Origin of the sequence: Halomicrobium urmianum (assembly GCF_020217425.1) — an archaeon.
Lineage (GTDB): Archaea > Halobacteriota > Halobacteria > Halobacteriales > Haloarculaceae > Halomicrobium > Halomicrobium urmianum.
The window spans coordinates 57,672-115,342 of sequence record NZ_CP084091.1 but is presented as its reverse complement, the minus strand read 5'-3'; the positions used below and the strand labels follow the sequence as shown (position 1 = coordinate 115,342).

The window sequence follows — 57,671 nt, the reverse complement described above, 5'->3', positions numbered from 1 at the left end:
GCCACTATTGACAGGACGATCAACGCCACTAGTCCGACCGCCCCGACGATTCGTTCCTGATCGGTCGCTGTCCGATTCGTCACTCCTGAGTGCAAGTTTCCCCTGACCACTATTGTACACTAATAACTATACTATGAGTCTTAATAAATATTCCGTGCGTACCTCGAATCGGGAACGAATCGGCAGTGCCAACTCACCAAAAACTGCCGTACTACAACAGATTTAGTCAGTATAGCTGGTACCACTCGCTCACACCGAAATCAACTTCCTTCGGGAAGGCAAGGCCGAGATATGCACGAAACGGACAAATCTACGGACGGGTTCCGGAAAAAGACATTTACGGTGTCGTCGTTTTATGAAAGCGCAATGCGACTCGGCCGTTCGCTCCCGCAACTCGCCCACGCTCGCCGGGGCGACAGGGTCGACGACGCCTTCGCTGAGAAGATTATGCTCTCGACCACGGCGGTCAACGAGTGTCAGTATTGTACACGATTCCACACGTCGTTGGCACGTGAGGCGGGAATAGACCAAGCGACGATCGACCAGATCCTCGAGTCGGACGTCGAGGCGGCCGTCGACGACGCCGAACGGCCTGCGCTCCTGTTCGCCCAGCGCTACGCCGAAGCCGATGGTAATCCCGGCCCCGACGCACGGGCGGCGTTACGGGAAGCCTACGACCCGGAGACGGCCGCGGACATCCGTGCCTTCGTCCACGCGATCTACTTTGGGAACTTACTTGGTAACACCTACGACGCAGCGCGGCTCACGATTTCCAAACGAACACGAGCAACCCGTCGCCGTCTCGACTGGGTGGTTGACGCCGTTGACGGGGTTCTAACACACCTGCGCGAGAAGTGTCCGGTCTAACGGGGTTCGGAACTGGAAGTATATGTGGGCGTACTGAGTATTTTGGGTGAAGAACCAGATCGCTGTTCGGTGCTTCCGATAACTGGGATGAATTTGTGTCGGGTAAATCATCCAGATACAGATAATGTCTTCAGGTCACATATCTCGCCGAACTATCTTTCGCCGGATTGCCCGACACCCGCACATCGAGTGGCCAGCGTACGATTCAACGCCGTTGTACGATCGAACGTCAACGGCAGGGCTGGAAGCAGACGTTCGCACGGTTTCCGAGCAGTGGTTCAGACACGACGCCCACGAGTCGGTTGATGGGTTCGTCTGTTCGGTTCCGTTAACGTATTTCAGATTCGAAGCGCACGACTGCTACGCAGGCTCTACGTCCTACCATATGCAGACGCTGTTTCGCGTATTCCTCCTGAAAGAATGCCACGGCTGGGACCACGAGACCGCGCTCGTCGAGTACCTCAGCCAACACTCCGATCTCTGCGACCGACTCGGCCTGGAGTGGGTGCCAGATCAGTCGACGCTGTGGCGTAGCTGGCATCAGCGTTTCACCGCCGATCTCCGCGACACCGTCGAGACGGCGGCTCGAACAATTCTCGTCAAAGCGCAGAACGCTGAGGTCGCCGTTCCACGTGAACCAGAACGAAGCCTCCCGCTTCGGGGCGACGATACAAATGAATCGGACCCAGATAATCGAGCTATTCTCGGCAAAGCCGAGGCGATTACCGAGCACGCCAGTCGTGTCGCCTTCCCTGCGTTCTCGTTGAATCGTGGAGACAGCTGTGAGATCCACGAGAACGCCTACTGGGACTTACAGACGTATCTGGGGCTTCGTGAGAGGTTGGCCGCTAACGAGGGTGCTCGCAGTTTCGTATATGAATCAACACGGGAGAGAACACCGCTCGGACACACTCATCGCGACCACATCCGTGATCTCTCTATCGTGCAGATCCGCGAGATGTATCGACAGGCGATCCGGAACCTCATCGACGAGGTCGCAGAAACGGAGGAGTTCTTCCGGGCCGGAATCGCCGCCATAGACATCACCGAGGCAGACCCCTTCACGGGCGACCGCACCGGCCACGAGGACGAGATCATCGGGACGAAAGAGAACACCGACGAATACGCCTATCAGTGGGCCACAGTCCAGTTGGTCGGGAACGCTGTTCCACTCGTGCTTGATGCTCGTCCCGTGCGGAAAGGCGAATCACGCAAGGAAATCGTCGAAGATTTGCTCAACTCTGCTGAGGGCCTCGTTCACGTCGACAACGTCTTGATGGATCGGGAGTTCGATAGCCAGCACGTCTTGGAGATGATCAGCCAGCGTGGGCTCTCCTACGTCGTTCCGAAGCGGATGCAGACCAGCGAGAAAGCCCAGGCCAAGCGGTTGCTCCAGCGAGACCAAGATCGCTATGAAACCCATCGGAAGCTCCATCTCGGAAAGAACGAATGGCACGAGACGACGCTCATCTACCGTCGGAAAGAGGACTCCGAGCACGACGACCATCGGCAGTATTCGGTGTTCATGACGAATAGAGGGAGAGGACACCTCACTGAGTATGGCTACAGGTGGGAAATCGAGAGCGGTTACAGATCGATAAAGCGGTTCATGGCTGCAACGACATCGAAGAATTTCGGGCTTCGATTCTTCTACTTCGCGTTCGCGTGTCTCCTGTACTCGATCTGGCGAGCGGTCGATCTGCTCGTCCAAGTCGAGTTGACTGGTGAGTATGAGCACGCACCGATTGTGACGGCGGATAATACGCTGACGCTGCTGAAGAAGGAGACAGGAATCGGATAGTAGGATCCTCGGTCTGGGTCAGCGCAGATTTCTGAGTGGTAACGCTATCGAGAGTCTCGGGAAAACCACGGTCTGGTCGTTAGTGCGACAGGAAGAAGCACACGAGAGAGGATTTGAAGCAGTTCCCGGTCCCTGATTCGTCGGAAACCACGCATCACAGCCCTGCTAAACCCGCTGTAGTTTCAACTTCCAATCTTCACGGAAAGTTGAGACTACAGCGGGTATAGCGGGCCTGTAATGCGTGGTTTCGACCGAATCGACAACCGGAATCTGCTGCAGATCGCTTTCTGAACGACCGTTCCTATCTCGTAGACAACTAATTCATGAGAATTCTGAGACTCCGGATAGTGTCGCCACTCAGACGCCTTCCTACCGTGGGCTGAGTCTTGTTACTATCCAATTCCGGTCTCCTTCTTCACCAGCGTCAGCGTGTTGTCGGCAGTCACAATCGGAGAGTGTTCGTATTCACCGGTCAATTCGACCTGCACGAGCAAATCGACCGCTCGCCAGATCGAGTACAATAGACAGGCGAACGCGAAATAGAAGAATCGTAGTCCAAAATCCTTCGAGGTCGTCGCGCCCATGAATCGTTTGATCGATTTGTAGCCACTCTCAATCTCCCATCTGTATCCGTATTCCGAGAGAAGGCCACTCTTCCGATTCGTCATAAACACCGAGTACTGCCGGTGATCAGAGTATTCCGAGTTTTCCTTCCGCCGATAGATCAGCGTTGTCGAGTACCATTCGTTATCGCCCAAATGCAGTTTTCGATCAGTCTCGTAGCGGTCCTTCCCCCGCTTGAGAAGACGCTTGGCCTGGGCTTTCTCGCTGGTTTGCATCCGCTTCGGCACGACGTAGGAGAGCCCGCGTTGACTCAGCATCTCTAGGATGTGCTGGCTGTCGAACTCGCGGTCCATCAACACATTATCAACGTGAACAGCCGCCTCTGCCGAATCCAAGAGGTCCTCAACGATTTCCTTGCGCGTATCGCCTTTCCGAACTGGGCGCGCATCGAGAACTATCGGAACAGCGTTCCCGACCAACTGGACCGTCGCCCACTGGTAGGCGTACTCGTCCGTGTTCTCCTTTGTTCCGATAATCTCGTCTTCGTGCCCCTCTCGATCTCCGGTGAACGGGTCGTCCTCGGTAATATCGACGGCGACGATACCAGCTCGGAAGAACTCCTCCGTCTTTGCGACTCGATCCAAGAGGCGACCCACGGCTTGGCGGTACATCTCCCGAATCTGTTCGATGGAAAGGTCGCGTACATGCTCGCGATGGGCGTGGCCGAGTGGTGTCCGCTCTCGATTGGACTCGTGAATGAAGCTCCGAGCGCCCTCATTGACGGCGAGGTTCTCTCGAAGTCCGAGATAGGTCTGGATATCCCAGTAGGCGTTCTCGTGGATTTCACAGCCCTCGCCACGGTCCAGCGAGAACGCTGGGAACGCAACACGGCTAACATTCTCAGTGACGGTCTCGGCCTGCTCTAATACGGTCTGGTCATCGGGGTTCGATTCCGTACTCTTGTCACCGTGTCTGCGGCTCTGTCGTTCTGGCTTACGCGGAACAGAGACACCCGCGTTTTGGGCTTTGATGAGGATCGTTCGCGCTGCTGTCTCGACGGTGTCTTGGAGATCGGCCGTGAACCGATGGTGCCAGCTGCGCCACAGCGTGGACTGTTTCGGGACCGATTCCAGGCCGAGTTGATCACAGAGATCGGGGTGTTGGGTGAGGTATTCGACGAGGGCAGTCTCGTGGTCCCAGCCATGGCATTCTTTCAGCAGGAACAGGCGAAACAGTGTCTCCATCTCGTAGCTCGTTGAGCTTGCGTATCGGTCGTGGGGATCGAACTGGACGTATGCGAGGGGCACTGCGTGGACGAATGGATCAACGCCCTCGTGATCGTCATGCTGGAACCATGTTTCCGCAACAAGACGAACATCCGATTCTACTCCGAGGAGTGATGTGCGATCGAACAGTGGGCTCGACTCGTAGGTGGGCCAGCCGACAAAGGATAGCTGGGCGATCTGCTGGAAGACAGTACGGCGAGACTCACGGGTTGGGGGCACGGAGGGACGGTGGCAACGACACGCTCAAGTATTCATCTAACTGCTCGATACAGAGTGGGGAGGTAACGAGTATCCTATGTCATAGATGGCAAACTATTTCCTAACTGGCTGTTCAAGCCGCGGCTGTGCCCTCCACCACGATCGTTACTCCGGTTCGACGAGACGCATTGCTTGCACTCTTCGCGCTCGTACTTCTTTTGTCCCCTGTGTGGGTTGCCGTGGCGAACATCTCGGGGACTACATACACGTACGAACGCGCAGAAGTAGTCAGTAACGAGGACAGCGGCATCACATATGAGGGAGACCCACCGCTGGAGGACAAGTACATCAGTGCGGATATCGGCTGTTCGGTGCCGCAGGACACGCGAGTGTGTGCCTTCGAGCGATACCTCCTCTCGAATGAGACGATTCCGACTGAGACGTACACGAACAATCCAGCTGCTCCATTCGACGTGGGAATCAATCGGTATCAGTACGTCCAAATCAACGGTTCCGTCTACGATCCCGGATATGTCGGAAACCGCTCGGCACAGCGAGACGACGGCCTCTATCGGCTCGACCTCGCGCTTGAACCGGCATCGGCCACTGACGCGCTTCAGCAGGTCTCGATCGATGTCTCGACCGAGAGTGATGACGTGCCACCAGTCGCAATCCAAGCCGCAAGACAGGGGTCCGCAACATCGGACCAGGAGGTCAAGATCCCACAGACACCGCTCCTCGTCGATGGCGACACGTATTATCGCGTCTATCTTGCCAGCCAAAACGAGCCAGGCCAAATGGAGTCAGTACTTGGGAGTGGCCTCTCGATCGCCGGGCCACTCGTCGGGCTCTACGTCGGCTTCCGGCTCTTCCGCCGTATCGAGATCAGATACGTCGGTGAGTAGAGATCGTCGGTGTGACTCAGGTATGTACCAACCCGATTCGGTGGCTTCACCATGCGTCTAACTCACTGAAAAGGACTGCTCAATACGCACGCACACTGAGCAGGTGTTCCCCCCGCAAAACCAGCGAAGAAAAAATATGTGTCTCCAAGCCTGTCCCAGAGATCCTGCGTAGTTGTAACAGCGCAATCAGCCAGACTGTTATTTTGATTTAGTACCGAAAATACCAATAGTGGCGGGCGTATTCGTAGGGATACCACTAATGGAGCGAGATGACTTCGACGAGGCAGCGCCCGGTGAAATCGTTCCCACGACGACACCGAAGGGGACGTATTCGGCGTTCCGGCCTGACCCGCTTCCCCCCTCAATCACTACTGAACAACTCATTACCCCGCTGGCGGAGGCAACACAGGCACTTGGTCGGCTCCATGGCATTGGTCCACGTGTCGGCTCGAGAGAGATCCTGATCGAGCCGTTCATCCGAAAAGAAGCGCTGGAATCATCACAGATTGAGGGGACACATGCCACTCTCTCGGATATCTACGCGTACGAAGCCGGACAAGAAGCCCTGATCGACGAAGACAGGCAACAGGGGACCCAAGAAGTCGTGAACTATCTGCACGCGTTGACGCACGGATTGGATGCGATCACAGCTGGCGATCCTATTACCGTCGAATTGCTTTGCGAAATGCACGACCGGTTGCTTTCGGGGGTCCGTGGGAATGAGGCTGACCCGGCTCTGTTGAAACCCTATTAGTTCGACACCTTTCCGCTGAAACAGCCGTTAGGTAGGATTGCGTGCTGACCGCTCAGAGTGATCGATCATTGTTGTAGATGAGGCAGGAAATAGTGGCTCTGTTGAAGCTATCCGACCATCATTATACTGCTGTCTGATTGAACTTTGCTCGTTCGATCAGTTCATTAGAGAGAGACGGTCATTTCGGCGTCTGAACACCGCTATGATCTGTTTCCACAGTGTACCAAGGATGGCCGCCAGCGTACCGAGTGTGAGGGCCGACCCAGCTCCAATAAGAAGCCCGTAGCCGAACTTTTCTAACTGCGACGGGGGCTGACCTGTATAGGCAATCCCAATAACGGACACAGCCCCGAATAGCAGACCGAATGGAATCGCATATGAATATAATACACTATACCCCCAAGCAGTCGGTAATGCTGCCACGACGATAATTATAGCACTGAGGCTCCACAGACCGTATACGGCCAATATATCGAGTACTGGGCCACTCCCATCTATGAGTTGCGCGTATCGAACGAATCCGGCCCCAAACATCGTACTTCCGAGGATAACACCCAGAAGTTTCCGATGGGGAGAGTTTCGTGACGGGTGAGCCGATCAGGGAGCATAGTGTATTGTTGTGCCCGGTCATAAAAGAAGTTTGCCTGTACTGAATGATAGGTGAGTCCTCTCTATTGAACGTTCAGAGTGCCTTTTCGAGGTTGTGAGTGAGACAGCCGACAACGAGTTCACGGAACTGCTTCCACCAGCGTCGTGATCGGATGAATGCGCCATATTTCCGTTTCAGGCGAGAGTTCACAGTCTCATTCTGACTCCGTTGGCCGTAGAGGTCGTCGTCCAACCGAGCGTTCCATGCCTTGTGGAGTGACGAAAATTCTCGGTGCTTGATCAGGGGACGAATGCCATCTTCACGAGCTAACGCGCGAATCTGCTGGTCGTCGTATCCCTTATAGCCGAGGAGCACCGCTACTTCACCAGCATTTCGTTTAATGAGTGATGGCGCGATCTTCGAGTCGTGTTTTCTGGTCGTCGTCACGTGGAGATCAAGGATGGCATTCGCTCTGGTATCCACGAGAAGTGTAACTTTCAACTGTTGAATCGTCAACTTCGTTCGCTTCGTGTAGTGTTTCGAGGCGTGGCTCCGGTCAAATCCGGAGGCATCGATCCCGACGACACCGTTAGTCGGGAGCAGTGAAACAGAGAGGTTGAGCAAGACACGCCAAACGGCCATGTCAAGTCTGTCGAACGCTTTGCACAGCGTTGACGGCGCAGGGAGTTCGGTGAGGTTGATCGCTTTTCGAATGCGGGGCATCTCGATGAGTTCGTCGAGGAGAGTCCGATAGGTCGTGTCCTTCCGCACTTTGAGACACAGGAGAACGATGTGCTGATGAAGTGTGTACCGTCGTTTCGAGAACTTCGAGGAATATCGAGCCACAGCACGTTGCGCTAACTGAAATGCTTCCTCAACAAATCGGAGCAACCGAGACTTTGGGAAGGCCTGCATCTACTCAAACTACTGACTGAGCCTGCAATTCACTAAGGATTTCAACAGAGCCGGAGAATTCAATTCCTCTTGGTTCTAGCTGTGAGCTTCCTTGGCGGGCTAGTTTTCGGACGAGACTATGGCGGTGAGGCCTTCTTTGCGGTTGTCATCTTCGTCGGACTTGGACTACTGTTGCTCGTGATCGGCAAACTACAGTCTCACTTCTCGGAATAGTCTCCAGTCAGAAAACCTATGGGCTGCCGTTCATCAGCCGATTATATGGCGAACACGGATATCATTCTGTTCGGTATTGCAGTAATTCTGTTCGGAGGATTCTTCGCCGTCACTGAAGCGCTCAATTACGCGACGTGGGTGAACTGGATCACGGGCTTCGGCCTCCTCATTAGCCTCATCGGACTGGCCCTTGGGAATCCCGATGTTGATACATAGGCACACCTACCGAACGGATGCTTCACACCAAATCAGGTGGTGAGAACCCTCCTCGATCGGGAGAGTCGCTTCGATCAGTACAAGAGAGTCACCAAACAAACCACGACCCAGCATCCGCAGGTCGCCGATTTACTCGCTACGGTCGGATTCAGTAGTAGCCGTCGATTCGACCGGGAAGATCTGCGTGTCAGGTGCATTGAATGGGCTATCCGAACCTGTGAGCCACGCGGTGAGGTAGACGACGCAGGCTGCGATGACAGCAATAGGGAGCTGGAGAGTGAAAACGCCGTAGATGAGCGTAACGATGATCGTTGCACGAGTGACCGTCTGCCGGGTGGCGTCGCCATGGTACGCGAACGCTGCGACGACGGAGGATGCGAACGCGACGCCCGTGCCGAGGAGGGGCTCATAGGCGATAACCATCGAGTACAGGAGGGCAGCAATACCAAACAGGACGAACACTGCTGCTATGTGGATGCGTTTCAGGGAGGGCATACAACCGATGTGTCTTTGCTGAGTACTTAAATAACGTGTTTTCCCAATTTGGTATATAGACTAAGTACAGGAGAAGCACACGACATTTCCGATTAGATGTTGATAGTCCAATCTGTGTCTTCACGCTCACAGGAACCTGATGATCTCCTCATAATTGATGATCATCCCGGCGAGATTCGGCTTATAGAGGAGATCGTTGAGACCGCCGATATAGAAACTACACTCTATATAGCGTCTGATAAGGAGGAGGCTCGCGATATAATTCATCAGCCCGGTGAATACGATGCTGATCTCCGTCCTGATGCAATCTTACTTGATTGGAACCTTGAAAAGGGAACAGCAAGGGAGGTTCTGACGGAAATTAAAGATACGCTGCCTCATACCTCTGTAGCCATAATGACCAGCGCGAAGCACCAGAAAGAGAAAATCCAATCGGAAGGCCCTCAAGCAGATATGTATTTCACTAAGCCAGATAGTCCTCAAGGTTATATTGATGCAATTTACGAAATTCCTGCCGAGGAATAAATTGCCACGTTTTTGCTCAGTTTGCACGTGTAGTGTTCAGTAGATTCACGTGAACAATTCTCTAAAGAAGAGGATTTCAACAGAGCCAAGCGAATCGAGTAAAACCTACAATTCACTCTTCGCCGGTCCCGAACGCGAGCTTCTCAGACTAATCAAAAATGAACCTTAAGGAATACTGACCGTTGTCTTGGACTAGCCGATCCGGCGATTTTTCGGCGTCTATGAGGGTACTACCATAGTTTCTATATTTCTATCGGAGAGGTGGTCCGGGGAGTTAAGAACCTCGTCACGCGCTTTTCAGAGCCTATCTCCCCTATATTCGGCCGATATGGGGTGTATTCGACACGAGTCGCAGCTAACCTTCGTTAGCTGCTGAAATTCGTCGTCGGCGAGTGCGGCCAATATGTAATACTGATTCCTTCGAATTCGAGGCCCTCACCACCTCGTCAAGCACAATTACCCCGGGAAGCCGAGTTTGAATTTCGTCGAAGACATTTCCACCGCCTAAAAAAAGCCCGACGGACCTATTGTTGAATCTAAGCCCGTTTTGATATCCTTTGCACCTCCAGAATTATCCAAAGGAAGGCTAGGGTACACCGGTGCAAACGCCGCGGGCTCTCTCCGGCCGAGGGGCTATCAAACGACAAGTGTCTACAGCAAACATATCAGAAGCCGCTCATTGGATAGTGACGCGATTCGCGGTGGATTTTCTCACCCCCCAAGAGGGGAGAGGGGCGCAGTGAGCCCCCACCGAACTACTATGTCTTCAGAACACGAGCGACAGCAATCGGGACTACGTGGCGAACAGATAGAACAATCAAGCGAAGCGCCGTGGGCGGATCTCGAACTGACGGTTCCCAACGAGAGAAGTCAGCTCTCCATCGTTTCATTCGTCGAGTGTGTCCTCGTGGAACTCACTCACGAAGAGGTTGGTGCGGAGTACGTCTCTACGAACGTGTGGGGAGCAAAGCGAACGCAGTTCATCCCATCGACGACAACGGGGAGATGTTTCGGAAACGGCACTACGATGAACGACTTGGGTGGCACGAGTCGACAGTCAGTCGGCGGGCTGTTCGTGAGGATCTCATCACCCGGCTCACCCGGGCGTCGTCACAAGCAACTGATCGCAGTCACGACGTGCCGGTCGACAACCCAGATACATTCAGCGTCAAACCTGCTCGAGTGCTCCGGATGCGCTGACCTGCGTGAGTTAACCAACAGTTTCCTGAGCCACGACCTGTTGTTGGTTAATATCGTGCTCCTTTCGAAGCCAACCAGGCGGCCCCCTGTACGCTACTCTAATCAGGAAACTATTCCTCGAAGTAAGAACTATATCCTTCGCCTTGTAATCCCGAGTATGTCTGAGACAGACGCCGCCGATGGGCCACCCCCTTTCGAGGACGCGTTCAGTAGCGACGATGTCGAACAACGCATCTACGGCACCATCCTGCAGACCCGGAAGCCGACGACGGCGAGCGCGATCGCCGACAGCGCCGACTGTGACCCCAAGACCGCTCGGAAGTACCTTGGCTGGTTCGACGATTTGGGAATCGTCACTCGACACGATGGCCATCCGGCCACCTACGAACGGAATGACGCGTATTTTGAGTGGCGACGCATCAACCAGCTCGCGGCCGACCATTCCATCGAGGACCTGCAGGATCGCGTTCGTGAGCTAACGACGCGCATCACCGAGTACGAGACGACGTACGACGCCGCTTCACCGGCCGCAGTCGACGCCGTCGCCGCCGCGGAGGACAGCGACGAGCGGACCATCGACGACGTGTACAGCGACCTGGCCGACTGGGCGACCGCCCGCGAAGAGCGTGACCGCTACGAACGTGCGCGCCAGCAACGCACGGGTGGCGAGCGCGAACAGGCGTCCGGGTAGCCCGCTCGATGGTACCACCGACAGGGGATGGCGGGAGCCCTGCCTCCATCGATCGTCCCATCCTCGAGTTCCTCCAGTCGCGGCTCCAAGTGACGAGGCAGGTCTCCCGAGCGACCGTCACGGACGCCAGCGGCCATCTGGAACTCCACGTCGTCTTTGCCCCGTCGTACTACCCGGCAGCCGTCGACGAGGCGCAGTTGACGGTCCGTTGGTACACGAATGACGACTTCAAACTGCACTATCGAGAGCAGCACTCGGACCACGCCTGGGAGTGCCGGTGGGACCGACACCCGAATCCGCACAATACACGAGACCATTTCCACCCCCCGCCCACCGCCTTGGCGCCCGGCGAGGACGCATCGTGGCCAGACGACCATCGTGACGTCGTTGCGCTCGTCCTCGAGGAGATCGAAGACCGAATCACAGCCCTCTGGAGCGAATAAGGGGTCACATCTCGTGTGGAGTGTTCGTCGGCGTCCCCAGGAACGCTTCGCGTTCTGGTGTGCGAACGAGATGCGATGTGTCTCGTTAACGCCGAAAGTCGTGCAGCGCGCGATAGCGTGCACGGCGTGACTCATAATGGCTACTCCCGATCCTCTCGACGATACGAGTCCCGACTACGAACAGGTCGAGAGAGTGTTGCTCGCGAAGGACCGCGACAACGCCGGCGTCGACACGCAGGATATCGATAGCATGATCGCCTGCAGTCTGGTCGACGACCTCGTCAACGCGGACGTCGTCACTCCAATTCCCGAGGAGTGCGTCCTAGTCCACGAACCGAGCGGGACCGCGTTCGACTCGACGACTCAGCTAGCCGTCTACCATCATGGCTGGACGGCCGCTTGCAACGCCAACGTGGAGGCCGAGTAATGCAAGCAACCGTTCGTTGGCTGTGCCGCCCCATTCGGCGCAGAGACCGGTGAAGCCATACCTGAGGGAAAGAAGAGCGAGTCACTCACCAGATCTGTGTCGACTGCGCGGTCCAGTCGAGTCCCTATCCCGACGACCGTGACCACTAGGCCTGCGATAGCTGTGGCCCGGAGCAACAGGTCGACACGGAAAAGGATCGCTTTCAAGCCGTGTTCGAACAAGCGTCCGACGCGATGCTCATTGCGGATGACGACGGCGTTCTACAGAACGTTAACGCCGCGGCGTGTCTGCTCTTCGGCCGCCGGGAAGACGAACTCCTGGGGACAGTGGCCGAGGAGTACACGGTTGACGATTTCGACTTCGAGGCGGCGTGGGATACTTTCCAAGATAAGGGAGACATGCGCGGTCTATCCCGTTGAACGCCCAGACAGCTCGGTATGCGTCGCCAAATACGCCGCAAGTACGAACATCACGCCGGGGCTACACCTCTCCATCTTGCGTGATATCACCGATAGACGCAAATCCGAGCGCGAGATGTACTTCGAGAAGGAACGGCTCTCTGAGTTCGCAGGCGTTCTTTCCCACGACTTACAAAATTCCGTTCAGGTTGCCCATGGGCGTCTGGAACTTCTCAAAAACAGTGCCACACCTGATGAACGAGCCGAACACCTTGAGGCCGCCAAGGCCGCCGTCACTCGAATCGAACATGTCATCGATGACGTGCTTGCCATCTCCCAACCGGGAGAGGGCGGTATCTCAAAGACGACCGTGGATGTATCGGCTCTGGCCGGACGGGTCTGGTCGAGGGTCAATCCCGGCCATGGCGGCGCCGCGATTGAGAATGGGATCGTCATTACGGCGGACCGACGCCATTTGGAGCACCTGCTGACCAACCTCTTCCGGAATGCGGTCGAACATGCCGGCGAATCAGTACATGTCTGGCTTGGCCGCCTCAATGAGGGGAATGGATTTTTCTTTGAGGACGACGGGCCAGGGATTGCACCGGAAGCGCGGGAGAAGGTATTCGATTGGCAACACTCAACGAAAGCCGGTGGGACGGGAATCGGCCTCAAGAGCGTGAAACAGATTACCAGGCCGAAGGCTGGGAGATCGCGATCACGGACGGTGACACCGGCGGGACGCGGTTCGAACTGTGCGGCATCGAGATGAAGAGCTGACCGAGTATCGGGTCAAAGGGAGCAGGATACGATAAGGGAACCAGCAGAAGACACGGTGGTGGACTAGTATCCGTATTCAGAGATCAAGTATAGGGGGAACACAGTCACCCTCTTATCCGCTGCGACAGATTCATCGAAAGAGCAAGTCGTGTAAAGGCGGGATGAGTATAGTCTCTGTATTCAGCATGTTCGTCCTGGCAGTAGTCGAGTAGAAGACTCGGCCACTGCTGAGTTAAGGGCGCGTCTCTCGCACGGAAGCTTTTCCAGAAAGAGGTGGCTTGAATCGGTCAGTACAGAAGGTGGATCACTAGAATTGTATCGGAGATACGCGGTTCAGGAATTTGTACGAACAAAGGAGTCGAAGTGGACATCTTACTGAACACTTGGATCCCCGTTGCTGGATCGGACGGATCCAAGTAATCGGGAGATGATTAGTTTCTTATCTCTATGGTTAGCTAAGCGGAAATACCATGCCCTCCATCGAGACGCGCGGCCTGATGAAACGCTTTGGTGACGATGTCGTCGCTGTCAACAATCTTGATCTCACGGTTGTTCCCGGGGAAGTATTCGGCTTTCTCGGACCCAACGGTGCCGGCAAGTCAACGACGATCAACATGCTACTCGATTTCGTCCGGCCGACGAGCGGATCGATCTCGGTGCTGGGCTGCGATCCCCAGACCGAACAGCGTGCCGTCCGCGACCGCATCGGGATCCTCCCAGAAGGATATAGCCTCTACGACCGCCTCTCAGCCCGCAAGCACGTGCAGTTCGCCGCCGATCTGGAGGACTGCGCGACCGACCCCGACGCGGTGCTCGAACGGGTCGGTCTCGGGGACGCCGCAGATCGCATCGCGGGCGACTTCTCGAAGGGGATGGCCCAGCGCCTCGCCTTGGCGATGGCGCTCGTCGATGAACCAGATTTGCTAATTCTCGACGAGCCGTCATCTGGGCTCGATCCAAACGGCGCCCGCAAGATGCGCGAGATTGTCCGCGCCGAGGCCGACCGGGGTGCCACCGTGTTCTTCTCCAGCCACATTATGGAGCAGGTCGAAGCGGTCTGTGACCGGGTTGCAATTATGGACGACGGCGAACTGGTAACCGTCGATACTGTCGACGACCTGCGCAGCGCCGCGAACACGACCACGACGTTGGTCCTCACCGTCGACGATATCGCAGTCGACCCCGTGTTCAACGACATCGACGCCGTCGCCGGAGTGCGTCGGGACGGTGAAACCCTCCGCGTCGACTGCACGGATCCGGCCGCCAAGGCGCAGGTAATCGCCGCCGTCGAGTCCACCGGGGCGACCGTCACGGACATCGACGTCGAGGAGACCAGCCTCCAAGAAGTCTTCGCCAGCTACACCGCAGGCGACGCTGAGGAGGCCCGGTCATGAGCCGAGCGGCGCTTACAATCGCCCGCAGAGATTTCGCGGACGCTGCCCGTTCGAAGCTCCTCTGGGGCGTGACCGCGGTCCTGATCGTCGCAACGCTTCCTGCGTTCAACGGCCTGCTTGGTTCTCAGATTATCGATGACGCGGCCGATGCCGCCGCGTTTGTCCCGATGTCGTTCCAGTTCTACGTCACCCCGCTGGCGATAATCGTGGCGTACCGGTCAATCGTCGGCGAACGCTCTTCGGGGAGCCTGCGGCTCCTCTTCGGCCACCCCGTAACGCGGCGTGACTTCGTCCTCGGCAAGACGTTCTCGCGCATCGCGCTCGTGGTCGCAGTCCTCCTGACCGCCACGGCCGCCTTGACAGTCGCCATCGTCGCTACGTACGGCGAACTCCCGCTGCTCCTCCTAGTCGTCGTCGCCGCCTACGTCGCGGCCTACGGTGCGGTGATGACGACCCTGACTGTCGGGGTGTCAGCGGCCGCTGAGACACGGCTCCAATCACTGACCGGGATGCTCGGTCTCTTCCTCGTGTTCGGGCCGTTCCGCCTCTGGCACGACCTTGCCATCCCGGCCGCCGCTCTACTGTTCACCGGCTCCACGTCGCCCGGAATCAGCCAGCTTGATCCCGGAACGTGGCCGACCTGGTACCTCTACGTTCAGCGCCTCAATCCGATGGAGACTTTCACGATGACCCACGGATTCGTCGCCGGCCTCGTCAACTCCACATCCGGGTCCGTGGGTGACACCACCGTCCAGTTATTCGGTCTCTGCGTCCTGTTGGCCTGGGCCGTGGTCCCCCTGATGCTCGGATTCCGCCGATTCGACCGCGCGGATTTGAACTAACCTCTAGGCAGATTCTAGCCATGAAGCTCTGAAATGACTATCTATGGTGGTCGTGCGTCCATCCAGATACGGTAGACCACGACCCGCCCGTGACGAGGCGCGCTGCTCGCAGGCACCGGCACTGCGACCGCAGCCCCGGCCAGCTACGTCGGCTCTGATGACACTTGTTCGATGACCGAGCACGAAACCCACCAAATCCATGACGGTTGACGCGTCCCGCGATGACGGGAGGGCCCATCTTCCATCAATGACCTGGTCGACGACAAGGTGGTCACTCCCATCCCCGACGAACGGGTCCTCGTCCACGAACCAAGCGACGAGGCATTCGACCTGATTCTTCAACTCGCAGTCTTCCCTCAAGGCTGGACCGCCGCTCGCGACACCCACGGGGGAGGACAGTGATGCAACAGATGCTCCCTGGCTGTGTCTTCTGCAATCCGGTTCTCGGTACAGACGTGGGGGAGGCTCATACCTGGAGAAAAGACGAAAGTAGTTATGTACCCAATCTGCATCGACTGCGCGATCCAGTCGAGTCGCGATCCCGACTACCCTGACCAGCATGCATGCGATAGCTGTGGTATCATCGTCGATGCGCTTGCAGCCATCACACGGTTCCGTGTCGAACTCGGTCACTTGGAAGGCCCACTACAGCTGTGTGCGAGATGGAGTCCCGGTGGGACCGATACGCACTGGACGCGTGACCTCGAAGAGCATCTCGTGGACAGGTGACGCTTGGCCGAGTGAGGCTCACATCGTACACACGAAAACGGCTAAGTGCGTTGGCTCACAATGTACACATCATGAGCGCCGATAAGAAGCGCGTGCAGTTTCGGGCCCCCAATCGGCTCATCGACCGCGCCGACGCACTGGCCGCAGTCCTCGGGGAAGACCGAACAGACGTCCTCGTGACCGCGCTTCGGGAGTACCTCCAAGACGCCGCTCACGACGACGCACTCACCCAGGAGATCGCCGCCGCCTATTACGACGATGAGATCAGCTTCGAGCAGCTCAAAGCGCTCGTCGGCGCCGAGGAGGCGGCAAACCTCCGAGTGTTGAAACAGCAGTTGGACGAGGACTTCATCGACGAGGTCGCCGACGCATAGATGTCGCGGCTTATCGCAGACGCCTCCGCTCTCGTGAGTCTCGGGATCGTTACTGACGACGACCCCGATCCACTCGCACTCTGTCTCTCCCGGTACGAGGTCGTCGTCCCAACAGCGGTCATCGATGAACTCCAAGAGATCGCCTCCTACGATGACGTCCATGGACACGCCGCGTCTGCCGTACTCGACCAAGCAGAGTCATTCACGACACAGTCGGTCGACCTCGATGCCGAGTTCCCCCTCGATGACGGTGAGAACGCGGCGGTCACGCTCGCGAACGATCTCGATGCTGCGCTCTTCCTCTGTGACGAGTTCAACCAACTTGGCTTGATCCACGCCTCACTCGCTGATACCCGACTCGTCACGACACCGACGCTGCTCTCGGTTCTCGTTCGAACTGAACACCTATCAGCTGCCGATGCGCGGCTGCTCCTCGATGAGATTAGCAACGCCCGTAGCTGGGGCGCGAACAGTTACGTACAGCGGGCTCGCTCGTTGCTCGAGGTGACCTGACACTGTGGAGAATACTTCGAAGTGAACAGGAATGCCCGATAACGACGCTCTCTACGACGTTCGTGAACGAACCAAGAATCCCGAGCACGCATCAGTTGACGATGTAGTCGAACTCGTGCTCGAACGCGCACAGAATCCCCGGACGGAGCACCGGGACGTGCATCTCGACGAGATGATGGCTACTGTCGTCGACAGGTACGGGACTGACCCCGTCCGAACCGTTATCCATCGCATCCTCGTCGACCACTACCCCTTTCGGACTGCCACGCACGACCTCGAGATGCGTAACGTAGATGGCATTCGTATCGGGACGGCGGCCGGCCAGGTCCTTACAGAATTGAACGCACAGGACGACGGTTGAGACCGGTGTGAGTTATTCGTGTCTCCAAGAGCGACACCGCGCCTGCCCGGTTTACGGCCATTTGAGGTCGTCTGCACGACCGATGACTGCCTCCAGACCCGTACACTGGGACGCTAGAACAGCTATGGCGTCAAAAACTACTCGGCTTAGTTAATACGGAACCGGAGGAGCGCTCCAAGGCCCCCGAATGCAGTATCGAACTGAGCACCTCGATCTGTGTCAGTCGACACAACGAGACACTCACCGCCTTGGTCGGTCGTCGCTTCCTCCAGTTCACGAATCTCCGCTGGTGGCCGTGCGTCGGAAACGAGAAGGACGTCGACCGCTCCATAGTCGAGGGCGGTTCGCGTTTCATCAGCTCCGTAGGCGACATCTCCACCCTGTCCCAGCGCCGTGAAGAACCGATCGAGGGATTCCCGCTCCCGTCGGCGCTCAGCATCAGACAGTACGTCCTCGGCACGCTCTACGAGCTGCGAGAGACCCTGCTTGGTCGCGTACTCAATCGGATAGACGCCTAGTATGTGGTCCCGCAACTCGTGGTGGAGATAGTCACCCTGCTGGAACTCGTCGACGGTGATTGTCGTCCCGCCGAGGATGACGCCATCGACAGTGGGCTCATCGAGGAACGTCTGCTCGGCAGCGTCGGCGACCTGCTCGAAGAACTCGTGTTTCTGGCGGTCGCGCTCGCGTTCGAATCGCTGCGCACTCTGACCGCCAGCACGGGATTTTCCCATCACTTGGCTCTCGAAGGTCCGGCTGGAAACGATGCGTTCGCCGGCGAGGCGACCGAGGGCAGCACGGCCCCGTTCGAGGACGACCAGACCGTACACCTCTGACGGGGTGAGCGCCTGCTCGACGGGGGCTGTCTCGAATTCGGCTGCACAGCGGTACAGTGAGACGTCGACGGGGACGTCGAGATCGTCGAAGACGGCGTCCTGCAGCTCACCATCAACGACACCAGCGTAGATGACAAGGCCGCTTGGTGGTGGCTCTTCGTACGCTTGGAGGAGGCGTCGGATACGTCCGAGCGCGTCCTGGACGTGAGTTCGTGTCTGATCGGATTTGATGTTCGCAGCCTGTGCATATTCGCGGTCAATGCGCTCACGAACCGCATGGAGCGATTTGTCTGGCGGGACGGCCACGGTGATGAGCTCGGTGCCCTCGCCACGGTAGTTTATGAGCTGGTCGATTCGATCGCGGAGTTCGTACTCGGTGGTCTGCATTTGTCTCGGTGAAAGCGGCGTCGCTGCTCGATGAGAAGGCGATACACCCGCCGGCGCCGCTACCAACTACGAAAGAACAGAGCAAGCGCTCATCGTCCGCACGTTCACCCGTTGCACCGGCGGTGTGTGGTGCATACTATATCGTCCGTGGCGGTGCAGGATAATGCTTCCGTCGAGACGGCAGGGGGTGGCTGAGAACGAATAGAAAGCCCTCGGCCGCTCGGCATCCCGCGACCCACACTGCGCTCCTCGTGCCTGTGGTGCTTGCGGGGTCGGGGGGCGACCGAGACGACCTCGCCCTTTCTGAGTCCACCAGGATATCGGCTGTGTGACAGAGCGTCGAGCCCGGTTGAACAGGTTCTTTGTTACGGCACGCCCCGCTCGCCGCTTCTGCCCTCCGCGTCGCTCGCGACCGACCATTCCGGGCGTGCGGGCGCTCGCGGTGCGGGGAGCGCCCGTTCCGGGCTAAAGTAAATCTGGTCTCGACGCCAGCATTAAGTGCGTTTTCGGTTGCGCCCCTCGCGGGCTTTCGCGTTCCAGCGCTTTGAGCCGTTCCGCGCGGCGAGCCACACCACGGCTCGCCGTGCTCACGACCGTCGCCCTGGACACGGACCCGCAGTCCGGGCCGGACGCGAGAAACGGCTTAAAGCTGGCCGCTCGCTCCGGGCGGGTCGGCGCGCGGTTCTGGTTGGGTGGTCTCCCTGAGGCGCGCTCTCGCTCGCGCCCCAAGGGGCGCTCACGAAGGCGCGAGCGAGAGCGCGTAGATGGTTCTGTCGGGCGTTGTCGTCGGAAAACCGCGATGTTGCAGCATCGCGGTGTCGGGCGCTGGGCGCCTTCGGATCAGTGAGATCCAATGTCAAGTAAGAACGTTACCAGTGAAGTAGTTTCGGTCGATGAACAAGCATTCGAAAAAGCGGACGAAGCGGCGGTCGATGAAGAGGGCTTCGAGGTCGTCGATGAGACCCCTGAGTTCCAGGCGACGGTGCAGATGGAGGTGCAGGCAAAGGTCGATGCGAACCACCCGGATGGGATGGTCGACACCAGCGAAGAGCGGATCTACGGTGCGACCCTCGAACAGGAAGAGCGCATTCGGGCGCGGGAGGCTGAACTGGAGCGCATCAGTGCCAAGGCAGAGATGGGGACGCAAGAAGGTCGGGAAAAGCGGACGCGAGATATCGTAGCGAAGCGAAGCGCTGAGCGGCGTGCAGAGTTCCAAAAGCGGGCGGCAAGCGTGGACCCGTGGGCAGACCCGGAGAGAAACGATCCTCGTGCAGAACTCAGGCAGGAGCAGTTGGCGGCGGTGAACAAGCAGTCGATGCGGCTGGCGGAGAAACTGGATGGCTGGTCGCGAGCAGCGATTGGTCGGCGGCTGGGTGAAGCCGTAGTCGGTGGGAAAGACATGATGAGCGCAGTCGTTGGGGTGTTCGAGGAGTTGCAGACGGCTCCTGGGACGGTGGTTCCCATCGGGATGCTCGAGAACGTCAATCGCAAAGAGGTGAGCATCGAAGGTCGTGTTACGGTACTCTGGGAGAGCAACTCTCCGGCCATTCAACAAGTCGGTCTCATCGAAGACGACAGTGGGCGGACGAAGTTCACCAGCTGGAAAGCGTCAGATGCCCCCTGGATCGAAGAGGGCGAGCGCGTGAGGATTCACGGAGCGGCGAAGAACTGGTACAACGGGCGCGTCTCAGTAGCCATCACTGGCTGGTCGACCCTGCACTTCCCTGAGCGCGGTCGGTGGTGGGAATAGCCAGTCGTCGTACCCTTCTTTTTTGCTACGTGCCGGACCGACCCAGGCCCCTCCTCCCCACCCTCCGCTCCGTGCTCGCTCCGTGAGACTCGCATTCGCTCGTCTCACGTGCCCTCGTTTGCGATGCTCACGAGGACTCCGCTGCGCGCGCAGCCACAACCTCGGGTGTCGGTGTGACATTTATAACAGAAAACGGGAGAAGGTGTGCGCGACCGGGCGTGTTTGTCCGACCCCACGGAGGGTGCGGGCGCACCAGCGCTCAGAGTTACGCATGAAAATTGAAGGAGACTACACGTGCGACATCTGTGGCGAATCGTTCGAGACGAACGTTGGGATCGCAGGCCATATAGCAGGCCACAAGCAGTCAATCTCACCAGACCACATCATCGAGGAGCTCAGACGCGTCGCCGAACAGAAAGGCCGAACGCCGATGCAACCCGAAGTTGAGAAGGAGACGGAGTTTACAGTTGGTGCCGTACAATCAACGTTCGGGAGTTGGAGAGATGGGCTGAGAGAAGCGGGGCTTGAACCACTCGATCACTCGTACTCAGGAGAGGAGCTAACCGACGAGTTGCGGCGCGTGGCCGAGATGCTCGGTCACTCCCCGTCAGTAAGGGAAATGAAGAAATATGGAGAAGTATCTCCAGGTGCGGTAACATGGCAATTCGGATCGTGGAATACCGGACTCGATGCTGCAGGGCTGTCGACGACGAAATCGACCAAAGTCACACGGCAAGAAGTAATCACAGCAATTCAGGCCCTCGCTGACGACCTTGGGCGGCCACCGACCGCCTATGAAATGGATGAACAAGGGGAGTATGCAACGAAAGTCGCCCAGTGGCGCTTCGGTAGTTGGAACGCTGCACTTCAGGAAGCGGGTTTTAACCCACATACGCGGCGAAATATCTCAGAAGAGGAGTTACTTCAGGAGCTGACTCAGCTCCGCGATGAGCTGGGTCATGTGCCCTCATCTGTTGAAGTGCGAAAACACGAAGAGATCACGATCTACCCATACATCCATCGGTATGGGTCATGGAAGCAGGCCGTGGAGGCAGCCGGGCTCGAGTACCGGGGGCAACCGAGCGGACCAGATCATCCGCACTGGAAGGGCGGCTACGGGGACATTTCGTACGGACCGAACTGGTACAAGCAGCGCAAACGCGCGTTGGGGCGTGACGACTTCGAGTGCCAGATGCCGGGCTGTACAATTGACCGAGAGGCACACCACGAACGCTGGGATCGTGACCTGAACGTCCACCACATTACGCCACTTGGCACATTCATCGATGCCGATGGCGTCCTCGACTACGAACGGTCGAACCGGCTTGAGAACTTGGTCACGCTCTGTCAGCGACACCATATGATGTGGGAACAGTTCGCTCCGCTCCAGCCCGATATTCGCTAACCGCTCACGGTGGTGTTTCTCGCCCCCGCCAATGGGCGGCGGGGACACTAGCTTCCCGTACCAGCATGACCGAAGATACAACGCTCATAGCCCGTGAACGGCTTCGCATTCACCTCCGCGAAGCCCGCCGGACAACCGACTCACCAATCGTCGAAGCACAGTTAACGGCTGCTCTAGAGGCTTGGAACGACCTACCGCCGACACCCCTTCGGGAGTGTCCCGTCTGCGGGAAGGTCGGACTCCCAGAGCGGATTCGCAATCACGACTGTACGCAGTCGTTGCGGCAGGAATACCGCTAACCGAGCAGGGTGCCCGGTGAAAGTTGATTCTCCAATTGGCGAAACACAGTTAGAAACCACTCTGGATGTCTGGGATGAGCTGCCTCCGATGTCTTCGGTAGAACAAATAAATAATGGGCCCGAAAAATCCCCAGAGAAGCCCCAGATAGTGGGATAGAATGTTCACAGTGCCGTCGCCTTGGGCGATATCTTGAGGAAAGAGCAGTACAGGAGACAGCAAGAATAGGAGGCCCGCGATCATTACCAGTTCAAAATAGCCTTCCATCGAGGTTAGCCCGGCAGCGGCTTCCTTTACCTCGTCAAGGCCCACCTGGTAGGTGTCGTAGACGGTGATCAATACAGCGAACAACAGAATGCCAGCTGCTGCAGTAACGCCGGAGTAGGTTCCTGCGATGATTGCGGCGGCTATGAGAAACAGTACGACCCCGTGAGCGGGTTCTATCTCCTCTGAGACCTTGTTGTGGATGAATAGAAATAGCGAGACGGGGAGGAGCCCGAAGAATGCGGAGCCGATTCCAGAGAAGCCTGCTCCGGTTCCAGAGCCAAGAGCGGCTATGTTGCTTAGAGCTATGACGAACGGGAGGATGAAGAGGAATGCCAGGAACGTGTATCGGAACAGCTGCCGTTCATCAGCCAGCACGAAAAGCAAATATATTGGACCGATCAGAACGCAGTAAGCCGCCAAATTATTGCTGAAGTGATTGAATCCTCGATGCACAAAGGCCGAGCTCCAGAGATTGACGATAGAGTAATTACCGTAGTCCAAGATCAAAGAGTTCTGAATTGACTCAGGAAGCAGGAAGATCAACGAAAGAAAGATCGGCACCGAGAAAATCAAAGCCAAATCCGATACCCGCGCATTCTCTCTTACTTCGCTCCGGAAATTACCAAGCCACGCCATAGAACGAAAAACCTCTCCAGGACCTAAATAATCACACTTTACGCGGGTATTCGAAGCCTGATATTACTGTTCTGGGTTCGAAAGCCTGAGAAGCACTTCGATAGAGGAGACTAAGAAAAGCTCGGGCAGGTTCTAGAAAACGTCGAGCAGACCGTACCGGACAGTGAGTTAGCAGGCCGGTAGATGATAGACTCATCCGTCTGAGAGGGTAACAAAGATAACAGTAGATACACCATTGCTCGACAGAAAGTTGATTTTGGTATGAGGGTTCGTTACTGGATTAGATATCTGCTTTATATAGCATGGAGGCGCATAAAAGCGATTTTCAGCGTCTCTCTTTATAGGTACGGAGAGCTTCTGTGCCTAGCTTCCGCTTTGACCCTCGTTCTCCTGACAATAACGGTTGTCTGGAGACCTTTCGGAATAGGCTCGATTATTCAAGAGGTTTCTAATCCGGCTATCTTCGATCAGTCGCTCAGCTTGATTCTAAATTTTATGAGTGTGATATTTCTCTTGGTGATATTCTTAATTCAGAATGCGAATCAAGAGTACTCGCCGCGCCTTTCGATGCTCATTTTCAAAGACAAGTACCTCATAGGGATCCTTGTCTTTATCCTCGGATTCTCAGCCTTCAACTTGACAGGCCTGTATCTGGATTGGGCGTCGCCGTATGATTTGGTTAGCTACGTTCTGTCAATTATTGCAGTTCTCTTGATTGGTGCTATTATCCTCTTCACGGGCTACTTCCTGAATATCTCGAATATTGTGGACTACGTCACGGATCGGATGCTGCGAAAGATTGAGCCGCGTAATATCTATTCGACTTGGAGGCCTCTTGTCCCGGAGCACGACGAGGAGTTTACTGAGGATTTGGTCAAGGATGTTCATCTCTTGTTTTCGACAGGGAGCAGGGCTATTGAAAAAGACCAGAGAGACGTGTTTGAATCGACCCTGAATTCGATCTCTGAGGTCTCAGATCGGTATTTGGAGCAGACTAGCGGTGAGATTACGAATGACGACTTCATTAATGAAGTCGCAGACTACTTCGAGTTCTTGATTAGAACGGCACTGGAAGAGGATTCACGGCAGAAATATCTGGATGATATCGCGGAGGCAATGGGTGATATAGCTCTCTCGATTGTCGAGCATCGGGACATGGGCGGTCAGAGCCAGATGGCGGGTCGCCTTTTGAAGTCGATGAAGGACCTGTTTTTCAAGTCATATGGTCTAGATCTGACCTCGGTCGGGCACGTCTGCATCGACAAGATCGACGAAGTATCCGTCGCAGCCTTGGAAGATGGAGATTACAGCTCTTACAACTATTACAACAGTCACTTAGACGACATCGCAGATATTTGTGCGGAAGCTAAGCAGTACTATTCGGCACTGCTTCTCCAGAGAGCATTGAATAAGTACCAGTGGCAGTACGTGAAACTGGTACAGCTTCTACTCGATGAGAAGCTTGCAGTCGAGGAATGGCAGATCCGAGACTTCTTCGACGACCTGGCCAACAGATTCAACGAAGCAACCAGTGAGACCTCACTTAGCCAAGAACAGCTTCTCTATGCGGCCCTGTACGGAGCGAATTCGTTCAACTGGAAGCTCAAGAGAGCAGATATCCAAGGGATTGAGAATCCACGTATTGAACGGATCACAAAGGAATATCTCGAAGAGTACATCGACTTCCACCATCGGAGTCTTACGACCGATATCGGTAACAAACACTCCTCTTCCTACAGTGTGTTTCCGGAGATGCTCTACCTTGTTTGCTACAAAATCGAACTCAGCGACGAGTTCGAGCCAGAACTGTTGAAGCAGATCAACGATAACTGGCTTGACTACATCGAGCAGTACTATCAACACTGTATCGAGGAAGACGAAGGAGTCTACTCAAAGGTAGAGGAGAGCATGATGGACTACTACGCTCTCCAGATTATCTTCCACCGAGAAGACAAAGAATCACTCCAAGAGTTCACTGGAGACTTTGTGAATCTCTATAGTAACTTGCCGAAGAACCAGGACGGAAGATGGGGAGATGCAGTGAATCGGTCTCTCTACAAGCATTTGAAGCTGTATGGCTGCTGGCTGAGCCTGTCGTTCGATGTTCAAAAAGACTTCCCCAAATTGTTCGATGTATTGGTGTCTGATTTCCAAGACGTGGTACAGAGAGGAAAGGCCCTTCCGGCATCCCCTACACAGAAGTTTGGTTATGCATCGAAGCACGGTGGTGATTGGGTTAGACCTTGGACAATGTCTGGATCCCAGGTTTGGGGGAGCAAGGTTCAGTATGCTATCTCAGCCGAGATGAATCAGAACTTTGGGCAAGACAATCAGCTACACCATGAATTAGCGGAAGGAATAGAAGGGGCAGATAAGCCAAGAGAAAGGCAGTATCGATGGTTCCATTTCGATTTGAAAACCCGGCATGATATCCGATCAGCAGTAGCTCAGGGTGTAGCTCTAAGGGAGTACCTGAGTCACGATAAAAATACTCGGTGAGGGGTTGAAGGACGATGGCACGGAATCACCAGGAACTTTTGACTGATCCAGGCGAGAGATTTGTTGAAGAACTCTGTTCGGTTCTCCATAACGACGAGAAGGTGGAGGCCTTTATCGAACGCTACGGAGTAAAGGAGTTTACTGGGGGCTCTTTGGGCCGGAGGATCTTTTCTCTCCCCGACTCACTGGTTCGCGATGACTTCATTGGAGACACCGATCTTGAAACATTCTACGTAATCAAGGCATCGGGGAAACCTCTGCCGCATAGTTATAGAGAAATCAAGGTATGGCAGAAGGCCTGCGATTTGGGGCGGAAACACGAGTCCCTTTTTGCCCCAATCCATGCATGGGATGCAGAGGACTACAGATGGTTGATTATGAGACGTGTAAGGCCTGTTTCTCCGCATAAAGGAGATATAGCGTATCTGCTTTCCGGTCAAGAGTATATCTACGATCCTGACGCACCCGAATGGATGGAAGAGGAATTGACCGAGCTAGGGTGGACAGTTGAGGATGTAGAGATGAACGTCGGTGTGCTGAATGATGGACTTTGCATGATGGACTATGGCGGTGTGGATAGAAGAGACGATTCAATCGAAGTTCGCCACCTGTAAACGGAGAGCGGGGTGGTTGGTCAGGGAGCAGCTGCCCGTACAAACGAGAAGATAACAGCCGCAAAGACACCAATAACAGCGACACCGGCGGCCAGCTTGACAACCACGGTAATGAGGCCACTCACAACCCCCGCATTCGCTCCTAGAATAATAGCGGCAGCACCAAAACAGACAGCCATAACTATAGCGGCGACCGCTGCTTCGACTACCTGTTCGGTCATATTCATATCTTTGAGGCAACCTTCATATGTTTTCTGTGGCCTTTCAATCAGTTGCGACCTGGCGCGCCTCGAAAAAGTGTTTGAGAGCCGTATTAGCCACAGCACGCCGTTCTTGCTCAGGGACAGACTCATCACAGACATCAAGCAGTTTGGATACGCCCTCACGTCGCAGGCCCAACAATGTCATATACTGATCAAGCGAAAGACCAGCATTAGATAAGCGGTAGGAGACTTCAGTGCGTGGGATTCCCGCAGAGAGCGACTCATGGGCTTGACTCAGTTTGGACTGAGCCGTATCGTATTGGGACTGTTCGTAGGCTCGGATGCCTGATTCGATCGTTATGGCCGTATTAAGATAGGTTTGCTGTGCAGTGAGGTGTCGGTCGAACACATCACGCTGAACGCGAAGGGAATCGATGACTTGGCTCTGATTTGGAACAAGCTTGCGACCGTTTGAGGTGACCGTCTCAGGATCCTTTTTTGACTGGCTAAGTCGCGTGATAGACTCCTCGAATGACCCAAGGTCGAATGCGGTCACAGGTTCATACCCGAGGCTTCGCTTGTGGCGGAGTACCTCCAGTTCAGACTCAGCCACCTGTGACAGGAGGGTTGTCCCCGTGTTGAGCGTCCTCGCGAGCGTGTTGTAGTAGTCTATCGCAGCATTAAGAGCGGAGGCCCGTTGCTCGGTCTTGGGTCCGCCTGAGTCGTGTTGATCGAGAGTATCAGTAACCGGTTTCACCGATTGAGTGATCTCATTGTGGAGGAAAGAGGCTTCCCGTGGATTAGCCAGATCTGCTTCGTTTACCCGTTCAGCGACGTCTACAAGCTGGGTTTCGGCCTGGGCAAGCTCGTCAGTGTCTTCCTTTTGTGTGGAATCCGACTGGGTAATGAGAAGCGATCCACCACCCAGCACGGCCACACCCAACAATAATTTCCGACGGGCAACCTCCTCACGGAGGTCCTCAAGATCGAATCCGTCAGTAGATCGATCCGAATCTCGCACTACACATGCCTACTGTCTATAATTTTTAAATTCTTCCGGGGCGACCACCCGTTAGTGGCAGAACCGAGCCCGGAACGAGTGGCTGATGTGCAGTCCAGACTCCAATCAGGACTGCGAGTACACGCACGGGGAGAGCGTCGCATTCAGTCAGTCAGGCTTGCCGATGAGCTGGCTTTGATCCACGATCAAATCACCGACACTCAGCTTCCGACCGCTGACGAGACCACAGACATCAGAGCGTTCTTCAGTGGTGTCGACAGAGATCTACAACGGACACGGAAGACCGTCGAAGTCTTAGAAGATAGCCTCCAAATCGGCCTGGGCCACAGCAAACTGGCCCGTATTGCGATGACGGGCGCACAGTTGAGTTCCGGAGTAGCACTGGTGATTGCCGGACACAATCTTTTGATAAGCGCAGACAAACTGGATCGTGCGCACACCTCTATCGGGTCGGTTCAGGATATCGCTGCAAAGCGGTTTCACGAATTCTACCGCGCCATCGGTTTGTTCGTTGCGGAAGCGATTCTGTTCACAACTCCCCTCAATTATCGGATGGCCTGGAAGGGAACGCGTTATCTAAACAATAGGTTCCTGTACTCGCTTCGTCATAGTGGGTTCTCTGGCTCAGTAGATGTGGCGTTGAAAGGCCTTCATCGTCTAATGCTCAGCGAGATTCATTACGCGATCCGGGGGATTCTGCCCGCAGCACTCCGAACCCCCGATGAGTTCGTAACATATCTAACCTCGATGGCAACGCAGACGCTCGCGATACTCCGCGAATTCTCGGATCTGGGCCTCGAAGACATTCCGGCCAAGGCAGAAGAAGTCGTCCACGAGTACCGGAGATTCGCCGAGAATACGTACGAGGTGGTGACTGCCGATGTTAATTTTGAATCGGTGATTCAGAATGTGATCTCACAAATCTCTAAAGATATCGATCTCTTCGCAATCTCATCTCCTTACAGGAATCCGGATCTGTAGTCTTTCCGCCGCAGGCAGCTAAGACCTTGATTTATTCCGTCAGCTGGCGGTCTCCATCGCTACTGGCGATCTCGTCCATCAAGTCAGGGAAGTCCATGTCGTAGACTTCGAACTCTTCGATCTCATAGATAGGATTATCGAGATCTTCTTCGTACTCCATACGGACCTCTGCGTAGTGCTGAGCAGCTTCTTCCAGTTCCCTTGTGGAATCCGCATTCGGGGCGAACATCCGGTAGACGTGGGCAGCGAACGAGTACCACGCAGCGACGAAGAATGGATTATCTGCTTGCTCCAGACTGTCACCGCACTCGTGGATGAACTCCAGTAGGCGGTCGGACTCTGAAATCATCGCAGTGAACGCCGAGTTCGCCAGCCCCATCATCTCGCTGTAGAGGTCTGACTGCATTCGAATGAGGGTATTCCGGGTCGCATCGTCTTGGTCAAACTGCCCGAAGAACTCCTCCATCTGGCCCTCGATCATCTCTTCCGCCTGCTCACCTGCTTCATATTCCTCAGCCAATTCTCGGCAGTTGTCAATGAACCCTTCAACAGCAACTCGATTCAGGCCATACCTCTCCAGTACATCGTAGGCTGCAGTCAGGTGTCCACCATCATGTTCACCCTCCTCAAGGTCTCGGTGGGCAGAGACATGTACACATAGGCGGAGCATGTCAGGGATAATCTGAGCCGTGTCTTGCTCCTCTTCATCGAAGAACGCGACGAAGTCGAAGTCCTCGACCCGCTGTAACGTGGACTCATAGATCTCCACAGACGAATCATCGAATTCGACATCGGTATTGGGTCGGACTGTGGCCCGCATCAAATCGAACAGCACTCCGACGAATTCTAATTTTAGCTCTTCCCCGTCATCTTCTGGTTCCAGACCACGGATCCATTCCGTATAGTCATCTAGCTCCAGAGCGAGCAGTGTAGCAGATTGGTCCTCAGGTGTAGGTGCATATGGAGCGTATCCGAACATAAACTGAAGGCGTTCGTGAGGCTCAAACTCCAACCGGTCGACTTCCTCACGAAATTGTTCGACCTCCGGGTCCCCGTTGTAAATCTCTTGCAGGTGGGCATTCCCAAGCAATCCGTACACGAATCCCTCCAGCATGGGTGCTTCACTTCCCTCAACCTCATCATAGAGCTTCTCTGCGTAGTATTGGAACGCTGCTCGGTGGAGCTTTTCTGGGTTCTCGAGTTGCTCGTAGAGGAATTCTTGGAATAGGTCGTGGACTTTGAACACTCTATCTCCGGTGTCTTCTGAGCGACCTAATTCCTGAACGACTGCCTTGGTGCTCAGAGAGTCAAGAGTGCGCCGGGCCTGTGTGCGACTCACGTCATCCAATACTGCCGAGCAGATGTCTTCGTCCAACTCAGCAAGTCCCGCAGTCTTCCGAATGAACTCCTCTTCAGCCTCCGACATCGAGTCAAGGTACGCTCTCTCGATGAAGTCCCGTGTGTCCTCTTTGGGAATCTCGAATGTACCGTCGTCACCTGCAGCCTCCCTGAGTAGACCGAGATAATAGGGATGGCCGTCCAACTTCTCGTAGACGCCGTCTATCGTTTCGTCGTCGACGTCTGGGTGCTCCTCTTGGAAATAGTTCGCAGTTTCCTCGCGTGAGAACGTTTCCAGATGGACGGTGTAGTCAACGTCATCAAATGAAAGGCGTCCTGCCGTGATGAGGTGGACATTCTCTCCGAGAGTGGAAGATAATTCACGGAGGAAGTCCCGCGTGACCTCCGGTTCGTCGAGCTTGTGTACGTCGTCGACGAAGAAAATGAGCCGTTTGTACTCGTTGACAGACTCCGAGAGACTGGCTAACTTTCGAAGATGCCGTGCGCGGTCGTCAGTGGATACCCCAGCACTCGCAGGACTGATTCCTACACTCATTCCAGTCGCTTTGTTAATCAGAGCACTGAGAGTTCCGACCGCGTCACGGGCTTCGATGAGGAGATCTTGCGAGAGTGTTGTAGGAGTGTTGCCTTCACGAACGTAGAGTACTCGGGTTCGGTACCACTCCGAAAGTTCTTCTTCCAATTCCTCCAAGAACGTACTCTTCCCGACGCCCGGTTGCCCCGAGATGTGAACAGACTGGACACCGTCATCCACAGCTTGAAGAACCGCGTAGAACTCGTCTTCGCGTATCCGAGGCATTTCTTAGAATTCTGTATTACTCTGATACGAAAGAACCTTCGGACACACCGACTCTTCTGCTCGTTAGGTTAATGGGTATAAAGGAAACATTCTGATCTAATGAATCGAGAGGAGTTCGTCGGAGATGTGGTCCGTCACACAAAGGGTGGCGTCGTCCACTGTCAAGGACACCCACAGATGGGGAAGGTCGATTACGGTCCCCACAACTGCCAAGAGAGTATGGAGGCCGGAGATGGTGTCATCATCTACTACGTGAAAGACCAGGAACGGGGTGATGAAGAGTGGTACCAGCGGTTCCGATTCTGTGCGAATTGCGATGATGCCCGCCGACTCCCAGAGGAAGGTCGGCAGGTCGGCAAGGAACAGGCAGTAGTCGAGGGGCTTCTGGAGCACTTTGAGGGAACTGTTGAGGGGAAATTCTACGATGACGCGGTTCGTCTCATCGACGCTGAAGTACTGGCATACAGTCCCGAATCAGAGGGTCAGCAGTAGTCCATTATCCCCTATATTTCAAAGGCATTCGATAGTCGTTGAGTCGTTTCTGAGACCCCGAAATCCGCTCTAAAGGGTGGAGCAATTCCCAACGCTAGTTCCGCACTACGTGTACGCTCGAGCTTTTGCCTCAACGGACATCATGGTAGACCCTCATGTGACGAAATGGAGTACGACTACGTGGTGCTGAGTAGTGGACATCATTCAGATGAGGCTACTGGTTCAGAATGTATTTCCGGTTCTCCGTCAGTTTCTCCTTGACGAACTCGTCACCAAGACCGACTGCGCTCAGGAAGATCGCCTCAATTACGACCTGAAGAAGTCGGGCAGTATCTCCCAGTTCGCTAACGTCGTATTCCCGTTCAAGTCCGTGAGCGATAGTGTGCCGACCGTTCTTCGCGTCTTGGATAACATCATCCATCTCGATGAGGTCTTCCAGAATTTCCTCGTACTCGTAAAACACCATTTCAAGTTGGTCACCGAGCGAACCCTTGTTCCCGATGCTCCCGAGCAGATCGTCTACCCGTCTTTTCGCCTCGGCATCGTCGGGAATCGTGTCCAGAATATCGTCGTGGAGTTCGGAATATTCGTCCTCATCCATCAGCCGGTGGTCAGGGAATAGGTAGCTCTGGTAGGACTCCAACGCGATGACGAGTGAGAGAAATTTGTTCTCCTCGAACATCGTCTTGTTGTACTGAGTGCCGAAGTACAGATTGTGAGTCATCTCTGCACCCTCTGCGTCCTCAAACCAATTCTGGATGGCCTCTTCAAAATCGATGTCCCGTAGGTTGAACTGGAGCTTGTGTGGATGTTTCTTGTTGGGAACCCCCGGAAGGTGCGAGACCTGATAGGAAATTTGAATGCGTTCGGTTTCGCCGTCATGCTCGAAGTATCCTTTCACATCGGTAGGATTCACAGGCTCCCCGATTGCGAGGCAGACGAAATGCTGTAGGTGACGAATGTAGTCATCAATGAACTCAGAAACGGTGAGTGGTTCGTCAGGTTCGATGCAGAAATACGCCTGTTGAGTGATGTCCATTCCCTCGTATCGATTCATCATTTGAGAGGGTGTGATATTGAGTCGGATATTCGCGTTCTCCAACTCAGCCTCTACCTCGTCGAATTCACCAATCTCTGCACCACTCATCTGACCTTCTGGGACGCCGATAATGTTAGTCGCGGTCCACATCTCTAAAAGCGGAAACGAAAGACACACCTTGTCTAATTCGAGGTCGCCGTCACTGAATTGGACTCCCGTGAAGACCTTCTGAACGCTCACCGACTGGCTCTGCATCGTTCCTGAAAGTCCACTCTGATTGACGTAGCAGTCCTGTAGGGTGACGATCTTTCCGTCGGTCGTGTGTCCCTTAATCAGGTCGTACTCACCAAATGTGCCGCTCCCGAAGTCTCCGAATGAGCCGATTAGTTCCAAATTTCCTCCTTCATCGGGGTCAAACTCCAGAATGCCTGCAACCCGATTCTCTTCGTCTTCGTCAGCAAGCCACCATTCCCCACGATATTCCAGTTCTTCCATAGAACAATATCCGAAGGCCTGTTGATTAGCGTTGGGTCGTTCCGTTTGATAGCGTTTATTGACCCTTAAAAGGGCGAGGGGCGCGCCGAACTGGCGAGTTCCCGAAACACGGTGAGAACGATGGCAACCAGAGACATCTACGAAACGACTTTCGATGAGGACATCCAGACAGAATCGAACGCAAACCAATGTCCCGAGTGCAGTGGCCTGGTCACTACCAACTCGGTCGAAACCATCTGTGAGGACTGTGGACTCGTTATTGACGAACAACGAATCGACCACGGTCCGGAATGGAGAGCTCACGATCAGGACCAGCGAAAGCGGACGGGCGCTCCACTGACTGCGGCACGGCATGACCGAGGGCTGTCGACGGAAATTGGTCGCGGGAAAGATGCGAACGGGAACGAACTCTCTGGACGAAAGCGCCAGCGGCTATCCCGAATGCGGCGTGAACAGACTCGTGGTCGGTTCCAGTCGAAAGCCGAGCGAAATCTCGCACACGGCCTGGGTGAAGTTCGAAGAATCGCGAGCGCCCTCGAGCTCTCAGGTTCGGTCCGTGATCAGGCGTGTCAACTGTTCCGGAGCGCTCAAACCGAAGATCTGCTTCGAGGCCGATCAATCGAGGCGATAGCGGCAGCAAGCATCTACGGAGCCTGTCGCTGTAACGGTCACTCGCGGTTACTCGACGACGTCGTCGACGCAGCACGCGTCGAGCAATCGAGAGTCGCGAATGCGTACAAGACGCTGAATACAGAACTCGGACTACCGACCCAGCCTGTTCGACCGAGCGAATTCATCCCCCGTCTCGCGTCAGAGCTTAGCATTTCAGACGCCACCCGGCGTCGAGCAGTGGCACTCTCGAAGCACCATCAAGAAACTGCTATTTCAAACGGGTGTCGTCCGAGTGGCGTCGCGGCGGCCTGCATATACAAAGCTGCACAGGAACACGGAAGACCACTCACACAGCAGAGAGTTGCGGATGCTGCAGGGATGTCAGCTGTAACAGTTCGTGCCAGGAGAGACGAACTCAACGCGGCGTGAGCCGGTTTTTAAGGACATCAGCTTCATACGCTGAGAGATGAGTTACTCAACCATGACGCTCACAGAGACGGTCGATTATCTTGCCGAGGAGTTAGATCTGGAGCGGAGTGAACACGTCCGGCAGATCGGAAAGGCAGTCGCAAGACTACGCGATTGACCAAGTCTGGTCCTGCCCTCCCAGTAAACCAGCACAGCACCCTTTTGCACATATTTGGAGAATCCAAAGATATATTGAGAGTGGCCGCCTACAGATAGGTATGACCGAGTTCGACCCGGCCCCCACGCCCGACGATACGCAGCGCCGGTGGCAGACGGGGACAGACACGTTTGGTCGTGTCTACGACGTCGTCCTCGGCGTTACCGCTCCGACTGCCTACACCGAGATCGCTGAGCTTGCGGACTGCTCTCCGAATGCCGCGAAAAAGCACCTCGACCGCTTGACGGAGATGGGCATCGCCCGAGCCGAGAGAGACAGCCGTCCAGCAACATACGAACGTAACGAGGGGTATCTCGAATGGCAGGACGCCAGTCGAATCGCAACCGAGCTCTCTATCGAAGCGATCATCGACCGCGTGGAGGCGCTCGAAGCCCAGCGAACGGAATACGAAGCGCAGTTCGAGACGACAGACCCAACGGCTGTCAACGTGTTTGATCACGATAGTCACGAAACCATCCACGAGCGGATGACCGCAGTCAGCGAGTGGCAGGGCGTGATTCGAGATATCCGGCTATACGAACTTGCTCGCCAGCTCTCCCAGAATGATGGGCATCTGCTTCCGGCCTAAATGAGTCAGCCACCGGAGGATCCGGCCCCACACTCGACGGGCCCGCCGGATCGACAGACGCTGCGCCTGCTGGAGCGACACCTCTCGTCGGATTCACTCGTCGCCGAGACTGCGTTCGATCCGGATTCATACGAACCTCGACTGCTTCGTGGACTGCTCGACGCTGGACGATATCCTGACACAGTAACAGCGGCCCGTCTCGACATCCGATGGTTCACGACTGGCGATTTCTCAGTCCACTACGTCGAAGAGCACGAGGACGGGGACCGCTGGGAGTGTCGCTGGGACCGGCACCCGAACGCGCACAACACCCGGTTGCACTTCCACAAGCCACCGACTGCCGCCGAAATTACCGACCTCGAACTCCCGTCGCTCCATCCACTCGAAGTATACTCCACCGTCCTCACGGCAATAGAGCAACGCATAGAGACACTGTGGTCGTCACAGTGATTTCGTGATGAAGGGGAGCATGAGTTCAAGTACGATAACGAGGGAAGCCATCCACAAGAGATGACGGACCACTACTCTGGTTTTGAGGAACTACGACCACTTGGCGAAGCGAACCACGTTCCCGACGACGGGCTTTCTGGACGGGGGAACACTGAACGAGCAGAACGAAAGCGAAAGGAAGGGCTCAGATCGTATCCTGATCGAGTGAGATCGGCGCGGAGCGAGTGTTCCTCGTGCGGTGCGTCGATTCCTGGGAACCGTACCAAGTGTCGGTTCTGCCTCTCAAATCATCTCGATGGAACCAGCGACAGTAGTCGTCCTCCGGATACTGAGTGGACACTACTCCACGTCGTACATCTGCTCGTCGAGGCGTCGACGTTCTACGCGGCCGTGGCGAAAGGTGCTGCTGCGGCCACGCTCCTCGCGAAGACCGATAGGGATCCAGCGGTCGACGACTGCCAGCTGATCTACGACCTCGATGCAAGGCCCGCCACACAGCTGACCGACAAGTGGCCCTCGCTCCCCGAAGCAGTTCGAGTCACCTCTGAAAGCGGCGAACAGCTACTCACAGCCGCTCGTGAGCGGACTGGACAGGCAGAGTCGACGCAGTCGCGGTATGAAGGGGCACACACGACGTTCCTCTACGACGAGAGAGGGAACGACGTTCGTGACGAAGATCGGGTTACAGAGCTACTTGAGAGCGCCGATGACGACGTCTGGCTGGTGCCGTCGATTGCACTCCAGCGTTCCGTCGACGACAACCAGTCCGAGAATCGCCAACCCAGTGTTCCCTCGAAAACACAGCTTGAATGTCGCAAGTGCGGTCGAATGACTAAACACCAGTTTCAGGAGTTCGAGTCTCTCCCAGATGACGAGTGGTCGGGCCAGCCGATGTGGGAGTGTCAGGTGTGTCAGTCGCCTCGTCACGGACCAACTCCTCAGTAGGGTACTCGGTTGAACAAGGGCTTAACCAACGTGGGCTGTCGGAACGAAATTTGTTGGTTAAGCCTATTGAAGGGCTTCAGCGGGAGACATCAGCGTACCTGCTTCGTTCTTCTGCGCCCGACGTTGACGGAGGCGTACATCATGGACCCACGAGATACACCAGGATACCGGCTGCATCGCGCGTTCAGTAACCTCAACAGCATCGATTCAGCTTCTCTTCCAGTCGGTTTTGTCGCCCCCAAAGGGGTGCGGGGGCAGGAACATGCCCTCGGGTACAAACAATGGCAACGCTCCAAGCAGCGACGACATCGACCGGCGCAGTCGTAACCGATGCACAGTCAGTACGCCAGCTCTGCGAAGCACATTGCTTCGGGGCCCTGAATTGGGAGGTGGACGAAGAAGGAGAGCTCGTCATATGGGGATACGACACCTTCGAGATCTACGAAACTCGTGAGGATGGGCTTCCTGACTACGAAGGTGGTCTCGTCACTCACGAGTTCCTCCGAAAGCTGACCAACTATCTCGAACCCGGTGAGGAATTCGACATCCAGACCGCGGGGTACACGAAGTGTCGGTTCCCGGTTCTGGCGAAGCGATACGTGGTTCGCGACGGCGAGGTCCTCTACGCGGACCTCAGCACCCTCAAAACGAGAGGTGAGTAGCCGAAAATCAATCTTCCCGCGAGATGCGAAGGTCCTGTTTTTCGAGGGCTGAATGACTGAGCCCTCAGGGCTTCGTGATTTAATGTCTGAACAACCATCGAACGATCCGTTTGAGGAGTGTGAGCTGAGCCCAGACGCGATTCTTGGCACTCACACCTTCGAAGACGTACTATTCACAGACGAGACGGAAACACCCGTGAAAGTGTTGACCGGTGAGACGCCAGCACATTCGCAAGCAAGCGTCGACGAAGCTCGAGCTTTCGCCGCCGGAATCGACAGTGACACGCCGCACATCGCACTCCCGGCATCAGTCGAAGCGCAAATCGAAACAGCAAGCAAACCGTACACAGCTGCTGTCTTCTTCCACTTCAAGGCGACCGGGTCGCTCAAGCGACATCATGCGTACCACGCCGCCTACAAGTCGGATACGTTCTCGGTTGAGTTCGAGGCCGATTACGAGAGCGGGGACCTAACGATCACCGTCGAGGAGGATTATCAGCCAGAACGGAACACCACTTAGACAGAGCTGTCACTACGAGCTATTTTTGTGATAGGGCGTGGCCCACCCCCAGTATTGGTACCGTCTAAGGGATGTCCACATCCTGAGAAAGGGCCACCGAGGGCAATCAGTTCCACACTACCGCCGAGCGAACCGGCGATCTAGAACAATGACGGTGGCCCCTAGGCCGGCGACACCAACGCCGAGCCCGAGGATGTAGAGGCGCTGGCCGGTCGCGGGTTCGGACGTCCGGATGCAGTCGGGCGTGGGACTCGGCCCAGTAGTATTCGCTGAAGACGACGACGTACATTCGACGGACGTGATCTGCGGAGAGACGGCGAGACCCTGTACGACGAGCAGAAAACCGATGAGCAGACAGCCAGCGGCGACGGTGTAGCGAAGCGTCATCGATGGGTGAGGTAGACAGCGATTCGACCGCATGCGAGTGAGTCAATGGAACTCATCGGACGTTGGAAGGGCTTGCGTCAGCAGGGAGCGATCCGAACCTGCGCTTCAGGGCCCGACCGAAGGCAACAGTGATGACTGAGAACAGGTAGTAGGTGACCAGTAGGCCAGCGTCCCACAAGAAGGGTGACTCACCAACGACGCCTTCGAGCGTGTAGACGACAGCTTCGAGGCCGATGACGCCGTCGTAGAACACCATGTTCACCAGATACGACGGGATGAACAATAGGACAAGCCCCGGAATCGAATAAATGTCGACAACTGTGGGGAGGAACCACGCTACTGAAAGGAACGTGAACAGACCGATCGTCTCCGCGCCGACGAGGACCGATCCGGAATCGGTCCCCGACCCCCCGCCGTCGCCGTCAGCGAGGTAGTCATCGAACGTCCGGAGGTCTGCCGGATCAACACCGAACGCACGCACGTCGTTCGCATTGGGGTCGCCACCGCCGACACTGTTGTCGAACTGGAGCGACCGATACTGATCAGGCCCCATGGGGAAACCCGGAATAATCTGGCCAACGGTGAGGCCAAGCTTCGCCAGTGGCATTGGAATCGGGAGCACTCGGAGCGAGGTGCCCTCAGCAGCGTGTATCCGGCGAGCCACGTCGGCAAGGGTCAGCACCTCGGGACCGCCGAGTTCAAATGTCTCGCCCCCACGACCCTCATCGTCGACACAGTCGGCGAGTATTGGGGCCAAGTCGCCAACCCAGATAGGTTGGAACCGGGTGTTCCCACCGCCGGGGAGACCGGTGACGTACGGCGTCGTTAGCAAGCGGGTGAAGTCGACGAACTCCCCGCCATCGCCGAAGACGACGGAGGGGCGAACAATGACCCAGTCGAGGGCTGAGTCACGGACGACCCTCTCGGCCCGACCCTTCGCCTGGATATAGTGAGTATCGCCATCGGCATCGGCGCCGAGGGCGCTCATCTGGACGAATCGGGAGACACCTGCCGTCTCGGCAGCGTCGATAAGGGCTTCAGTTCCACGGAGGTGAACCGTCTCGTGCATTTCGTTCCCGTCGAGAGGGGTAAACAATGGCGAGAGTGCGACGAGGTTGATAACGGCATCGTGTCCGGTGAGAGCATCCCGAACGCTATCAGCGTCGGCGCTCGTCAGGTCGAGAGCGATACGACCGACTCCCGTGGGCACGTCTGCGTCAGTGGACGAGCGCGCGAGGACGGACACATCGTGGCCGCGGGCGATCAATTCCCGGACGAGGGCGGTACCGACGAAACCGGTACCACCAGCGACGAGGACCTTCATACTCGATAGAACGTGGTGTCGGGACTTTACGTCATCTCTGGGCGGATGTGACAGGGGGTGTCACCTCAGACATAACAAACCACTCTCAATTGTGGGAGCCGCCTTACTTCGAACCGAGATTAAAGGGAAAGCCGCCCGACGGTTTGACCTTTACCGAGCTCTCGCGGTAGCGTTCGAAGAGGTCCTCGGCCCACGCGAGAAAATCGAGGTCGTCTGAAGTGAGACAGGCTTCCAGATGTCCCTCCTCGTCGTAGGCCGCGAACAACAGGCGATCCTCGCTAATGGTCAGGCCGAACGGAACTGGATCGGGATGGGCGTACAGGTCGAGGACGCCCACGCGGAGGACGGACTCGAACTCCATGGGATTGAGTTCGCGGGCCTTCTCGGCAGTCGCCTCCGAGAGCACCAGGGCAGTGTGGACCCCTCGCATCGCCAGTGAGGCATGGGCTTCGTGGAAGATACGCGAGAGGACGGGCGAACACATTCGAACGGTGTCGCCCTCAAACCGCTTGAGGCGGTCGACGTAGGCCTGGACCGGTGCCTGTGGATTTTCCGGTGAGGCGACGGCAAGGTCGGCGTCCTCGAGCATCGAGAGCGGCGGGGCGTGATCGCTGTCGAGATGGCGTAATAACGGAGCGAAACGGTCGATGCGCTCTAGTCGGTCAAGATAGTCAGCATGAGTCCTCGCGATGAAGTCTCCCGTGGTGGTGAGGCAGTAGCCCCCGTCAACGCGTTCGACCCAGCCACGCTCGACGAAGGCGGCAAGGTTGCGCTGGATGCTTCGACGTGCGCAGTCGAGGTCGTCTGCGAGGGTTGCGGGGCGGGCGGTCCTCTTACGGAGAATCAAGGAGAAAGCCCCGCCCTTCAGGGCGGGGATGAATCCGACAGTCGATGACACAAACCACAGACGATAGCATGGCCTGATATCCCATTGAATATTTCAAATAGTGTACTTGATTACATTGTAATGGTCACGGTGACTGTCACCGCGAAGTTCCACAATCCATCCCTCTCACGGAGGAAAGAGTGGCAACACGCCTCTCGCCTCTACCGTAACACCAAGCAGTTCTGTATCGATGGATGGGAGAACGGTGACTTCGGCAAATCCGTGACCACGTCCAGCATTGACAATGACCTCTACTCGGCCATTCAGAACCAGGCCATTCGAGAAGCAAAATCCGACCACACCAAGGACGGAGAGGTTCACTACCGAGAGAGTCAGCCGTTCGCCGTCAACAACCAGAACTGGGAGATCGACACGACCGAGAACGGCACGGTCGTCATCGGCTTCCCGTGCGTCTCCCAGTGGTGGTATACTCCGATAGAGGTGTACGACGATATTGCTGACCCTGTAGACCGACTGGTTGAGAGAGACGCTAAAAAACGCGCCTTCAAGTGTACCGTCGCGGAGACGATTAGTACTGCACATTCAATATCGAATACGACGCCGATACATCGGGTGAAACGCCCATCGGTGTCGATATTGGTGAACGCCACATCCTCGCTGTGACGGCCTACGGCGAAGACGAGTTGATGCTGGTGTCGGGGGGTGAGGCGAAGTACGTTCGACGCAAATATCGTTCCCTACGCGATTCGCTTTCGGAAGCGGGTGCGCTTCGCGCACGCAACCGTGTGGGTGACAAAGAACAACGTCGAATCAAATACCTGAATCACAAACTCTCCCGTCGTCTCATCACGTTCGTGGAACTGTTCGAGAATCCCGTGATTCGGATGGAAGACCTCGAAGGTATCCGCGAGAACAGTTCGTGGTCGGGTGTCCATTCGTGGCATTTCCACCAACTCCAACAGTTCATCACGTACAAGGCCGAACGTGCGGGTATTCGTGTCGAGAAGGTCGATGCGTCTCATACCAGCCAGCGGTGTTCGGCGTGTGGTTCGATGGGCAATCGCGATGGCGACCACTTTTCGTGTTCGGGGTGCGGTCGTGGACGCCACGCCGACCTGAACGCTTCGGAGAACATTGCACAACGGGAGGGTGAACCATGCACGGGCTAACGCTTCGGGCGAGTCGAACCGTGCTACCTCGCGGGCTGAATAACCCGCCGTCGTTGACGAGACGCTCCGCGTCTCGTTCGCACACCAGAAGTCTTCGACTTCTGAGGACGCCTGCTGTATGCAGGGAGGAAGGCCTCATTGACAGGGCTGTACGCGCTGGAAAGCACACCGTTAGTCACAACTCGGTGGCGACCGTTGACGTTCCACGCGAAAGCGTACTTGAGATCCGAGGAAACGCGCAACCTGAATATCCCCTTCGGGGAATCCTCGCCCTTTAGGGCGGGGAGGATGTCCAGGAGAAGGCGGTTTGCATCAGAGGTTCGTCGAGGGGGTGACCGGGACTACGCTCTCGTTTTGCGGTCGTGTGATCGTCCTCGACGTCTATCGACGGCTAGCTTCTACAAAGGCACCGCCGACGAGAGTCTGGGGAGTAGTCTCGTGTCAGCGCGAAGCCTCAGAGAGCGATTCGTCGAGATACCGAACGACCGGCGGAACCGAGCGGGCGAAGTACCGAGCGGACGCGTAGGTGCCCGCGGCCCTGTGAATTTCGTGCTCGCCGACGCGGTGCTCGGCGAGGTGATGTGTCACGTCCTGCAGTAGATCGAACGCCGGCATCGCGACCTGCAGGCTCACCGTCTGTGGTTCAGTGGTCAACGCTCCATCCAGGGCCCGCTGTGCCTCCCCGGCGAGCGTCTGGACCTCCGAGGACGACTCGACCTGTCCATGGTCGCCGTCTCGGATCGCCGCGACGACGTCTTCGAGTGCGACGACGGCCGCGAGCGAGATTCCACCGTCGACCACGGTGGTCGCGTACCTCTCCTGCTGCCGTGCCTCGCGGTGTCGCCGATAGTGAGCGAGGTTCTGCACTCGCCTGTAGAGTGTCTCTGCGACCGTCCCGTCGAGGTTTCGGTCGTGCGGCCACTCTGGCCTCCCGATCGCGTCGAGGTACTGTCTCAGTCCCTTCCGGTGGATCGTGAAGTCGGTCGTCCGGTGGACCTCCCTCGCGACGGCAGTGAACGCCCGCCTGTAGGAGTGCGGATCGTCGAGGCCGTTTACGTAGCGATCGCGCATCGCGACGGCGTCTTCGAGGGCAGCACGGGCTGTCTCTACATCGCCGGCGATACGCCCGACGCGCTCGACGTCGTCTGCAGGACGTTCGGGGAACTTTGGCCACAGATCGAGGTAGTTCCGACACTGGTCGATCAGTCGCTCGATCCGGTAGTGAACGGCGAGTGCCCTCGCCGGATCCTCGCCCCGGTACTCCCACTCGCTCAGGAAGTCGTACAGGTCGGTCCGGATTTCGCCGCGCCGCTCGTCGACGGTCGCCTCGGAGACGTCCGACGTCGCTGCACGGTACGCACCGCGAACTTCGGCTGCTTCGCCACGCAGGTACCGCCAGTGACCCAGTCGGTCGAGTGGGAGCTGGAAGGGCTCCGCGGTCGATCCTCTCTCCAAGTCCTCCGCGACGTTCGCCCGATTCCGTGCGAGCCGTGCGGCAATCAGTCCGTTCGGAACGGCAGGTTCCTCGGGAACCTCCTCCAGGAGCTCTCGCGCCCGCCGACGGTGTCGGTCCAGAGCGCCCTCCGGGACAGTGACGGTGACGCCTGTCGGTGGTTCCGGGAGGTCCTGTTCGGCGAGCGTCCGGAGCGGTCCCTGTTCGTAGGACCGTTCGTCGTCGTCGGAGCCGAACGGGAGGGCCGAACAGCCGGCGATGCTGGCGAGGCTCGCACTGCAGACGGTCAGCAGGGAGCGACGCGACAGGCCGTCGGTGTCGTCGATCACGAAGAGTCACCCCTCGACCCGTCGTCGGTCGCCGAGTCGTTGTAGGCCTCCGGATCGAACGGGGTCGGTCGCGTGCGGCAGGAACTCCCGCTGCTCGCCCCGTAGCCGTTGAAATCGTCGCCCGGAAACGGAAGTCGGATGGCGAACGCGACGACGTCTCGCCGCTCTTTCGAGCACTCGACGTCGGCGGGTCGTACGTCCGAACAGGTGTCGACGTGGACCGAGTCGGATTCTCGTCTGACGCCCTGTAGTACGAGGTCGCGGCACTCCGCGACGTCGCGCTGCAAGAGGAACACGGACTCGGTTTCGAGGTCGGTTCCTGTCGTGAACTCGCGTAAAGCTGTCGACTCCGCGATGTCGCTGGTGAAGGCGACGTCCTCTAGCGTCTTCTCGTCGGTGACGTGAAGGTACTGTCTCGCCTGATGGGCACGTCGCCTCGCTTCGTCCGTTACGTCCGTCCGGCGGATCAGGATCTCGCCGTCGGTGTTACGGACCTTCTCTACGTCGTAGCCGGTGACCGGTTCACCCTCCGGAGGTGCATCGCGGGTCGACGCGCGTTGCTCGCCGTTACATCCGGCGAGCGTGAGCGTCAGTGCACTCGCGGCTGCGTGGAGGGTGCGCCGCCGGGACCAACCGGGCATGACGTCCGGCACTACTCCGCCGCTACTTGAAACGTTTGCGAGACGTCGGGACTCCGGGCTGTGATCGTCTCCGGATCGCCCGGACGTGACTTGCTTCAGTGTCAGAACCGATAGACTGCAGACGGGTAGGCGGCGGAAACCTGGAGTCGTATGGCCGAGTGCGAACACGGGACGCCCAGACCGTCGGTACGTCATGAATCTGCCCCCCGACGACGCCGCAGGTGAGAATTTCCGAGTGAGTCGCGGCGAAGTGGCCCGTCCGGTAGATACTTCACCCCCGTATGGAGAGACATCACCCGTGTACCGCCGCGCCCTCCTTGCCTCGTTGTTCTCCGCTTTCGCGGGATGTTCACTCGCACCGAGCGGTCCCTCGACGGGCCAGTATCCGACCAGCGGCCCGAACATCTTCGTCTCGTTCGACTGGAACCCCGACCGCAGGGAACTCACCGTCACGTTCGACAGGGGGAACCGCGTCACCGCCGCGAACACGAGTCGCCTGGCCGTCGTCACACCCGACGCCGAGTCGACAGAGACGGTGTGGGTCGCCGACGACACCGCCGCGGAGTCAGTCGCGGAGTTCCCGCTCACGCCGGGCGCGACGGTGACCCACGAAATTCCCGAACCCGCGATGACTCGTCTGGTCTGGGTGGCGCCCGATCGAGTCCGGTCGATGGCGATCGACGTCTGGCGTCCCGAGACCGATACGTCGGGGGCCGACGGATGAACCGCCGTCAATTTCTCGCCGGCGTCGGGACGGCCACCGGTGCGGTCGCGGGATACGGGGGTCTCCGAATCGCAGACGTCCGGCCGTACGATCCGGCGCCACCGACGGGCGACTCCCCGCGTGAGCGCATCGTTGCGGCGGCGCGTCACCGATACGCCATGGACCACCGGGCAGTCACGACGACGCGAGTGCTCGACGACTGGACCGGTGACGCGCCGTACGACTTGGACGTTCGCCGCCAGTGGCACGAACACTCCCGGCGACGGCACCTCCACACTCTAACGACGTTCGATGCGCCGCTGACTCGCAGTGAGAGCGTCACAGACGTGGCGGGCAGAGAGTTCGTCACTCCCCACCAACTCCTGTGGGCGCTACTCCACTACAACCGAGTGTACAACGACAGGTACGACCTCCCGCTGACCAACGTGCTCTACGTCACCGACGGGACCATGCTGTACGATCACGACTCTCCGATACGGCTTTGTTGAAACCCTCAGCCGGTGAGAGGTTGCAGTAGGCAATCTGAGAGACTGATGCTCGACATAGCGTTTTCTCTCCCAAATATTAGAAAATCGGGGCCGTGTTTAGACGCTGTAGAATATGGTTCGGACAGTACCGAGAACGTATGTTGAAAACAACTGTGAGTAACCTCAAGCTTGTCTCTACCATCGGTCAGTACAGACTAATCACAAATCATCGCCTGACTCGGAGACCCGCTCAACAGGTGTTTCACACGACGAGCAGGTCTGTTTCTCGACAGCGATATACACCGAGTTACAGCTGTGGCACTTATACAGAGAGGGCGTTGGTGTCTCGGATGCTTCTTGTTCGGGAGTACTCGCCGCCGGTTCTGCTGTCGGCGCGACTGAGCGCACCCACGTGAGGACCGATTTCATACTCGGTTCTCGTCGGGCTTCAGATCTTGGTGTTCAATCCAGTCACATTCGAGAAAATCAGTCGCACAGAGTTCACAGAGTCCAATCCGTACAGACGTTCGTGTGTCGTCTCGTCCACGGATTTGAAGACTGCACTCCGTCGCCGGCCGGGGTTCGCTGTTACAGGTCGCACACATCATTATCTTGTTAGTTCGATATGCGGAAACGGAGGTAGATAGAACCGCTACTGTACACTCCCAACTCCATCAGATGGCCTCTTCCCTGAGAGTGAGGAACGCGGACACCCACTCAGGCAGAGGGGGCTCTCGATATCTGACCGTGTGACTCTGGCGGTCGTACTCGACCAGTCCGACATCGTCCAGTTTCGGAAGCGTGACGTGCGTGAGTCTGATTGCAACCTGCTCTCGGTCGTCGGCTGTCTCCGTCATGTCGTGCAGGTGGTCTACAAGCGCATCGCGCGAGACGACCTGCTCTCCCGATATCTGGAAGAATTCGACCACCCGCCGCGCTTGCTCGTTCAACAGGGCTGATACCACGACATCAAAGCTATCTGGGGCCCGGTCTGCGTCAGGCTCGCTGGTGGCGTCGCTGGACATTGGCTGTATCAATAGTATCCGTCCACCGGAGATGAGCACTCTGTTTGACTGGTCGCTGTGTTTAAGACAGAGCGATTGTCACGTGAAATCCTCGGCCGAGGATAGCAGGGTCTTGCGGAGGACTGTTTCGTTGCCCCGACGGATGCGTTTCGACACCGCTTGCCGGGAGATCCCGAGCTCGTCGGCGATGTCGTCGAGACTCGTCTCGCTCGGGCTTGCGAAGTAGCCCCAGTTGAGCGCCAGCACGAGCGCCTCTCGCTGGCCGGTCGTGAGCCCGAGCGGGTGGCCAGTGGCGGTCGGCTCGGACAGTGTGTACGTCCGGTCGATGTGGATGGGGATGTCCTCTTTGATGATGGCGTTGTGGAACGTCGAGAGTTTGTCGTGGTCGGGAAACCGAACCCGAAACTCCCACACGCCGTCCCCACTTGCTTCGAGAACGACAGCGTCGGCGTCTGCGAGGGCTGCCAGTATGTCCGCTGGCCGGGTGGCCCACTCGATGCGGTACAGCGTGCTTCCCTCGACGTGGTCGAGTGCATGGATGGTCTTGATACTCGGCTGTTCCCGCACCGACGCTTCGAACGCGTCAGTGTCCACGCCGGTCACCCATAGAAACGGCATCAGATTGCTCTGCGTGGGGATGACGCGTTCGAGTTCGATATGCCCGTGTGGAGGCGGACGAGCTAACACCCGCCCGAGTTCGAAGGCATCAGTCTCGATTGTGAACTCCAGGATAACGCTCATTCCCATCCGTACGTGTTCAAGCGGGATACGTGCCCGGGACATTGGCCGGACAACCGACATCGCCGCTCCAACAGCTCGTCGTTAGGACTTTTTGGTTCAGCTCGTCTCGGTCAGTCTCCAAGAAACCGCTCTATGTTGTACACAATGCATTTGATGACGAGCTCGCGGAACTGTTTCCACCAGATACGCGACCGGACGAATGCGCCGTATTTCTGTTTGATCGCCGCGTTGACTGTCTCGTTCATATTCCGTTGATGGTAGAGGTCTGTGTCCAGTCGTGCGTTCCACGCCTTGTGGAGTGGTGTGAACTCACGGTGTTTGATGAGTGGTCGAACGTCGTGCTCACGGGCGAGCTGGCGGATCGTCTGGTCGTCATATCCCTTGTCACCGGTCAGGACTGCGATGGACGCTGCGTTCCGTTTCACCACCTGTGGCGCAATCTGTGTATCGTGTTTCCGTGTCGTAGTTACGTGGATATCGAGCACGGTGTTGGTCGCCGTATCGACCAGCAGCGTTGTCTTCAACTGCTGGATGGTGAGGTTCGTTCGCTTCGTGTAGTGAGTTGAGGCATGCGCCCGCTCAAATCCGGACGCATCGATGCCGGCGACACCGTTCATCGGCACGTCCGAGAGCGAGGCGTTTAAGAGAACGCGCCAGACTGCCATCTCCAAACGGTCGAAGGCTTTGCAGAGTGTCGATGGCGCGGGGATCGCATCAAGGTCGAGGGCGTCGCGGATGCGGGGCATTTCGATGAGTTCGTCAACGAGGTCGCGGTACGTGGTTGTCTTCTTCACTTTGAGACAGAGCAGGACAACGTGTTGTCGGAGCGTGAACCGCTTCCGCGAATAGCGACTTGAAAACCGTGGCACGGCACGACGAGCCAATACCATAGCTCGTTCAACGAATCGAAGAAGCCGTGATTTAGGGAGCGCATCCATCTTTCCTCCAGCTATTAGTCTGTCGTGTTAGTTAGCAAGGGTTTCAACAAGGCCAATTTCTATCATCTGCTGAGGGTTTCAACAGAGCCACGATTTCTTCACTTACTGTTCGAGGGGTAACACCCGTTCAGTACAAAGGGACGGTCTATCGACCGTTGCTTTGCCCTTCACGATACCCGATCGCTCCGGCTACTGCCGTCGTTTTGAGTATTCTAACGCACCCCACAATAGTCCGAACTAGAAGGATTCCGCCACCAACAAAAATCAAAAGCCTCGAAAGCCCGATTCCCCCAAGAGATAGGGCTTCAGGAGTGATTACCCCGAGAAGGAACAGGGACAAACCGATCCAGAACGCTTCATTCCGCTGGGAGAGGGCTGTGAGCGTTTCCGCCATACTATTCAACTATTTGTCCTGAGGGCATATCCTTTCTGATGAACGACTCCTCCCTCGGTAACTGAACACTCAATTCGCACACCTACTTACCGATTCAGCTGTTCCCGTTTCCAGGCATTCATCTGAACAAGAAATCGCGCTAGCAACTACTCTTCTTGGTCGTCTTCCTCGGAAGCGTCACCCCAGGTTTCCATAGGTTCGCGGGGATCTGTCTCCTCATCCAGCACATCCACTTTCCAGTCGCCTCTGATGTCCGCATTAAACAGATCCTCATGCTCTTCCTCTGCTTCCGTGACCAACTGTTCCGTGTCGATCTCGGGTTGTTCAGAACCGGTTCGAACCCAGTAGTCCCGCTGCGGGTACTTCATGTGCAGATCTTCTGCCTCGATGATACCCTGCACATCTTCCGTCGCATTCTGTAGCTCGGATTTCGCGGTGATATACGCACGCTGCAGGTCGTCGAGTCCCTGGCTTCGCAGCAGTGATTGAATCGCCTTCCCTCGTTCCGTCAGTTGATACCTGTCGGATCGAGGATGGTCACTCCCATATCTCGTGGTTTCTGTGATTAAATCCGCATCAATCGCGTTGTCAAGCAAGGTTTTCAACGGCTTCCCGCTTAGATCCACCTTCTCCTCGATTTCGGCCTTGATGTTCCCGTCGTCTCTGTCGATTCGGGTGATGAGACCGATTGCGTGCCAGTCGTCAAAGACGTCAGCCACTGGAAGTTCTTCGTTGGGATTGCTCATGGTGGGTGGTCCAGAAGTCCCCAAGACGGACTCTCCGCTTTGGGGAATCCCTGTTATCCGGAGTTTCCCGAGTGGGGAGTTTCCGGCTTCTCTCGAAGGATTCAGAAGCGTTCTTTATAAACGGTTTCCCGTAATTTCCGTAAAGCGGAGTTTCCGTTTGGCGGAAACTCCGCCTTGGAACTTCTCCGCTATCTTGCGGTTCCGCACCGCGGAAAATCGGCCAACTATGGTGAAATATCGTCTCTCAGCGGCTTTTCGGAAACAACACGCGCGAGAATAACTCGGTGCCGAGCCAGTTCTCGCGTATCCAGAACGCCGGCTGATTGATCATGTCATCTCAACCCTCAACCCTGCCGAAGCACGAGATTGCCGTCTCCATTAAGGAGCAGGTTGAAGGGCTCGCTTGTCTCCACGATAACAGTACTCGGATTATTGCGGATCTCGATATTGGGGACCACTGGTTCAGTGGATACGAGCACTCCGAAATGGCCCGGTTCAACTACGAAGGGATGGTCAAGACCTTCCTCTATATGCACACCAAGAGGTTCACCGAAGCTAAAACAGCACGCCGAATGAAGGGCGCGGCGTTCATTTATGTCCAGTTCGACTTCGACCATCCACCAACGAAGCAAGACATCAATTACAACAAGAAAAACCGGTTCACGCGAAAGGAGCAGCAGCTGTTGAAAAGCTTGGGTGCGTTGATCCACCACATCTGTGCGGACCACGACAACGTCCGGATAGACACCACGGTTGAGCCCGCACTGGAGCCTGAAGACATCGAAGGCACAGATATCAAAGAAGAGCAGATAATGGACGCTGTTGAGAGAGCGTCAAACCTCGGATTCTCCGGGTTCTCTGCTGACCGAGCGAGTAACGCGAAGTACGTGTTGGACGCCTATCTTGAACGGCAGGCGTTCCTGAACATGGGGAACGCCTCTGCAACCACGCCGAAGCGTCGGTTCGAACGGGTGAGTGATCGAGAAGAGGTACCGCACGGGTCATCGCATAACCGAACGATGAAGAAAATCGCAGACCCGGACTCGCAACTCACTTTCGATGAGTTCGTAGACGGCGGCCGAATCCCCGACTGGCAACGAATCCGTGACGAAACGCTCGATGCATTCCACACCGGTGTGGAACGTATCTTGGACGAGATCCAGTCAGACGAACACAAGGAGGCCGGGTTTCGAGAACCGGTCAACGCCGCACTGGATATTGTGACGTGGAACTTCTGGCCGTCACCATTCAAGAAGCGAGCAGACGCCGATCCTGGTGAGCAGCCAGTCACGTACACAACCAGTTCCGGGCATACCCGGACAAAGTACCTCAAAAACGACTACCCAGTGATGGCGTCCGGGTTCAAAGAGAGTCACGAACGCGGGTACAAGTTCGCCACGCTCACGATCGTCGCCGAGAACACACCGATTGTTCTGGCGATTGAACCCGTCCGTGACGCCCGCGCGTGGGGAGACACAGAGGATGACTTCCGAACATCGCGTGCAGACATCGTGGATCGGCTCTTAGAACAGGCACAGCGGCACGTGGACATTAACAAGGTGTTCGCCGACCGTGAATTCGATACTCACGAAGTCCGGCACGTGATCGACCAGCGTGACCTGTACTACGTCATCGGGAAGAAGAAGCAATCTGATGAGGATAAGCAGAACATCGAAGAAGTCGAAGAAGATCCAGTGATTGATGTGCAGGTCGAGTACGCCTCGCTCACCGTTGATGGGGCCACACACGACCTGAGCATCATATACACCCCTAAGGACGCAGCCATCGAGAACGAGGAAGACGACAACGGTGATGACGGGGATGAGTACACGATCTTCACGACCAACTACCGGGTTGGCCCTGACAGAGCGAAGGGAATCACGGCGCAGTACCGTGACAGGTGGATGATAGAAAACCAATACAAATCCATCCGCAAATACCTCCTGCCATCGTCAGCATCGAAGGATTGCCGCGTACGGTTCCTGTACTTCACCATCGGCGTAATGATGCACAACGTGTGGCGGCTAACGAACTTCCTGCTCCGCGATGAAGTCGATGTGGACCTAGGTGAGAAACCCCCGCTGCGAGCCGGGGAGATTATCGAGCTGGTGGCGTTCTGCCTGTTCGATCCTGGCGACTGACGGCAGCTCATACCCCGTGTTCGTGTGAACTCGTTAGCGCCGGCACTCTCATTTTCACCGTGATTTCCGGTTTGGAAACAGTGTAATTCCGAATCAACACGGTACGATCTCGGCAGTCACCGGTATCCAGTTTGGATAGGTTCTTTCAACTTCAAGAAGCATCGAAAACACCGGTTCCATTTGTCAATCACGCCAAACAGTCAACCTCTGAAGTTGAGACTACAGCGGGTTTAGCGGGCCTACGATGCGTGGTTTCGGCTGGATCGACGAGCGGAATCTGCTTCAGAATGCCCTCTTAACCTCCGTGACCCCGGCCCTGTTGAAACTCTCGCTGAGAATCACAACGAGTGAGGAGCGCAGGATACTCCCCGCGAAAGGGCGTCGTCTAGTCGAGGGTTTTCCACTCCAGTCCGTCCGGGTCTGCAGGAGGCTCGAGAGGACTCTCGATCAGCTCTGCCCGAACCTCCGGTTCATTGTATGCGCGCGGCGCTACGTCGTTTGGGCCGTCGGGGTAGAACAGCGACGCGAGCAACTGTATGTGTCCGCGGCCGACACAGAGTTCGAACTGACCGCCGCCGTACATACTGATTCCCTGATCGTCACAGTACTCGATCGTCTCGAACAGCGATTGAACCGTTCCGAACCGCGACGGCTTGATGTTACACCAGTTTGGCTCGAAGGGGCGGTCGCGAAGGTCGGCGACCCCTTGGATCGGCGCGTCCCAGGAGAGGCGGTCCGTGTTCGCTGCGAGTAGATTCTGGACGTCGTCGGAGATGGCCGGGTCCTCCACGAGCGCATCGGGGAACGTCTCGAAAACTCGTTGATAGCGGTCGAAATCCGGAGGCTGTCTCCCAACGAACCCCTCGGCCTGCCCATTCAGGTCGAGGACGCGAACCGCGTCAGTCTCTGCAAGCGTCGCGAACGTCTCTTCACTCCACGCAGCAGTCGGACCGAGTTTGAACTCGCAGGTGGGGTTGACCGCGAGCGTGTCCTCGACTCGCGTCGGATTCCCGTCCGGCAACCGGGTGCTGGCGACGAATCGGACTGGCGACCGTTCTCGACCGAGCAGCGACGCGAGGGTGGTCTCGTTTTGTTTGAGCGCTAGATCGAGCGCGGCGCTCTCCAGTGCCCACCGCCGATAGTTCCGGGATATCTGCCGCTCAGGCGGTTTCGTCGGAAAGAGGTCGATATCCTCGAGCGTCCGGGAGAACTCGTCCAGTGTGTATTCACCCGTGAGATCGAACACCGATGGCTCGGGTAACACCTCGTGATCGACGGTATCGTAGGTGACGTCTTCCCCGGCACCGAACTCGTCTCCGGCCAGCAGGACGAGCGTCGACGTAACGCGGGTGAAATCGCCGGCCATCTCTCGGCGACGACTGGTCCGGTCAGTGGTCTCGATCGTCAGTGTCAGGTCTGAAACGCGATCGTAGAGTGTCATCGTAGTTCTCGGCGACCGGGACTGATTGCGGTAGGCAGAGCGTCTGTGCCAGCCTCGATACCGGGACTGAGAACCGACACTCGACGGCACGTCCGATGATTCAGGTTTCTGTGTTCCATCGTGTATAGTATAGTGCTTTCTACGCATATCTGTTGGGATGCGATTTGCTCCCAGTTCGGGTCAGTGCTCTGCTCTCTGGCTACCGTGTAGAGACAGTTGTGTAGAATGTCTTCACAACCTCTGCGGACCAGCGATCAAACATCCCGCTATAGTCACTCTCTCTCTCTCTCTCTAATCCGTGATGTGGTCGTGAGATGCGCGCTACGTGTTTACAAGGTAGTCCAGGAACTATGACTAATTGAGAATCTCGACGAGGTCTGTAGATCACAACGGCAGCATCGCTTCTGTACAGCGACGTACCCAGATTCCAAGACGATGCCAGCCGGACGAACACTGATTTTACGAGCGGTACGAGGCGAATACCACGGGACCTGACCCCGTGTATGAAGCCGACACGTAGTAGACCAAATCATTAAGTCGAAATATTTCGAACAAGAAAGTGTGACGGCGCTCATCGCGGCTGGCTCGGTGTCCGAAAACAAGGGCACTCAGACGCCTCTCCGACGCCACCAGGTAGGTCTGGGAGAGGCCGAATCCGCGCCTGCGGAGACTGCGCTCCCTGTGGATCCCCCCGTGGAATCTGCAAAGCGTGCCGTGGAAACAGGAAGCCTCGGGGTCGCCGGAGGACGAAGTCTTCCGGGATGACGAGAGACCAGAGGTCTCTCGAACCGCTTGACCCCGAGGCACTTCGCTACTCAACCGCTGTAGTTTTCGGTGTGAGCCAGCCAGCAAGTCTCAGATTGGCAAGTCAGATGGCCCTTCTCGTGACCAAGAGCGAGCCGTCGAGACGCCCCGGAGGAACATAGGAATCAGCCATGGTAGCGTTTCCAGATGAGTTCTACTGGATTGCAGCATTTGCCATTGTCGCGGCGCTTGTGAACAGTGCGGGAATCATCGCTATATTTCGACACCGGGAGTGGGCGGAACGATCGCTCCCGTATCTCATGTGCTTCGCTGCGGGGATTCTCATCACGACGCCGTTGATTCATGCCCTCCCGAACGCGGTCGGGAACAACGCTGATGCGGGCTTCACCGCCCTGGCTGGCTTCCTCTTTATGTATCTCTCTAACCAAGTGATCAAACGTCGCACCGGAGAGGAGACGCTCGCGTTCGGGGTGACTGCTGCGGAGGGCATCGGGATTCACTCGCTGATCGACGGCGTCGTCTACACCGTCACGTTCAACATCTCGCTGCTGACCGGCGTTCTGGCCGGAACCGGACTGGTCGTCCACGAATTCGCCGAGGGGGTCATCACGTATCTCGTCTTGCTGAAGGGTGACATGACGGAACGAACGGCCGCAACGTACGCGTTTTTCGTCGCGGCATTGACGACACCGATCGGCACCTTCGTCGCCTATCCACTGGTGCGCGGTGTGGGGAAAAGCGATCTGGGCCTCCTGCTTGGCTTCGTCTCGGGCGTGCTGATCTACGTCTCTGCGGCCCATCTGCTCCCCGAAGCACAGTCGTACGAGAAGGAGCATTCGATGCTCGCCCTCCTGGCCGGTGTCGGCCTGGCGTTGTTCATCGTATTCGCGCGGGCGATGTGAATCGATTCTGCGTGTCGTCGGCGTAGCGATCCCGGCTGTCGGCATGCCGGCTAGAGACGAGGTTCCGTCGCATCCAGTTCGCTACCGAGTCGCCCTGATCCCCACGAAGGAACCGTCTCCGTATCCCGATTCGATCGGTTCGGACCCTTCGATATCGCCGGGCCAGTCGTAGATGGTCTGGACGAACTCGAAGTCGGTGAATCCCACGGCTTCGAGCGCGTCGACGAGTTCCTCGGTCGAGACGAAAACTGCGTCCCGGTAGAAGGGATTCTGGGCCTGCGTTTCCCGATAGCGTTCTCCCACGGGACTGTTCTTGTCGATGTATCCTATCACGAGCGCGCCGTCCGGTCTGAGAACGCGTGCCGCCTCGGTCAACGTCTGTGGAATGTCGTCGACGAAGCAGATCGTCGTCACGATCAACGCGGTGTCGAACGTCCCGTCCTCGAAGGGGAGAAATTCGGCGACGCCTTTGACCACCTCGATCCCGCGCTCACGAGCGTATTCGAGCATCTTCTCGGCTGGATCGATGCCGACTTGCATCCCGAGCGGCGCAGCGAATCGAGCGCTCCCGACGCCGATCTCGATTCCGTACCCCGTCGTCGGAACGAGGCGTCGGAGGGCCTCCAGTTCGGACTGATAGGCGGCCTCGTGTTCCTCGAACCATCCCTCGTACCGCTCGGTGTGTCTCTCGAACGGTTCTGCCTTCGGCATAGAGAGATATACGGGATGCACGACACCAATGTTCGGGCCAGCTGGCCCCCACATGCCGAGAAACGTTTGTTACCAACTACCACGTACTTCGAGAGTATGAACGAGCCCTCGACGATAGAGAAAGGCGGAGCCGAGTTCGAAGGCGTCACACTCCTGCTCTGTGAGAATCCGCTGCCACCGATCGACGAGGCGATCGAGGCTGCCCGCGACGAACTTCCCCGGAGCAACCACTACACGGAACCACACTCCGCACCGCTCCGTGACCGCCTCAGTGATCGCATCGGTGTCTCGACGGAACACATCCACATCAACGCGGGTTCGGAGTTGATTCTACGACAGGTGTTCGATCGGTTCGGTCAGCACGTTCACCTCCTGACACCGACCTACCCGCTGTTCCCGGAAATCGCCGATCAGTACACTGAAACGCGACTTCACCCGGAAGCCGACTTTCAGTTCGACCTCAGCGAGCTGGAGATTCCTGACGAGACGTCGCTCGCGGTCGTCGTCAATCCCAACAACCCGAACGGAAGCGCCGTCGGAATGGATGCCCTCCCCGAAATCCTCAAAGCCAACCCCGAGACTTGGTTCTTGGTCGACGAAGCGTTTGTCGACTTCGTCGACGAGACAGTGGCCCATCTCGTACCGGAGTACGACAACCTGCTCGTGACTCGGACGCTCTCGAAAGCCCACAGCCTGGCGGGCTTTCGGGTGGGGTACGCGGTACTCCCGACGCCACTAGCCGAGGAGTTGAACGCGGGCAACGACGCCTATCCGCTGGCGAAACCAAGTCAGGCAGCCGCAGTCGCGACGGTCGAACACGAAGCGAAGATCAGAGAACGCATCAAGCGGCTTCGCTCGTGGACCGATCAACTCGCCGAGGACCTCCGTTCGCTGGGTGTCAGGACGTTCCCGACGGAGACGTACTTCTTCCTCGCGGACTTCAGCCCACACGACGCCAGTGATGTCGCAGCACGATTGCGAGAACGGCAGATATTCGCGAAACCACTCGACGACGAGCGACTCGGCGACGGGTATATGCGGGTGACGACTGCCCGGCCCGGGGACAACGAACGCGTTGTCGAAGCGCTGAGAGAGATTCTCTAACTCACCAGGAGTGTGATGTGCGTCATACGATAGAATCCCAGGATCTCGCGATACGGTGCTGGCCCGACGAAATTGAGTGAACCCCGTGTCGATCATCTGCGTTTCTGTATCTGTCGAACTCGGGACTAATGCGGAGCCATCGGACATCCCGCGCGAGTACGTTCTGTCCCACGGGTTACCTTGGTCATAGCTCTGGGTTCGCGCTGAAGAGAGATTTGCCAGAATAGAGTGATCTGAGCTCGAAATTCGGTTGGGAGATTAAAAGGGGACGTATCAAACTACCCCTCGAGATCGCGAAGAGCCACAACTTCACAGTCTAGATTGCTGCAAATAGTCACTTTGATGACGTGGGGTTAAACCGGCGCTCCCTCAGAAACCGCTTTTCTACTTCTGAGGAAAAATGTATACAGAATATGAATTTCGAGTTTGATCTCTGGCTCACTCCTGATATTGTAAGAGTCAAGCTCTGTCAGTGCGTCACAGGTTTTTGCAGGCCCGGCATATCGTCAGTACCGGCTTATACGGACAACACCCAGTGCGCAATATGGACCGTCCCATCTCACTATCGAGGAGTCGGGCGATTCTTGGAGGTGTTGCAGTCACAAACGCAGTCAGCCGAGTGAAGCAACTCGGGCTATCCCGAACGAGCGGCCTGTGGAGTGTCATCCCGGGGCTTCTTGCGTCAGGCTGTGCGAGCTGTGGAGCCGACGTGCTAGGTCTATCGAGATTCGCGGGCGCACTCGCAGCGCTCCGATTCCATGGAAATCTACTCCGGGTAGGCGGAATCTTACTTTTCGGAAGCGATCTCTCCCGAGCCGGTGACCCACAGTCCTGTGCATTCACACCAGTCGGCGGGGAGAAGTAACCGATGGAACCGTTCTCGTCTCCATCAATACTCGTAGCGGCCTACGCTGCGGGGGTATTGATGTTCTTCGCGCCGTGTAGCGTCGGCCTCCTCCCAGCCTACCTCTCGTATTTCTATACGCACGATGAGAATCCGAGTCCGACTGATCAGACATCCGGAGGAGAACGCAGTCTGCTCCGATCAATAGTCCTCGTTCACGGCGTCATCGTGTTTCTCGCCGGAGCGATTCCGCTGTTCTACATGGCGGTCGCTGGTATCCGTGTCCTCCTCCCCGGCTACAATCTAATTGTCCCGATTGCGAAACTCGGGACAGGTAGTTATATTCCCCCAGTTGTAGTTGTTGTCGCCGGCACCGTTCTCATGCTACTGGGGCTTGGACAACGTGCCGTGAGAGATGGAGTTCGCGTCGGCGGTTTCGTGACACTCGGGGTGATCGCTATCTATTTACTAATCGGTGGGATCGTTCTCGTTCTCGGGCAGTGGATCGAGCCGTATCTCGTTTCAATGGAACTCCTTGTGGGGCCGCTCCTGATTGGCATTGGTATCTTGTACTATTACAACATCTCGCCGTTACAGTCGATTCGATTGCCTGAGCGTGGCTCGGCGACGATTCCCGCCTTTGTTGTATTCGGTATCATCTATGGGGTTGGGAGCCTTGCATGTAACCTCCCGGTGTTTTTGGGAATGGTGCTCACGTCGTTCACGACCGAAGGATTAGTTGGTGGACTCGCTGTATTCGTTGCATTTGCAGTAGGAATGGGAACGCTCATTCTCGGTGTGAGCGTAGCCGCCCGCGTCACTGGCAACACAGTATCACTCGGCAAGTACGGGCGAGTTGCACGTCTCGTAGGGAGTACGGCATTTGTGCTAATTGGTATTTATGTCACGTGGTATTCGCTCCGCTCCTTCGAGTATTTACCGGGCAACGCGTTCTTCGGGTGATACGCGACCACTATCAACAAGCAGTCATGAACTACTCGTCACCGGTCCGGGAGTCTGACGATAACGCCGCTTCTCAGCCTTTCAGGGGGATCTTCAACGGGAAAGAGTAGCTGTTAGACCCTGGCCACCAGGACCTGGTGTCCGAACTCTAAATCGCACCGTTCACATCGGGTGTCGTGCTGCTCGGTCGACGTGCGACTGTTGGGCAATCCGTCGCAAGATAGTGCGTCGTGACTCACCAGTCGTAGCGACTCCGGGATGCTGCCACAGTACGATCAAGGGTCAGCCGAACTGATCAGTGCAGACGTTCTACCTGCCGGATGCAGCTATCGTTTCCGTATTACCACTGGGTGACAGTCTGATTTCACTATCCGCGATGACTCTGATACTGTATCCCTGATACCGGAAGTGAATTCGGCATTCACGTGTATCTTCGTCCGTTTGGCGCAAGAGGTCATCGAGCGCGTCGGGATCGATAGATTTCTGAAGCGGTTGGAGGGCAGTTGGCGACGTATCCTCGAGCACGGCGACGCTCCGAACGACGGCGACACTTATCGACCGGTACTCAATCGCATCGAGGTTCACGCGGTACACCTGTAATTCAGGATCCCAATCGAGTCTGTTATCCATGATTGTGGAGGGCGATAACTCT

Annotated in this window: 55 protein-coding genes and 7 pseudogenes (1 of these 62 only partly in view); 40 read left to right on the top strand and 22 right to left on the bottom strand. The window is 56.7% G+C overall.

All coding sequences use genetic code 11. The annotated features are described in order from the left end of the window. A protein-coding gene (locus LCY71_RS17435; RefSeq protein ID WP_225336286.1) for a ZIP family metal transporter crosses the window boundary here: on the bottom strand, positions 1-5 show its start. 769 nt of this gene lie to the left of the window's left edge; only the first 5 of its 774 coding nucleotides appear in the window; its start codon is at positions 3-5; its stop codon lies off the left edge, out of view. Positions 6-291: 286 nt separating this feature from the next. Between LCY71_RS17435 and LCY71_RS17430 the strand changes: the two genes are divergently transcribed. Then, positions 292-867, top strand: coding sequence for a carboxymuconolactone decarboxylase family protein (locus LCY71_RS17430; protein WP_225336202.1), 576 nt, complete (start codon positions 292-294; stop codon positions 865-867). Between the two features lie 124 nt (positions 868-991). Continuing rightward, the gene (locus tag LCY71_RS17425; RefSeq protein ID WP_225336201.1) at positions 992-2,668 is read left to right on the top strand and encodes a transposase; all 1,677 of its coding nucleotides are present in this window, start codon (positions 992-994) and stop codon (positions 2,666-2,668) included. Between the two features lie 392 nt (positions 2,669-3,060). On the opposite strand, the gene LCY71_RS17420 is transcribed toward LCY71_RS17425, so the two are convergent. Then, on the bottom strand, positions 3,061-4,737 hold the full coding sequence (locus LCY71_RS17420; protein WP_225336200.1) for a transposase: 1,677 nt from the start codon (positions 4,735-4,737) through the stop codon (positions 3,061-3,063). A 125-nt stretch (positions 4,738-4,862) separates the two neighbouring features. Here LCY71_RS17420 and LCY71_RS17415 point away from each other — a divergent pair, with 125 nt between their 5' ends. Then, positions 4,863-5,621: a hypothetical protein gene (locus tag LCY71_RS17415; protein WP_225336199.1), complete on the top strand. Its 759-nt coding sequence runs from the start codon at positions 4,863-4,865 to the stop codon at positions 5,619-5,621. A 259-nt stretch (positions 5,622-5,880) separates the two neighbouring features. Next, positions 5,881-6,375, top strand: coding sequence for a Fic/DOC family N-terminal domain-containing protein (locus tag LCY71_RS17410; RefSeq protein WP_225336198.1), 495 nt, complete (start codon positions 5,881-5,883; stop codon positions 6,373-6,375). 682 nt (positions 6,376-7,057) lie between these two features. Here LCY71_RS17410 and LCY71_RS17405 read toward each other — a convergent pair. Continuing rightward, positions 7,058-7,879: an IS5 family transposase gene (locus tag LCY71_RS17405; protein WP_225336197.1), complete on the bottom strand. Its 822-nt coding sequence runs from the start codon at positions 7,877-7,879 to the stop codon at positions 7,058-7,060. A 258-nt stretch (positions 7,880-8,137) separates the two neighbouring features. Here LCY71_RS17405 and LCY71_RS17400 point away from each other — a divergent pair, with 258 nt between their 5' ends. Continuing rightward, positions 8,138-8,308: a hypothetical protein gene (locus LCY71_RS17400; RefSeq protein ID WP_225336196.1), complete on the top strand. Its 171-nt coding sequence runs from the start codon at positions 8,138-8,140 to the stop codon at positions 8,306-8,308. 129 nt (positions 8,309-8,437) lie between these two features. On the opposite strand, the gene LCY71_RS17395 is transcribed toward LCY71_RS17400, so the two are convergent. Next, on the bottom strand, positions 8,438-8,803 hold the full coding sequence (locus LCY71_RS17395; RefSeq protein ID WP_225336195.1) for a hypothetical protein: 366 nt from the start codon (positions 8,801-8,803) through the stop codon (positions 8,438-8,440). Positions 8,804-8,917: 114 nt separating this feature from the next. On the opposite strand from LCY71_RS17395, the gene LCY71_RS17390 reads away from it, so the two are divergent. The 15 genes and pseudogenes from LCY71_RS17390 (at position 8,918) to LCY71_RS17330 (ending at position 17,480) form a co-directional block, all read left to right on the top strand. Then, positions 8,918-9,328, top strand: coding sequence for a response regulator (locus LCY71_RS17390; protein WP_225336194.1), 411 nt, complete (start codon positions 8,918-8,920; stop codon positions 9,326-9,328). A gap of 760 nt (positions 9,329-10,088) precedes the next feature. Further along, a pseudogene (locus tag LCY71_RS21900) lies at positions 10,089-10,528 on the top strand (DUF8030 family protein). Between the two features lie 157 nt (positions 10,529-10,685). Beyond that, a complete protein-coding gene (locus LCY71_RS17380) occupies positions 10,686-11,219 on the top strand; it encodes a DUF7342 family protein (protein ID WP_225336193.1) in 534 nt (177 codons plus the stop codon). Positions 11,220-11,227: 8 nt separating this feature from the next. After that, positions 11,228-11,662, top strand: a complete 435-nt coding sequence (locus LCY71_RS17375) for a toxin-antitoxin system TumE family protein (protein ID WP_225336192.1) — start codon at positions 11,228-11,230, stop codon at positions 11,660-11,662. A gap of 136 nt (positions 11,663-11,798) precedes the next feature. Beyond that, the gene (locus LCY71_RS17370) at positions 11,799-12,089 is read left to right on the top strand and encodes a DUF8069 family protein (RefSeq protein ID WP_225336191.1); all 291 of its coding nucleotides are present in this window, start codon (positions 11,799-11,801) and stop codon (positions 12,087-12,089) included. Between the two features lie 3 nt (positions 12,090-12,092). Further along, positions 12,093-12,235 (top strand): annotated as a pseudogene (locus LCY71_RS21840) (DUF7558 family protein); the annotation flags it as partial. 54 nt (positions 12,236-12,289) lie between these two features. Beyond that, positions 12,290-12,508 (top strand): annotated as a pseudogene (locus LCY71_RS17365) (PAS domain-containing protein); the annotation flags it as partial. A 76-nt stretch (positions 12,509-12,584) separates the two neighbouring features. After that, a complete protein-coding gene (locus LCY71_RS17360; RefSeq protein WP_225336189.1) occupies positions 12,585-13,259 on the top strand; it encodes a sensor histidine kinase in 675 nt (224 codons plus the stop codon). A 478-nt stretch (positions 13,260-13,737) separates the two neighbouring features. Then, positions 13,738-14,661, top strand: a complete 924-nt coding sequence (locus LCY71_RS17355) for an ABC transporter ATP-binding protein (RefSeq protein WP_225336188.1) — start codon at positions 13,738-13,740, stop codon at positions 14,659-14,661. Beyond that, positions 14,658-15,503: an ABC transporter permease subunit gene (locus LCY71_RS17350; RefSeq protein WP_225336187.1), complete on the top strand. Its 846-nt coding sequence runs from the start codon at positions 14,658-14,660 to the stop codon at positions 15,501-15,503. The genes LCY71_RS17355 and LCY71_RS17350 overlap by 4 nt, the downstream gene beginning before the upstream one ends. Before the next feature lie 243 nt (positions 15,504-15,746). Then, positions 15,747-15,905: pseudogene (locus LCY71_RS21895) on the top strand (DUF8069 family protein); the annotation flags it as partial. Continuing rightward, a pseudogene (locus LCY71_RS17345) lies at positions 15,905-16,232 on the top strand (DUF7558 family protein). The pseudogenes LCY71_RS21895 and LCY71_RS17345, both read left to right, overlap by 1 nt. A gap of 71 nt (positions 16,233-16,303) precedes the next feature. Then, positions 16,304-16,606 (top strand): hypothetical protein, encoded by a 303-nt coding sequence (locus LCY71_RS17340; protein WP_225336186.1) that lies wholly within the window; start codon positions 16,304-16,306, stop codon positions 16,604-16,606. Then, positions 16,607-17,119, top strand: a complete 513-nt coding sequence (locus LCY71_RS17335; protein WP_225336185.1) for a PIN domain-containing protein — start codon at positions 16,607-16,609, stop codon at positions 17,117-17,119. It begins immediately after the preceding gene. Positions 17,120-17,150: 31 nt separating this feature from the next. Continuing rightward, positions 17,151-17,480, top strand: coding sequence for a DUF8158 family protein (locus tag LCY71_RS17330; RefSeq protein ID WP_225336184.1), 330 nt, complete (start codon positions 17,151-17,153; stop codon positions 17,478-17,480). A 146-nt stretch (positions 17,481-17,626) separates the two neighbouring features. On the opposite strand, the gene prf1 is transcribed toward LCY71_RS17330, so the two are convergent. After that, entirely contained in the window at positions 17,627-18,703 is a 1,077-nt protein-coding gene (prf1, locus tag LCY71_RS17325) for a peptide chain release factor aRF-1 (RefSeq protein WP_225336183.1), read from the bottom strand. A gap of 853 nt (positions 18,704-19,556) precedes the next feature. Between prf1 and LCY71_RS17320 the strand changes: the two genes are divergently transcribed. Together LCY71_RS17320 and LCY71_RS17315 are read left to right on the top strand one after the other, a co-directional pair. After that, a complete protein-coding gene (locus tag LCY71_RS17320; protein ID WP_225336182.1) occupies positions 19,557-20,453 on the top strand; it encodes an SOSS complex subunit B family protein in 897 nt (298 codons plus the stop codon). A gap of 271 nt (positions 20,454-20,724) precedes the next feature. After that, entirely contained in the window at positions 20,725-21,858 is a 1,134-nt protein-coding gene (locus LCY71_RS17315) for a homing endonuclease associated repeat-containing protein (RefSeq protein WP_225336181.1), read from the top strand. Positions 21,859-22,206: 348 nt separating this feature from the next. Here the strand turns inward: LCY71_RS17315 and LCY71_RS17310 are convergent, their stop codons facing one another. Then, a complete protein-coding gene (locus LCY71_RS17310) occupies positions 22,207-23,058 on the bottom strand; it encodes a hypothetical protein (protein ID WP_225336180.1) in 852 nt (283 codons plus the stop codon). 261 nt (positions 23,059-23,319) lie between these two features. Here LCY71_RS17310 and LCY71_RS17305 point away from each other — a divergent pair, with 261 nt between their 5' ends. Then, positions 23,320-25,557, top strand: coding sequence for a DUF2254 domain-containing protein (locus LCY71_RS17305; protein ID WP_225336179.1), 2,238 nt, complete (start codon positions 23,320-23,322; stop codon positions 25,555-25,557). Positions 25,558-25,571: 14 nt separating this feature from the next. Further along, the gene (locus LCY71_RS17300; RefSeq protein WP_225336178.1) at positions 25,572-26,171 is read left to right on the top strand and encodes a hypothetical protein; all 600 of its coding nucleotides are present in this window, start codon (positions 25,572-25,574) and stop codon (positions 26,169-26,171) included. 20 nt (positions 26,172-26,191) lie between these two features. Here the strand turns inward: LCY71_RS17300 and LCY71_RS17295 are convergent, their stop codons facing one another. Beyond that, positions 26,192-26,392 carry a hypothetical protein gene (locus tag LCY71_RS17295; protein ID WP_225336177.1) on the bottom strand — a complete coding sequence of 67 codons (201 nt, stop codon included), beginning with the start codon at positions 26,390-26,392 and terminating at the stop codon, positions 26,192-26,194. A gap of 43 nt (positions 26,393-26,435) precedes the next feature. Then, positions 26,436-27,395, bottom strand: coding sequence for a hypothetical protein (locus LCY71_RS17290; protein ID WP_225336176.1), 960 nt, complete (start codon positions 27,393-27,395; stop codon positions 26,436-26,438). A gap of 54 nt (positions 27,396-27,449) precedes the next feature. On the opposite strand from LCY71_RS17290, the gene LCY71_RS17285 reads away from it, so the two are divergent. Further along, the gene (locus tag LCY71_RS17285; RefSeq protein ID WP_225336175.1) at positions 27,450-28,376 is read left to right on the top strand and encodes a hypothetical protein; all 927 of its coding nucleotides are present in this window, start codon (positions 27,450-27,452) and stop codon (positions 28,374-28,376) included. A gap of 31 nt (positions 28,377-28,407) precedes the next feature. Here the strand turns inward: LCY71_RS17285 and LCY71_RS17280 are convergent, their stop codons facing one another. Then, positions 28,408-30,534, bottom strand: a complete 2,127-nt coding sequence (locus tag LCY71_RS17280) for an ATP-binding protein (protein ID WP_225336174.1) — start codon at positions 30,532-30,534, stop codon at positions 28,408-28,410. A gap of 99 nt (positions 30,535-30,633) precedes the next feature. On the opposite strand from LCY71_RS17280, the gene LCY71_RS17275 reads away from it, so the two are divergent. Continuing rightward, on the top strand, positions 30,634-31,026 hold the full coding sequence (locus LCY71_RS17275; RefSeq protein WP_225336173.1) for a hypothetical protein: 393 nt from the start codon (positions 30,634-30,636) through the stop codon (positions 31,024-31,026). A 214-nt stretch (positions 31,027-31,240) separates the two neighbouring features. Here the strand turns inward: LCY71_RS17275 and LCY71_RS17270 are convergent, their stop codons facing one another. After that, positions 31,241-32,560, bottom strand: coding sequence for an ApeA N-terminal domain 1-containing protein (locus tag LCY71_RS17270; RefSeq protein ID WP_225336172.1), 1,320 nt, complete (start codon positions 32,558-32,560; stop codon positions 31,241-31,243). Between the two features lie 120 nt (positions 32,561-32,680). Between LCY71_RS17270 and LCY71_RS17265 the strand changes: the two genes are divergently transcribed. From LCY71_RS17265 to LCY71_RS17240, 7 genes are all read left to right on the top strand, one after another. Then, on the top strand, positions 32,681-33,601 hold the full coding sequence (locus LCY71_RS17265) for a transcription initiation factor IIB (RefSeq protein ID WP_225336171.1): 921 nt from the start codon (positions 32,681-32,683) through the stop codon (positions 33,599-33,601). A gap of 257 nt (positions 33,602-33,858) precedes the next feature. Further along, positions 33,859-34,386, top strand: coding sequence for a DUF7342 family protein (locus LCY71_RS17260; protein WP_225336170.1), 528 nt, complete (start codon positions 33,859-33,861; stop codon positions 34,384-34,386). Continuing rightward, positions 34,387-34,836 carry a toxin-antitoxin system TumE family protein gene (locus LCY71_RS17255; RefSeq protein WP_225336169.1) on the top strand — a complete coding sequence of 150 codons (450 nt, stop codon included), beginning with the start codon at positions 34,387-34,389 and terminating at the stop codon, positions 34,834-34,836. A 60-nt stretch (positions 34,837-34,896) separates the two neighbouring features. Continuing rightward, positions 34,897-35,781: a biosurfactant protein 1 gene (locus LCY71_RS17250; protein WP_225336168.1), complete on the top strand. Its 885-nt coding sequence runs from the start codon at positions 34,897-34,899 to the stop codon at positions 35,779-35,781. A 141-nt stretch (positions 35,782-35,922) separates the two neighbouring features. Continuing rightward, positions 35,923-36,108: a DUF8012 family protein gene (locus LCY71_RS21890; RefSeq protein WP_505706970.1), complete on the top strand. Its 186-nt coding sequence runs from the start codon at positions 35,923-35,925 to the stop codon at positions 36,106-36,108. Then, positions 36,063-36,443, top strand: coding sequence for a hypothetical protein (locus LCY71_RS17245; RefSeq protein ID WP_225336167.1), 381 nt, complete (start codon positions 36,063-36,065; stop codon positions 36,441-36,443). The genes LCY71_RS21890 and LCY71_RS17245 overlap by 46 nt, the downstream gene beginning before the upstream one ends. A gap of 82 nt (positions 36,444-36,525) precedes the next feature. Then, the gene (locus LCY71_RS17240; protein ID WP_225336166.1) at positions 36,526-36,963 is read left to right on the top strand and encodes a DUF8025 family protein; all 438 of its coding nucleotides are present in this window, start codon (positions 36,526-36,528) and stop codon (positions 36,961-36,963) included. Between the two features lie 781 nt (positions 36,964-37,744). Here LCY71_RS17240 and LCY71_RS17235 read toward each other — a convergent pair. Both LCY71_RS17235 and LCY71_RS17230 read right to left on the bottom strand, forming a co-directional pair. Next, positions 37,745-38,674: pseudogene (locus LCY71_RS17235) on the bottom strand (complex I NDUFA9 subunit family protein); the annotation flags it as partial. A gap of 103 nt (positions 38,675-38,777) precedes the next feature. Continuing rightward, entirely contained in the window at positions 38,778-39,572 is a 795-nt protein-coding gene (locus tag LCY71_RS17230) for a helix-turn-helix transcriptional regulator (protein ID WP_225336165.1), read from the bottom strand. A gap of 69 nt (positions 39,573-39,641) precedes the next feature. Between LCY71_RS17230 and LCY71_RS17225 the strand changes: the two are divergent. Further along, positions 39,642-40,690: pseudogene (locus tag LCY71_RS17225) on the top strand (RNA-guided endonuclease InsQ/TnpB family protein). 441 nt (positions 40,691-41,131) lie between these two features. On the opposite strand, the gene LCY71_RS17220 reads toward LCY71_RS17225, so the two are convergent. Both LCY71_RS17220 and LCY71_RS17215 read right to left on the bottom strand, forming a co-directional pair. Beyond that, positions 41,132-42,472, bottom strand: a complete 1,341-nt coding sequence (locus LCY71_RS17220; protein ID WP_225336164.1) for a hypothetical protein — start codon at positions 42,470-42,472, stop codon at positions 41,132-41,134. Then, on the bottom strand, positions 42,469-43,113 hold the full coding sequence (locus LCY71_RS17215) for a hypothetical protein (RefSeq protein WP_225336163.1): 645 nt from the start codon (positions 43,111-43,113) through the stop codon (positions 42,469-42,471). Before LCY71_RS17215 ends, LCY71_RS17220 begins: the two co-directional genes overlap by 4 nt. Before the next feature lie 298 nt (positions 43,114-43,411). On the opposite strand from LCY71_RS17215, the gene LCY71_RS17210 reads away from it, so the two are divergent. Both LCY71_RS17210 and LCY71_RS17205 read left to right on the top strand, forming a co-directional pair. Beyond that, positions 43,412-43,837 carry a hypothetical protein gene (locus tag LCY71_RS17210; RefSeq protein ID WP_225336162.1) on the top strand — a complete coding sequence of 142 codons (426 nt, stop codon included), beginning with the start codon at positions 43,412-43,414 and terminating at the stop codon, positions 43,835-43,837. A gap of 188 nt (positions 43,838-44,025) precedes the next feature. Continuing rightward, positions 44,026-44,325 (top strand): hypothetical protein, encoded by a 300-nt coding sequence (locus LCY71_RS17205; protein ID WP_225336161.1) that lies wholly within the window; start codon positions 44,026-44,028, stop codon positions 44,323-44,325. 653 nt (positions 44,326-44,978) lie between these two features. On the opposite strand, the gene LCY71_RS17200 is transcribed toward LCY71_RS17205, so the two are convergent. The 5 genes from LCY71_RS17200 to LCY71_RS17180 form a co-directional block, all read right to left on the bottom strand. After that, complete coding sequence (locus tag LCY71_RS17200; protein ID WP_225336160.1) at positions 44,979-45,329, bottom strand: DUF7344 domain-containing protein; 351 nt, start codon at positions 45,327-45,329, stop codon at positions 44,979-44,981. 78 nt (positions 45,330-45,407) lie between these two features. Continuing rightward, on the bottom strand, positions 45,408-46,070 hold the full coding sequence (locus tag LCY71_RS17195) for a bacterio-opsin activator domain-containing protein (protein ID WP_225336159.1): 663 nt from the start codon (positions 46,068-46,070) through the stop codon (positions 45,408-45,410). 110 nt (positions 46,071-46,180) lie between these two features. Continuing rightward, a complete protein-coding gene (locus tag LCY71_RS17190; RefSeq protein WP_225336158.1) occupies positions 46,181-47,008 on the bottom strand; it encodes an IS5 family transposase in 828 nt (275 codons plus the stop codon). A gap of 145 nt (positions 47,009-47,153) precedes the next feature. Next, positions 47,154-47,402, bottom strand: coding sequence for a hypothetical protein (locus LCY71_RS17185; RefSeq protein ID WP_225336157.1), 249 nt, complete (start codon positions 47,400-47,402; stop codon positions 47,154-47,156). A 146-nt stretch (positions 47,403-47,548) separates the two neighbouring features. After that, on the bottom strand, positions 47,549-48,148 hold the full coding sequence (locus LCY71_RS17180; RefSeq protein ID WP_225336156.1) for a hypothetical protein: 600 nt from the start codon (positions 48,146-48,148) through the stop codon (positions 47,549-47,551). A 329-nt stretch (positions 48,149-48,477) separates the two neighbouring features. On the opposite strand from LCY71_RS17180, the gene LCY71_RS17175 reads away from it, so the two are divergent. Continuing rightward, positions 48,478-50,289 carry a transposase gene (locus LCY71_RS17175; protein WP_225336155.1) on the top strand — a complete coding sequence of 604 codons (1,812 nt, stop codon included), beginning with the start codon at positions 48,478-48,480 and terminating at the stop codon, positions 50,287-50,289. Positions 50,290-50,674: 385 nt separating this feature from the next. On the opposite strand, the gene LCY71_RS17170 is transcribed toward LCY71_RS17175, so the two are convergent. Further along, on the bottom strand, positions 50,675-51,730 hold the full coding sequence (locus LCY71_RS17170; protein ID WP_225336285.1) for an enolase-like domain-containing protein: 1,056 nt from the start codon (positions 51,728-51,730) through the stop codon (positions 50,675-50,677). A 935-nt stretch (positions 51,731-52,665) separates the two neighbouring features. Between LCY71_RS17170 and LCY71_RS17165 the strand changes: the two genes are divergently transcribed. Further along, positions 52,666-53,397 (top strand): ZIP family metal transporter, encoded by a 732-nt coding sequence (locus LCY71_RS17165; RefSeq protein WP_225336154.1) that lies wholly within the window; start codon positions 52,666-52,668, stop codon positions 53,395-53,397. 81 nt (positions 53,398-53,478) lie between these two features. Here the strand turns inward: LCY71_RS17165 and LCY71_RS17160 are convergent, their stop codons facing one another. After that, on the bottom strand, positions 53,479-54,108 hold the full coding sequence (locus tag LCY71_RS17160) for a class I SAM-dependent methyltransferase (RefSeq protein WP_225336153.1): 630 nt from the start codon (positions 54,106-54,108) through the stop codon (positions 53,479-53,481). 96 nt (positions 54,109-54,204) lie between these two features. On the opposite strand from LCY71_RS17160, the gene LCY71_RS17155 reads away from it, so the two are divergent. Then, complete coding sequence (locus LCY71_RS17155) at positions 54,205-55,212, top strand: pyridoxal phosphate-dependent aminotransferase (protein WP_225336152.1); 1,008 nt, start codon at positions 54,205-54,207, stop codon at positions 55,210-55,212. Between the two features lie 868 nt (positions 55,213-56,080). Next, on the top strand, positions 56,081-57,019 hold the full coding sequence (locus LCY71_RS17150) for a cytochrome c biogenesis CcdA family protein (protein ID WP_225336151.1): 939 nt from the start codon (positions 56,081-56,083) through the stop codon (positions 57,017-57,019). A gap of 309 nt (positions 57,020-57,328) precedes the next feature. Here the strand turns inward: LCY71_RS17150 and LCY71_RS21735 are convergent, their stop codons facing one another. Continuing rightward, a complete protein-coding gene (locus LCY71_RS21735) occupies positions 57,329-57,649 on the bottom strand; it encodes a HalOD1 output domain-containing protein (protein WP_225336150.1) in 321 nt (106 codons plus the stop codon). Positions 57,650-57,671: the final 22 nt, after the last annotated feature.

Coding starts and splice junctions, on each gene's coding strand:
- LCY71_RS17380 (WP_225336193.1), top strand. CDS start 10,686: ATGTCTGAGACAGACGCCGCCGATGGGCCACCCCCTTTCGAGGACGCG.
- LCY71_RS17335 (WP_225336185.1), top strand. CDS start 16,607: ATGTCGCGGCTTATCGCAGACGCCTCCGCTCTCGTGAGTCTCGGGATC.
- LCY71_RS17160 (WP_225336153.1), bottom strand. CDS start 54,108: ATGCCGAAGGCAGAACCGTTCGAGAGACACACCGAGCGGTACGAGGGA.
- LCY71_RS17195 (WP_225336159.1), bottom strand. CDS start 46,070: ATGAGCGTTATCCTGGAGTTCACAATCGAGACTGATGCCTTCGAACTC.
- LCY71_RS17170 (WP_225336285.1), bottom strand. CDS start 51,730: ATGACACTCTACGATCGCGTTTCAGACCTGACACTGACGATCGAGACC.
- prf1 (WP_225336183.1), bottom strand. CDS start 18,703: ATGCAGACCACCGAGTACGAACTCCGCGATCGAATCGACCAGCTCATA.
- LCY71_RS17215 (WP_225336163.1), bottom strand. CDS start 43,113: ATGCCCGGTTGGTCCCGGCGGCGCACCCTCCACGCAGCCGCGAGTGCA.
- LCY71_RS17275 (WP_225336173.1), top strand. CDS start 30,634: ATGAATCGAGAGGAGTTCGTCGGAGATGTGGTCCGTCACACAAAGGGT.
- LCY71_RS17425 (WP_225336201.1), top strand. CDS start 992: ATGTCTTCAGGTCACATATCTCGCCGAACTATCTTTCGCCGGATTGCC.
- LCY71_RS17190 (WP_225336158.1), bottom strand. CDS start 47,008: ATGGATGCGCTCCCTAAATCACGGCTTCTTCGATTCGTTGAACGAGCT.
- LCY71_RS17250 (WP_225336168.1), top strand. CDS start 34,897: ATGACGGACCACTACTCTGGTTTTGAGGAACTACGACCACTTGGCGAA.
- LCY71_RS17265 (WP_225336171.1), top strand. CDS start 32,681: ATGGCAACCAGAGACATCTACGAAACGACTTTCGATGAGGACATCCAG.
- LCY71_RS17300 (WP_225336178.1), top strand. CDS start 25,572: ATGGCACGGAATCACCAGGAACTTTTGACTGATCCAGGCGAGAGATTT.
- LCY71_RS17430 (WP_225336202.1), top strand. CDS start 292: ATGCACGAAACGGACAAATCTACGGACGGGTTCCGGAAAAAGACATTT.
- LCY71_RS17165 (WP_225336154.1), top strand. CDS start 52,666: ATGGTAGCGTTTCCAGATGAGTTCTACTGGATTGCAGCATTTGCCATT.
- LCY71_RS17245 (WP_225336167.1), top strand. CDS start 36,063: ATGGCAACGCTCCAAGCAGCGACGACATCGACCGGCGCAGTCGTAACC.
- LCY71_RS17175 (WP_225336155.1), top strand. CDS start 48,478: ATGTCATCTCAACCCTCAACCCTGCCGAAGCACGAGATTGCCGTCTCC.
- LCY71_RS17400 (WP_225336196.1), top strand. CDS start 8,138: ATGGCGAACACGGATATCATTCTGTTCGGTATTGCAGTAATTCTGTTC.
- LCY71_RS17260 (WP_225336170.1), top strand. CDS start 33,859: ATGACCGAGTTCGACCCGGCCCCCACGCCCGACGATACGCAGCGCCGG.
- LCY71_RS17305 (WP_225336179.1), top strand. CDS start 23,320: ATGAGGGTTCGTTACTGGATTAGATATCTGCTTTATATAGCATGGAGG.
- LCY71_RS17255 (WP_225336169.1), top strand. CDS start 34,387: ATGAGTCAGCCACCGGAGGATCCGGCCCCACACTCGACGGGCCCGCCG.
- LCY71_RS17185 (WP_225336157.1), bottom strand. CDS start 47,402: ATGGCGGAAACGCTCACAGCCCTCTCCCAGCGGAATGAAGCGTTCTGG.
- LCY71_RS17405 (WP_225336197.1), bottom strand. CDS start 7,879: ATGCAGGCCTTCCCAAAGTCTCGGTTGCTCCGATTTGTTGAGGAAGCA.
- LCY71_RS17150 (WP_225336151.1), top strand. CDS start 56,081: ATGGAACCGTTCTCGTCTCCATCAATACTCGTAGCGGCCTACGCTGCG.
- LCY71_RS17270 (WP_225336172.1), bottom strand. CDS start 32,560: ATGGAAGAACTGGAATATCGTGGGGAATGGTGGCTTGCTGACGAAGAC.
- LCY71_RS21735 (WP_225336150.1), bottom strand. CDS start 57,649: ATGGATAACAGACTCGATTGGGATCCTGAATTACAGGTGTACCGCGTG.
- LCY71_RS17330 (WP_225336184.1), top strand. CDS start 17,151: ATGCCCGATAACGACGCTCTCTACGACGTTCGTGAACGAACCAAGAAT.
- LCY71_RS17200 (WP_225336160.1), bottom strand. CDS start 45,329: ATGTCCAGCGACGCCACCAGCGAGCCTGACGCAGACCGGGCCCCAGAT.
- LCY71_RS17295 (WP_225336177.1), bottom strand. CDS start 26,392: ATGACCGAACAGGTAGTCGAAGCAGCGGTCGCCGCTATAGTTATGGCT.
- LCY71_RS17340 (WP_225336186.1), top strand. CDS start 16,304: ATGAGCGCCGATAAGAAGCGCGTGCAGTTTCGGGCCCCCAATCGGCTC.
- LCY71_RS17370 (WP_225336191.1), top strand. CDS start 11,799: ATGGCTACTCCCGATCCTCTCGACGATACGAGTCCCGACTACGAACAG.
- LCY71_RS17410 (WP_225336198.1), top strand. CDS start 5,881: ATGGAGCGAGATGACTTCGACGAGGCAGCGCCCGGTGAAATCGTTCCC.
- LCY71_RS17310 (WP_225336180.1), bottom strand. CDS start 23,058: ATGGCGTGGCTTGGTAATTTCCGGAGCGAAGTAAGAGAGAATGCGCGG.
- LCY71_RS17180 (WP_225336156.1), bottom strand. CDS start 48,148: ATGAGCAATCCCAACGAAGAACTTCCAGTGGCTGACGTCTTTGACGAC.
- LCY71_RS17350 (WP_225336187.1), top strand. CDS start 14,658: ATGAGCCGAGCGGCGCTTACAATCGCCCGCAGAGATTTCGCGGACGCT.
- LCY71_RS17375 (WP_225336192.1), top strand. CDS start 11,228: ATGGTACCACCGACAGGGGATGGCGGGAGCCCTGCCTCCATCGATCGT.
- LCY71_RS21890 (WP_505706970.1), top strand. CDS start 35,923: ATGGACCCACGAGATACACCAGGATACCGGCTGCATCGCGCGTTCAGT.
- LCY71_RS17240 (WP_225336166.1), top strand. CDS start 36,526: ATGTCTGAACAACCATCGAACGATCCGTTTGAGGAGTGTGAGCTGAGC.
- LCY71_RS17320 (WP_225336182.1), top strand. CDS start 19,557: ATGTCAAGTAAGAACGTTACCAGTGAAGTAGTTTCGGTCGATGAACAA.
- LCY71_RS17315 (WP_225336181.1), top strand. CDS start 20,725: ATGAAAATTGAAGGAGACTACACGTGCGACATCTGTGGCGAATCGTTC.
- LCY71_RS17155 (WP_225336152.1), top strand. CDS start 54,205: ATGAACGAGCCCTCGACGATAGAGAAAGGCGGAGCCGAGTTCGAAGGC.
- LCY71_RS17395 (WP_225336195.1), bottom strand. CDS start 8,803: ATGCCCTCCCTGAAACGCATCCACATAGCAGCAGTGTTCGTCCTGTTT.
- LCY71_RS17280 (WP_225336174.1), bottom strand. CDS start 30,534: ATGCCTCGGATACGCGAAGACGAGTTCTACGCGGTTCTTCAAGCTGTG.
- LCY71_RS17355 (WP_225336188.1), top strand. CDS start 13,738: ATGCCCTCCATCGAGACGCGCGGCCTGATGAAACGCTTTGGTGACGAT.